Source organism: Pseudomonas paeninsulae, from assembly GCF_035621475.1.
GTDB classification, from domain to species: domain Bacteria; phylum Pseudomonadota; class Gammaproteobacteria; order Pseudomonadales; family Pseudomonadaceae; genus Aquipseudomonas; species Aquipseudomonas paeninsulae.
Genome location: NZ_CP141799.1, coordinates 3,543,688 through 3,600,193, shown reverse-complemented (window position 1 = coordinate 3,600,193; position 56,506 = coordinate 3,543,688). Strand labels below are relative to the sequence as shown.

Here is a 56,506-nt window from a genome sequence, read left to right as displayed (position 1 = left end):
GGCGCGCTTCAAGGTGCCCAAGCAGTTCCTGTTCGGCGAATTGCCCAAGACCTCCACCGGCAAGATTCAAAAATTCGTACTGCGCCAGCGGGCCAAATCGACCCTGGCCATCGAATAACACACAGCAAACAGAAATTGCGAGAGCCCTATGAGCAACAATGAAGCTTCAGCTGTGGTGATTACCGGCGCTTCCTCCGGCATCGGTCGGGCCCTGGCGCTGGAAATGGCTCACCGCGGCCACCCCCTGAGCCTGACCGCGCGCCGGTTTCCGCTGTTGGAGCAGCTGCGCGAGGAGATTCACCGCGACATCAATGCGCAGTTGACGGTGCAGTTGGCGGTACTTGACGTATGTCAGATCGACAGTGTGGGCGAGACGCTGCGGGATTTGTTCACTCGCCTGTGGGGTGTGGGCACGGTGGTGGTTAACGCCAGCGCCAACGATCTCACGCGCGTGGGTGGCGATAGCCTGGACAAGGAGCTGAACCTGATCCCGGCCAACTTGACGGGCGCCATCGCCACCGTCAACGCGGCGGCCGCTCACTTCCTGGTGCGCGGCCAGGGGAACATTGTCGGCATATCGTCGCTGGCCTCGCTGCAGCCGCTCAATCAGCAGGCCGCCTACTGCGCCAGCAAGGTATTGCCGTCACCAATATCCTGCCCGGCTTCATCAACACCAACATAGTGGATGGCGTCGACATAGGCCGGCTGCCGTTTGCCATCGGGGTCGAACAGGCGGCGCGCGAAATGGCGCGGCTGATCGAAAAGCGGGTGAACGACGGCGTAGTGCCCACCTTCCCCTGGAAGCTTCGGCGGCCCTTGCTGGGCCACCTACCCGAGCGCTTTGCGCGCGTTAAATTTTCCGATCAGGAGCAATAACGCGATGGATTACCCAGGAACACGCCTACAGGTCAACGGCATCGCCATGCATGTGGTGGTGGTCGGTCAGGGTGAGCCGGTGCTGTTGGTGCACGGCTTTCCCGACAGCCACGCGGTGTGGCGCCAGCAGATACCGGCGCTGGTAGCGGCCGGTTACCAGGTGATCGCCCCGGACACCCGCGGCTGCGGTGACACGGAAATGCCCATGAACGTGGCCGACTATCACAGCGACATTCTGGTGGAGGATTTGCGCGCGCTGCTGGATGCGCTGGGCATCGACAAGGTGAAACTGGTGGCCCACGACTGGGGTGCCGTACAGGGCTGGTTATTCAGCCTGGCCCATCCCGAGCGGGTGGAGCGTTACATCGCCCTGTCGGTCGGCCATCCGGCGGCCTATGGCAGTGGCGGCCTGGCGCAGAAACTCAAGGGTTGGTACGTGCTGTTGTTCCAGTTACGCGGCTTTGCCGAGTGGCTGCTGAAGGCCGGCAACTGGTGGTTCTTCCGCTGGTTCACCGCCTTTCCCGAGGAGTTCACCCAGTGGCGATCCGTGCTGGAGCGTCCGGGACGCCTCACGGCCGGCATCAACTATTACCGCGCCAACCTCGGCCTGATCCTGCCGCAGGTCTGGCCCAAGGCTCGGGTGCCGGTGTGCGGCATCTACAGCAGCGGCGACCGCTATCTGACCGAAGAACAGATGCGCAACACCGCGCGCCATGTGGACGGCCCTTTCCGCTACGAGCGCATCGACGGCGCCAACCACTGGCTGCAGCTACATGCGCCGGAAAAACTCAATCCACTGCTACTCGACTGCCTGCGCTGAGCAAGGAATCCATATGCACAAGTATCGTTTTGAACTGATTCTGGCGGCGCTGCTGCTCGCCGTGTTCGTCGCCTTCGGCCAGTGGCACGCGCCCGGCAGCAAGCTAAGCGCGGACGAGATCGAAGGCTACATGAGCACGCTGGAGCGCGACCTGGCCTGGCCGGAGGAGGAGAAGGGCGAAATTCTCCGCCACCTGCACGCCTGGGCCGAGGCTGATGACGGCAAACCGGTCTACATGCTCAACCTGATGCGCTACTACCCGCAGCTGCGTCCGCTGCCGCAGGTGGCTGGCTTCAAGGGCACCCCCGAGCAGGCCAATGCCTATTACGAAGAACATGTCATGCCGCTGCTGTTCGCGCGCGGCGCCTATCCGCTGTTCGCCAGCACCATGCAGGGCGTTCTGGGTGGCGAGCAGCCGAGCACCAACCTGATCACCTTCGAGCCGGCAATCGACAACTGGAGCAGCGTGCTGGTGATTCGCTATCCGAATCGGCGCGCCTTCCTCGACTTGGTCAGTGATCCCGAATACCTCAAATACATGCCGTACAAGGCCGCCTCGCTGCTGGTGGGGCTGACGCCGATGAAGGGCGATCTGATCCTGCCAATGCTCAGCTGGGCGCTGGGCGCTGGGCTGATGCTGCTGTTCCTGGCCGTGGCCTGGATCCGCGCACTGCGCCGCGCGCGCTGACTGATTTACGGTGCTGCGGCAGTCGCTGCCCGACCCCCACCCTATCCAACATCTCGGAGGTAGCGGATGAAAGCTGTCGTTTGTCAAAACGCCGAACTGAAGGTCGTCGACCTGCCGGAGCCGGTACCCGCCAAGGGCCAAGTACTGGTCGAGGTACTGCGTTGCGGCATCTGTGGCTCGGACCTGCACATGCGCCACCACTGCGACGAGTTCAAGGCCGTGGTGGACAAGGTCGGCTTCGGCAAGGTGTTGCCGTTCAGCAGCGATCCGGTGGTGTTCGGCCATGAGCTGTGTGTCGAGGTGCTGGAGTACGGTGCCGGTTGCGACAAGAAGATCAAGCCCGGTACCCGCGTGGTAGCCCAACCGCTGCTGCGTATTGGCAATGCGATCCACCTGGCCGGCCTGTCGCCGGTGGCCACCGGTGGCTACGCCGAGCGCATGCTGTTGCAGGAGTCGGCGCTGGTGCCGGTACCCAATGGTCTGTCGGCCGAGATGGCGGCCCTGACCGAGCCGATGGCGGTGGCCTGGCATGCGGTACGCCGGAGCGAAATCCAGCGCAAGGACGTGGCCCTCGTCATCGGTTGCGGGCCGGTGGGCCTGGCACTGATCTGCCTGCTCAAGGCACAGGGCGTGGAGCGCGTGGTGGCCAGCGACTTCTCCGCAGGGCGCCGTGCCCTGGCGCAGCAGTGCGGCGCCGATGTGTTGATCAATCCGCGCGAGGACTCGCCCTATGCCGAGCGTCCCGGCGAGGACTTCATCCGCGATCTGCCCAGCTTGCTGGAACTCTCGGTGGGCACCCGCGAGAAGCTCGGCAAACTGCCAGTGCCGTGGCACATCGCCTGGCGCCTGGCCGAGAAGCTCGGCGCCGGTGCACCTAAGCGCCCGGTGATCTTCGAGTGCGTGGGCCTGCCCGGGCTGGTGCAGCAGATCATCGACGGCGCGCCGCTGCTGTCGCGCGTGGTGGTGGCCGGCCTATGCATGCAGGTGGATCGTTACGAGCCGGCCCTGGCGATCCACAAGGAGATCGACCTGCGCTTCGTCTTCGGCCATTCGCCACTGGAATACCGCGACACCCTGCACATGATCGCCGAGGGCAAGGTCAACTGCGCGCCCATGATTACCGGCACCGTCGGCCTGGATGGCGTCGCCAACGCCTTCGACGCCCTGAAGGATCCGGCGAAGCACGCGAAGATCCTGATCGATCCGAAAAGCGCCGTGGTCCAGGCATGAAAAGGATGATGACCATGAGTGCACGCTCCCCTTTGCCTCTGGCGCTGAACCAGATCGCTTTCAGCGTGGTCGACCTGCGCCGCACCGAAGCTTGGTGGTGCGACGGCCTGGGCTTCCTCCCGGCCGGTGGCAGCCGCCTGATGATGCGTGGCCCGCTGAGTGCCACCATCGTCGACCTGCCCGGCGCGGCGATGACTTGCTGGTGCCTGGTCGGTCGCAACGACTGGTGTCAGCTGGAGCTGTTCCAGTACGAGCAGCCGCTGGCGCGCCTGATGCCGGCCGATCGCAAGCCCAACGACATCGGCTACAGCCGCATGGGTGTCTGGGTGGCCGATTTCGATCTGGCGCTGGCCAGGCTCGCCGTGCTCGGTAGCCAGCCGCTGAGACCACCGCTCGGCGAGGCCGGTGCGCGCCGCGTATGCGTGCGCAACCCTGATGGGGTCTATGTCGAGTTGCTGGAGCAGGATCCGCTGCCCGATGAGAACAACCGTGGCCGCCAGGACTGCCCGGTGGCGATCCGTTATGTGAGCATGACCACGCCGGATCTGGCCGCCTCCAGCGAGTTCGTCGGCAGCGGCTTGGGCGTACCCGAGCACGACCTGCAGTTGCACGACGACGCACATGAAGCGCTGTGGGGGCTGGAGGACGCTGGCGCCATGCGCCGCGTGTTCGGCGGGCCGACACTGCTGCTGGAAATCGTTGAGTATGGCCGCGACCAGGGGCGGCCCCGCGATGCGGGCTACCGCATCAACGACCAGGGCATCCTCAACATCTGCTTTGGCGACCCGCTCAACCGGCATGGTGTCAACGCCATGCACCTGCGTGCGCTGGCCGCGGGCGCCAAGGCGAACTGCAGGCCGATCCATCTGCCGCTGGCCGGTTGCGTCTACGTCAACGACCCGTTGGGCTTTTCCTACGAATTCATGTGGGCCAGGCCGGGCAAGGGGCATCGTGACTTCGGTTTCCTGCCGCTGCCGCGTGAGCGGCGCCCGCTCGCCGACAACCAGTCCTGCGCCGCGAGCATCGAGATCGCCGCCGCGCCGGAGCGGGTCTTCGCCCTGCTCAGCGACCATCGGGCGCTGGGAAACTGGGCGGGTCTGGGGCAGTGCCATCTGGTCAAGCCGGGTGTCGGCGAGGTCAACGGCTATGGCGCCGAGCGGGTGCTGGCCTCGCCGTTCGGCGCGATCCACGAGGAGATCATCGAGTTCAGTCCGAACCGGGGCTATCGCTATCGAGTGCTCAAGGGCTCGCCGGTGTATTGCCATCATGGCGAGGTGCGCCTGACCCCCTGCGGCAGCGGCACCCGCGTCGACTGGCACATCCGTTTCCGCTCACGCATCCCCGGGCTTGGCGTTCCCTTGCGCTATCTGCTTGAGCACAAACTCAATGCTGCGCTCAGAGGCCTGCGCCGTCAGCTGACGAGCTGATCGTGCAGAGGGCCCAGGCTGACCACGCCATGAATCTGGAGAAACGAAGCATGCGTATCTTGAAATCCATCAGCAAACACATCGTCTTGAACATTGTCGTGTCCGTGGCAGTTGTCGCCGCGCTGCACTTCTACTTCTATCACTTCGGCTAAGCGAGATGCCTCCTATGAAATCAGCCTACTCCCTCAGTCTGCTCGCCCTGGTCTTCAGTGCCAGCGCCAGCGCTGCGACTTTGACCGGCAGTGTCATGACCGGCGATGGAAAACCAGTCGCCGGTAGCCTGGTGACCGTCTGGAACGAGGCACGTAACCGCAAGGAGACCGTCTACAGCGACGCTGAAGGTCGCTACGAACTGGTCACCAGTTTTGCCGGCAAGCTCCAGGTGCGCGCGCGTACCCCGTACTTCCAAGATATCGTTCAGCCGCTGCAACTGGCCGGCGACGATCAGCGCCAGCTGGATTTCAACGTGAAAAAAATCGCATCGGTCGAGGAACTGTCCAACAGCCTGACGGCCTCGGCCCATGCCGCAACCCTGCCGTTCCCTGATGCGCAGACCAAGGAAGCCTTCATTTCCCAGTGCAGCTTCTGCCACCAGCAGGGCAACGCGATGACCCGCGTCCCGCGGAGCGAGGAACAGTGGGGGCTGACCATCAATCGCATGGAGGGCTATCTGGCGACGCTGACCTATCGCGAGGAAAAGAGCATCGCCAAGATGCTGGCCGAGGGGTTTGACGGCGAACCGATCAAGGCGATTCAGACCCACGACTTCAGCCCCGAGCTGGCCAAGGCGCGGGTCGAGGAGTGGCATGCGGCCACGCCAATGTCCTTCCTGCATGACACCATGGTGCTGTCCGACGACAAGCTGATGGGCATCGATGAAGGCCGCGACGAGGTGTACATCCTCGATCGCAAGAGCGGGCAGATCGACAAGTACGAGATGCCGGTTACCGACGAGGTCAAGGGCGGCAACTTCAGTGGCATGCAGTTGCCGATCGGCATTTTCACCGGAAAGCACGGCCCGCACAGCGGCGCGCAGATATCCGATGGGCGCATCTTCTTCACCGGTGCGTTGTCGAGCAACCTGATCATGTTCAATCCGGAGACCAAGGCCTGGAAGCTCTATCCGATTCCGCAGGGTTTCCTTTGGCGCAAGGGGCTCTACTCGCACACTATCCGCGCCGACAAGGACGACAACGTCTGGTTCACCGTGCTGGTGTCCAATACGGTGATGAAGTTCGACACCAAGACCGAGCAGTTCACCGAAATCGAAACGCCGCACAATGGTGTGCTGCGCTGGATCACCGATACCTTCATTGGTTTGGTGCTGAAGATATCCGCCTGGTTTCCCGAGCAGAATTTTCACTTGGCGCTGTCGCACCACAAGTGGCTCAACGGTGGCCGTGACGTGTTCAACTGGCCCTACGGCATCGACGTTAATCCGGTCGATGGCGGCGTCTGGTACAGCAAGCTGCTGGCCAACAAGATCGGCCACATCGACCCGGTGACCCACGCGGTCACCGAGTATGACGTGCCGCACAAAGGCCCGCGCCGGCTGCGCTTCGGCCCGGATGGCAGCCTGTGGATTCCGTCCTTCGACGAGGGTTACCTGATGCGTTTCGATACGCAGAGCAAAACCTTCGAGAGCATCGCGCTGCCGCTGCTGGCGGCCAACGAGTACGAGATCCCCTATGCGCTGAACGTCGACAAGCACGGCGACGTGTGGATCGCCACCAACAACACCGATCGGGTGATGCGCTACATCCCGGCACAGAAGAAGTTCATCGCCTATCCAATGCCTAACCGGGTGACCTGGTTCCGTGACTTCGAATTCACCCAGGATGGCCGCGTGTGTACCTCCAATTCCAACCTGCCGGCCTATGCCCATGAGGACCGGATGCCTGCCTTTGTCTGCATCCAGCCCGACGTCGCGGATACCAGCACGTTGCAGCCAGCGCATTAGCATTCTGCGGTGATGGCGGCCAAGTAAGTGCGGTCTGCCCCGTGCCTTGAGATACGGGGCGCCTGTCCGGCGCTTTGTAGCGCCTTGCAGGCGAAGCAAACGCGTCGGTGAACCGGCTGTATTGAACAGCGGTAGGCGCGACACCCTTGCCGCCGGCGATACACCTGTTGGGGAGAGATACCATGTCAATTGCACAGCTCATCGAAGCTGGCATCCCGTTGCTGCATCGCGCATTGCGCGAGCCGCTGCTGCATTTCCTGCTGCTGGGCGGGCTGCTGTTCGGTGTCTATGCCGTCCTGCCGGGTGAGCCGGAGGCCGATCAGCAGATAGTCGTCGACCATGGCCGCCTCGCCGCGCTGCAGGGCAACTTCGTCAAGGCCTGGCGGCGACCGCCGACGGGCGAAGAACTGGATGGCCTGGTGCGCGACTATGTGCGCGAGGAAATGGCGGTGCGCGAGGCGAGGGCGCTGGACATCGATCAGGATGACAGTGTGATCCGCCGGCTGCTGCGCCAGCGGCTGGAGTTCGTCACCGCCGATCTGGTCAGACAGGCTGAACCCAGTGAGGAGCAGCTGCAAGATTACTGGAAGCGTCATCCCGAAGCCTTCCTGCAACCGTCGCGCTACAGCTTTAGCCAGGTCTTTGTCGATCCGTCCAGGCATGGCGCGAATCTTCAGGCCGAGGCAGCACGTCTGCTGTCGCGGCTCAATGGCGGTGACAGTCGAGACGCGCTGGAGGTCGATCGCAGTGCGCTGGAACCGATCTATGCCGATCTCTCGGTCGAAGATCTGGATCGGCTGTTCGGCAGCGGTTTTGGCCACGCCTTGAGTGAGCTGCCGCAGGATCGCTGGGCCGGGCCGCTGCAATCGGCCTATGGCGCGCACCTGGTTCGCCTCGAACGGGTGCAGCTGGCAGCCCAGGCCGAGTTCGCCGCCGTTCGCGAGCCACTGCGTCAGGCCTGGCAGCGCGACCAGCGCCAACAGCAGCTCGACCAGTTCTACGTCGCGCTGCAAGAGCGCTATCAGGTGGTCATCGTAGCGGATGCGCAGCCATGAGATGGCGCGGACTCCGTGTTCTGTTGGTCATCGGCGCGCTCGCCGCCGGCTGGTCGCAGCTGCTTGCCGCGCACGAGTTGCGCCTTGGTTATCTGCAACTGGATGAGGTTTCCAGCGAGCGCTACAGCGTGCTATGGAAGCTGCCGGCGCTCGGCGACAGCCGTCTGGCCCTGCGCTTGCAACTGTCCGAGCAGTGCCCGGCCGGCGGTGTGCAGGTTGTGCTCGGCGACAACAGCTTCGTGCAGCGTTGGCAGATCGATTGTCCGACCGGTCTGGCTGGCAAGAACATCACAGTCGCTGGCCTGACTGAGGTTTCCGCGGACGTACTGGTGCGCATCAGTCGCCTCGACGGTTCGCAGCAGAGTGCGCGCCTGTCGGCGGCACAGCCCGCGTTCAACGTGACCGCGACGCCCGGCCTGCTGGAGTTGGCTGCCAGCTACTTCGTCCTTGGTGTCGAGCACATTCTCATTGGCATCGATCACCTGTTCTTCGTCCTCGCCCTGCTGCTGCTCGTCAGCGGCGTGCGCAGGCTGGTCTGGACAGTCACGGCATTCACCGTGGCGCACTCGATCACTCTGAGCCTGGCGACCCTGGATCTGCTGCGGGTATCGATCGCACCGGTGGAGGCGGTCATCGCGCTCAGCATCGTTTTTGTCGCCGCTGAGGTGGTGCGTCAGCGGCGGGGTGGCGCAGGGCTGGCCATGCGCGCTCCCTGGCTGGTGGCCTTTGCCTTCGGCCTACTGCACGGGCTGGGTTTCGCCAGTGCCTTGCAGGAAGTGGGCTTGCCGCAGGTCGGCATACCGCTGGCGCTGCTGGCGTTCAATCTTGGCGTGGAGAGCGGGCAACTGCTCTTCATTCTAGTAGTCCTGTTGCTGCGCTACGTGTTTCGACTCTTGTGGCCGCAGACTCTGCAGTGGCCTCGTCTGTTGTTGCCCTATGTCCTTGGTAGCGTGGCGATGACCTGGGTCATCCAGCGCGTCGTGGCGTTCTAGTGAAATAAAGGAGATTCACATGCACCTGTATTCTCTCAAGTACCTTGCCTGCGCCGTCGCACTGGCGGGTGCGCTGCCCGTCGTGGCAGACCAGAGCGCACCGGCTAAGGCGTCCCCGGCCTATTCGCCCAATGTCGGGCGTGACTATCCAACTCGCCCGCTGTTTGGTGATACCCATCTGCACACCTCCCAGTCCTTGGACGCCGGGGTCTTCGGTGCGCGCCTGGGACCGCAGGAGGCATATCGCTTCGCCCGCGGCGAGCAGGTATCCGCGTCCAGCGGACAGCCGGTAAAACTGGCGCGGCCGCTGGACTTCCTGGTGGTGGCTGACCACTCCGATGGCTATGGCCTCTATCCGTTGCTGGTCTCCGGTGCACCATCGGTCATGGCCGATGAGCAGGGGCGCAAACTGCATGAAATGATCCGCAATGGCCAGGCCGCCCAGGCCGCCATAGAGCTCATCACCAGTTTCGGCAATGGCACCCTGTCCAAGCAGTTGCTGCCCGTGCCTGGCTCCGAGACCTTCCGCAATGCCTGGCAGGAGTCGGTGAGTGCGGCCGAGGCCTACAACGAACCGGGTCGTTTCACAGCGTTGCTCGGCTACGAGTGGACCTCCAACAGTGGTGCCAACAACCTGCACCGCAACGTCATTTTCCGTGACAACGGCGACAAGGTTGCGCAGATCGAGCCCTTTACCACCCTCAAACCACTGGGCAGCGACAACCCGCGCGACCTCTGGCAGTGGATGAGTGATTACGAGGCCAAGACCGGGGGCCAGGTACTGGCCATCGCCCACAACGGCAACCTGTCCAATGGCCGCATGTTCCCGCTGATCGAGTCCTTTACCGGCAAGCCGGTGGATCAGGTCTATGCTGAGCAGCGCGCGCGCTGGGAGCCGCTCTATGAGGTCACCCAGACCAAAGGGGATGGTGAAACCCATCCACAGCTCTCGCCGAACGACGAGTTCGCCGACTTCGAGCGCTGGGACAAAGGCAATCTGGATGGCAGCGTGGCCAAGCAGCCGGACATGCTCGAGTTCGAGTACGCGCGCTCGGCGCTACTCAACGGTCTCAAGCTGCAGCAGGAGCTCGGCACCAACCCCTATCAGTTCGGCATGATCGGCAGTACTGACTCGCACAATGGCTTGGTCGCCATCGAGGAGGACAACTTCTTCGGCAAGACCGCCTCTCAGGAGCCAAGCCCGAAGCGCCTGAGCAAGCCCTTCTTCAATAATGTCCAGAGCGGCGTCAAGGTCATGGACTGGGAGGTTTCCGCTTCGGGCTACGCGGCGGTGTGGGCCAAGGAAAACACCCGTGAGTCGATCTGGGATGCGATGCAGCGCCGCGAGACCTATGGCACCACTGGGCCGCGAATGAGCGTGCGCCTATTCGCCGGCTGGGATTTCAACCAGACCGACCTGCAGAGCCGCAGCCTAGCCGATGCTGGCTATCGCAAGGGCGTGCCCATGGGGGCTGAACTGTCCCTGGCGCCAGCCGGCAAAGCACCCAGTTTCCTGGTGGCTGCGCTCAAAGATCCGATCGGCGCGAACCTCGACCGTTACCAGATCGTCAAGGGCTGGCTGGATGCTTCCGGCAAGCTGCACGAAAAGGTCTATGACGTGGCCTGGGGCAGTGAACGCAAGCTCGATGCCAGCGGTAAGCTGCCGCCGGTAGGCAGTACCGTGGACATTGCCAACGCGACCTGGAGCAACAGCATCGGTGCCTCGGAACTGGTCGCCGTGTGGCAGGATCCCGAGTTCGACCCGGCGCAGTCGGCGTTCTATTACGGACGCGTACTGGAGATCCCCACCCCGCGCTGGACCGCCTATGACGTCAAGCGTCTGGGTGCCGAGGCGCTCAAAGGAACCACCATGGTTCTGCAGGAACGGGCCTATACCTCGCCAGTCTGGTACAAGCCGGCTAGCTGATCGGTTCCATGCAGCCTGTCGGAAAGCAGAATCCAGCCGATGCCGAGCAGGCCGTAGGTCGAGACGATCAGTAACAAGCGCCGCTGCCTGGTCTTGGCGGCGGTCTAGGGCTGGGGCCCGAGAGGAACCAGCAGCGGGCCGGCGAAGGCCTGCATGATCAGCGCGACTGGTTGGCCATGGCTCACCAGCTTGGCCATGGCGTTCATGTAGGGCGTTAGATGGTGGAAATACTTCTTGTAACTCGGGCACAGGTAGTTGAGGCCAGGTTCGCCGTTGGGTGCGCTCATGAAGCGATTCTTCGGGCACTCGCCATGGCAAGCGAAGCGGTAGTCGCACTTTAGGCAATAGGTTGGCAGCGTTTCTTCCTTGGCCGCGCCGAAGGCCAGTTGCGCGGGTGAGGCGAGCAGGGCTGCAGGATCATCCGTCTGGATATTGCCCAAGCGGTACTCCGGGTACATGAAGTGATCGCAGGAATAGACGCTACCGTCGTGCTCGACGATCGCAGCCTTGCCGCAGCGTGGGCTAAACAGGCACACGGAAGGCGGCAGTTGGCACCAGGAAGCCAGGGCCCATTCGAAATTCATCACGTGGATATTGCCGACATCCTGGCGTACCCATTCGTTGAAGATGGCAATCAGGAAGTCGCCATAACGCTCAGGTTCGACACTCTGAACAGTCACTGCCGCGGGTTCGGGCACGGCGCGTAAGCGCAGTTCCGGTGGGGTGGCGAAGTGCAGGCCCTGGCTGACTTCGGGTTGGCTCGGCTGGCGTTCCACCACTGGATTGAATTGGATATGCCGAACTCCCTCGGCCTTGAGGAAGCGATAAACCTGCAGTGGGTAATGGGCCACCTCGCGGGCCACGGTGACCAGTACATTGAACTCGACCTCGTGCTTCTTCAGCAGGCCGAGGCCGCGCATGACATCGTCGAAACTCGAACGCCCACGTTTGTCTGGCCGATAGAGGTCATGCACCTCGCGCGGGCCGTCGAGGCTGAGGCCAACCATGAAATTCTCGCGGGCGAGAAAGGCGCACCAATCGTCGTCGAGCAGGGTGCCGTTGGTCTGCAGGGTGTTGCGGATAATCTTGCCGCCAGCGAACTGGCGTTGGTAGCTGACCGCGTGTTGGAAATACTCCAGCCCAAGCAGCGTCGGCTCGCCGCCCTGCCAGGTGAACTCGACTTCGGGGCTGTTCTGGGCGGCGATATAACGCTGCACATAAGCGCGCAGCACCTCATCGGGCATGCTGAAGCGCTCGCGCGGCGGGTATTGCTGCTCCTTTTCCAGATAGAAGCAGTAGCTGCAGTCGAGGTTGCAGATCGGCCCGATCGGTTTGGCCATAAGGTGCAGGCCTTGAGGCGTGGCGTCGGTGGTGAGCATGGCTGGGTTCCCGCGTGCTGTGCAGACCGCTCAGCAGGCCGCTGCGGTTCGCTTACAGGCTAAGGGGCCACCGCCCCGTAGCCCCCCCCCGCGACGGGGGGGCAGGGGGCGGTCAGAGGTAGCCAATTTTCCGCACGTCGCGCAGGATCACCCGGCGCATCAGGCCAAGGGATACACGCTCAGATAAAAAAACAGCTCGGCGAAGGGCCTGATCAGCAACAGGTCCTGACCTTTCAGTACGGCGCGCACCATGCCTTCGGCGACCAGATCAGGCTCGCAGCCCTTGGCTTGGTAATAAGCCTGCAGGCGGGCGAGCTGTTCATCGGTGATCGACGACGAGATGTTGTTGCGGGCATGGGTGATCGGCTATTGATGATACCAGGGCAGACCGTGGTGACGCTGACGCTGGTGTTGGCCAGTTCCATCTTCAGTACTTCATTGAAGCCGAATACTGCATGTTTTGAGGCCGCGTAGGCAGCCATCGTCGGCGAGGGATAGATGCCTGCAACCGAAGCCACATTCAGCACATGACGAAGGCCACCGGCCTGGATCATCTGCGGGATGAAGTGTTAACAACCATGCACCACGCCCATCACGTTGATATCCATGACCCGTCGGCAGTGGGCCAGGTCGCTTTTGAGAAACTGGCCGAGGTAGCTGATGCCGGCGTTGTTGATCAGTACATCGAGAGTGCCCAGGGTGGCGTGAATATGGCCGGCAAGCGCCTGCATCGCGCTTTCACTCGACACCTCAAGCGCATGGGGCACGTAGGAAGCACCCAGGGCTTCAACCTCAATGAGAACGCAATCCCCGGCTTCAACCACAGTACCTCGTAGGAGAAACCCTGGCCGTTGTTGACGTACACCACCCGGGGCGAAAATTCAGTCGGGCGCCGCCGGCACAGGCGCGGTGGTAAACCGTCATCAAGTCCTGTTTGTTGTGTGCGTCGAAAGCATTGAGATGCCCTGGTCAGGGATTCGATAGCTCTCCAGCCAGGGTTTGCCGAGCGGTTGCAGGTATTGCACGACTTCCAGCAACACATCACCGGCGAGAAATACGCGGCTGTTTTGCTGAGCCCCGGCCAGCCCCCAAAGTGCTTCGTGTTCCGGGCTATGTAAGGGAATGTCGGTTTCGGCCAGGCCGAAGCCTTAGCGGAACCAGTGCTCGGCCAATCGTAGATCGACCACAGACAGGACAATCTGATTGAGTGAGGCAACGAAACTCATGTCGGAATCCGTCGCTCAGGAGGTTTTGATAGCGGGCGTGTACCGCAAAAGCCGCCCCGGTTAGCCCAGGGCGGCCGTCACCGACTCAAGGGGTGTAGGCGACGTGCACGTCGTTGACCTTGCCGTTGAAGGCGAAGGGCGCGCGCTCAAAGTAGTCGAGGGATACCGGCGAGCCAAGGTCTTTGGCCACGTCGAAGGTCTCACTGGCGGTGAAGGTCAGGGGTGGCGTGAAGGGCGTGGCACCCTTGGCGACTTCCTGGCCATTCAAACGCAGGCTGAGGCTGGCCGGTGAGCCAGGCTTGGCCGACGCCATCGCAGTGAGCACTTCGATGCTGACCTTGCCCGCTGGCACTTTCTCAGCCGAACGCAGTTTGACTCGAGCGATGGCTAGCGCGTTGTACTCGTAGACCAGATAGCCGTCATCCAGATACAGACTCACGCCGCCACCGATACCGCCCATGGCATACAGCACGCCACTGGCATTTGCCGGTACTACGGCCTCCACCACGACCGTATTGTTCTGGTTGCGCAGGTTGGGCGCGGCGAACTCCGGCAGGCGGTTGATACGGTCGCTGAAATGCCATTCGCGTTGGTTGGTGGCAATCCGTGCGCTCGGGTTAAGGAACGGATAAAGGCCGGCACCGATCGGGTAGACATGGTTGGCCGTGGCCTGGGCATCGAACTCGGCCTTCAACTCGGCGAGCTTCTCTGGATTGCTGGCGGCCAGGTCAGTGGCTTGCGAGTAATCATTCGTCAGATTGTAGAGCGCCCACTGGTCGTTCTCCGGGCTCCAGCCCATGAATTGGGCAAAGCCCTGTACCCAAGGTTTGCGCGGGCCGAATACCGAGGCCATCCAGCCGTCCTTGTAAATGCCGCGACTGCCGAGGACTTCGAAGTACTGCACCAGCTTCTGCGATTTTGTCTCGGCATCGCCGAATGTGTAACGCATGCTGATGCCGTCCAGCGGATCCTGGGCGACGCCGTTGACCTCCTTCGGCGGGGTGATGGCAAGAATGTCATAGACCGTCGGGACGATATCGTTGACGTGGTGGAATTGCCCGCGAACCTTGGCGTCAGCCTTGATCTGCTTCGGCCAGGAGACCGCCAATGGCGTACGGGTTCCACCGAAGTAGCCAGCCACCAGTTTGGTGCCGGGGAACGGCCCTGAACCTGCCCAGGCCCAGGCGGCGCTATACATGCTTTCAAGCGTCGGCCCACCCAGTGCGGGCAGACCACCGTACATACCGTTGAGAACCTTTAACTGCTGCTCCTTGGGCACCTGAATGCCGTTTTGGGACAGCAGTTCGTTGATAGAGCCTTCCATGCCTTCAGCAGAGGCACCGTTGTCTCCGAATACATAGAAAATCAAGGTGTTGTCGCGTTTACCCTCGCGCTCCAGTTCGTCGAGGATCTTTCCGGCCTGAGTGTCGGCGTGCTCCATGAAGCCTGCGTACACTTCCATCAACCGTGCTTGGTATTGCTGTTGCTCCGCGGAAAGGCTGTCCCAGGCCGGTAATTCAGTCGGGCGCGGCGTGAGCTTGGCGTCCTGGGGGATAAAACCGAGCTCCTTCTGGCGAACAAAGGTCTGCTCGCGGTAGGCATCCCAGCCGCCAGCGAATTTGCCCTTGTACTTGTCCGCCCACTCGGCGTTCACCTGGTGCGGGCCATGTACGGCACCCGGGGTCCAGTAGAGGAAGAAGGGCTTGCTCGGCGCGTAGGTTTGCTGATTCTGGAGCCAGTTTACCGCCTGGTTTGCCAGGTCTTCGCTGAGGTGGTATTTCGGATCGCGCGGTGGTTCGATTGGCGTGGTATCGCGGTACAGACGCGGTTCGTACTGCGAGGTTTCGCCGGCAAGGAAACCATAGAAATGTTCAAAGCCATAACCCGTCGGCCAAGTGTCGAACGGGCCGGCAGCCGTGGTATCGAGCGGTGGCGTGTTGTGCCATTTGCCGAAGGCGGCGGTGCTGTAGCCGTATTGTTTAAGCACTTCGGCCATAGTCGCCGAGCTTTTCGGGATTTCCCCGGTATAACCGTCCCAGTCAGTGGCGAGTTCGGCGATCACCCCGTTGCCGACCCGGTGATGGTTACGACCGGTCAACAGCGCGGCGCGGGTGGCCGAGCTGATGGCCGTGGTGTGGAAGGCGTTGTAGCGCAGGCCGCTATCGGCGACCCGGCTCAGGGTTGGGGTATGGATGGCTCCGCCGACGGTATCGGACTGGGCGAAGCCAGCATCGTCGAGCATGATCACCAGAATGTTCGGTGCATCGGCCGGTAAGTGTGATTGCTGCTGGCGCTTCTGGTGGTTGGACTCCTGCAGCGTTGGCTTTGCGTCGCTGGCTGAAGGCGTGGGCGGGAAGGGCAGCGTTTCCTGTGCGCAAGCGATCGAGCTGGCGAGCAGCGTGCACAGTTTCAGCGTGAAGTGCCCGGAGATTTGCAGCTTCTGGATCATGGGTATCTCCATCCATTGTTGTTTTTCTGAGCGGCTTTCACCGCTCTAGGGGGCTGGGCGCGGGTGCCTGCCGGGGGCAGCATGAAACCTACGCAGGTTGCAGCTGGCTTCGATTGCTGCTGGTGCTCCCCACACTGATGCGAGGAGCGCCGGGGCGGGTCAGACCGAAAAACTGGTGATGTCCTTGGCTTCGATACCATTGGCTTCGCAGAAGGCCCGATAGCGCTGCACGCCGGTCTTCCAGTTCTCGATGGCGCAGATGTTGTCGTGCTCGTCGTAATACAGCAGGTCGCCCTGGGTGATGTTCAGGGTGACGATTTCATCACCGTATTCGGCTAGCGCAATCGGGGTATGGCTGGTGCCGGCGGTTTCGAACACCACACCGCCGACCTTGGAAACCCAGTCGTGCTCGATGTACTTCCAGGCACCCTTGATGGTGTAGACGATCACGGTGCCGGAGTGGTGGTGTTTAGGCAGCGTAGTGCCAGCTGGAGCCTTGAGCAGGGTGATGGTCTCGCCGCGGATCGGGTCGCATTTGATGTATTTGATGAAGACTTCTTCGCTGTAGGGGGCGAATGGAACCCATGGCAGGTCTTCATCGTTAATGACTGCGGTATCGATGCTTTCGTACATCATGGCGGTATTCCTCTGGATGACTGACCGCTGTGGGCAATATGAAACCTCTACGTCATCATCCTGAGCATGCATTGCAGACATGACCCCCCTCTCGTAGGGGGGGGCGAGTACCCGGGGGGGAGATATAACGCCTGTGGAGTTCCCCGATCCCTGACTTGGCATGTTTCGTCAGTCAGGACAAACCGAGGCCTCCAACCAGCGCCGAATGTATAAGCGCATCCACTTCTCGGGGGACATGCTTTTCAAAGGCTCGCATCATCAAGTCATGGTCGATGGTATCGAAAAAGGGCTTAACTGCCATTTGTGCCACTCGGTCGCCAAAGGTGGGAATACCCAGAGACCGTAACTGGCCATCACTTTTGGGGATCAACACTTGCCGGACCGATGACGGGTAATCGCTCCCCGAACTCATCCGATTCCATAACTTGTACAAATTGGGACCAAGGTTTCCCTCGAAGGACTGGATGCTCTCTCTGTCCACTACAGTATGCGCGCCCAGTCGTTATCGCTCAGCTGGCTTCTGTCGGTCATGGCAAATGCAAAATTCTAGCGCTCTGCTTACGTCAACAGGACCTAGGCCTAGTCATGGCCAAAACAGGCCGCTCGACTGAGGAGCGGCATTGATCCAATGAAATAGTAATTTTCGGTTATTCAGATCGACGACTTTTTCGGAATACTTGCCCGGGGGACACTGTATTCCTTGCACTCAAACTCCATGATTACTCCTTAGTCTGCATCCGTAGCTGTGACCTGCGCTGCGGCAACGCCCACGCGGCGCATGGGGGGTAAGTCGAGCGTGAGCAAGTCGCTTGCGCCAAGGCCATGCAGCCAGTCACGGACAGTGTCCTGATCGGCTTCTGCCATTCTGTTGAACACCTTGAGCATGCGCTGGGCTTGCCAAACTGCATACGCTGGTGCCGGACGGCAATGGGTTGCGCCGGCCATTGGATAGCTCACCTTTTCAAGAAACCGTGGCGGATTCTTGGCATCGAGATCCAGAACTGGGGTTTTGCGCACGGCGTCCGCGCAGGCGGCGATAAAATGAATCATCTCGTCGACGATGGAGCCTAATGCGGTCTGCAGGGTTTCCGGCAGACGGTCGTCAGCGAAGAATTCGCCATCCGTTGAAGTGGCTGGGTCGAACATGCGTGCTATCCAGGCAGCAACATGTGGTCGGCTATCTATAAAGTCGCGCTTGGACAACGGGTCGCGACCGATATGGGCATACAGCGGGCCGATCAAACCGTAATCGCCAAGGGATGGGCGAGTGCCGAAGAGAAATTTGTGCTGGGCAAAATGTGCCTCAAGCCCGTCGAGCTGAACATGCGCAAAACGGCAGAGCACCTCCGTCATGTCGGCACCGAACCCGGCCTTCTCGGTGAATCCGCTCATCATGTTAGCGATCCTGTTGCCAGCCAATTCCTGCAAAAAACGTGGCCACCCCGGCAGCATGCCGGCACCGATCTCTTGCACAAACAGCGGTCTGTGCTCAGGCCGGCTCCAGCGGGTGCTCATGGCGACGGGCAGCCAGAACTCGTCTCCCCAAAGTTCGAACAGATAGGCGGCAAAGCGCAATACAGGCGAAGCGGGCACGGCGGGTTGCGCCGGAAAACGTTGTTCGAGCAGATCAATGATTAGGCTACTGTCCTGTAGCCACGCACCCTCTGGCGAGCGAACCACGGGCACAACCGAGCAGCCGACCTCGCGTGGAAACTTGACCAGATAGTCCCACGCCGAGGCTTCTTGTTCGCTGAACGGTATTCTCTTGTGCAAGAGGTGGCTGCGCGTTTTCCCCGAGTAATAGGACATTTCCGCGCCATACAGGGTGTAGCTGGCAACCGTCTTGCTCATCGTGACATTCCTCCGGAGTTGTTCTGCCGCAGTGTCGGCGCATTATTTTGACCGGCCGCGGGGTCGAGATAGGTGCTTCACAGGTTCGTTGGGATGCTTGCATTATCTAATCGAAGCGCAAATTAAACCTGTGATTTAAGATCAGTGCTTCGCTTGCAAGGGAGGCCGTATATGGCGCTCTACGAACCAATTTTCCCCGCCCGCTATGCCGCCCCCTTGCTCGACTTTGTGCGCGGCGAACAGCTGAGTCAGTTGCAGCAATCGCTCATTGATTTGGGCATTAATACGGGGGTGTTTGGGCAGGCGGATTACGTTTTGACCATGTCACAGTTCGATACTGTGCTGGCCGCGACAATAGGCTACGTTGGACGTTCCGACCTAGGGTTTGAGCTTGGCAAACGAATCAAGCTTGACCATCACCTGGCGCTCGGAATGCTACTGCGCCAATGCGCCACCTTGGACGCCGTGCTGCGTACCTTATGCCGCTTCTGCCCTCTGATTACGACCTGCTTTTCCTTGCACTATCAGCGCACTACAACCCACGGAGAATACGTCAGCCGCCCTGCGGCCTACATGAGCGCGACGAGCTTGCGGTTTTTTGAAGAGCTTTACGCCGTTTCGTTCCATGTTGAGTGTGCGGCCATGCTCGGCCAGCACCTGCAACCCATTGATACCTATCTCTCGATGGAAGCGCCGCCGCATAAGGCGCGCTATCGCGAACTAAAGCCCGGCCGGTTTTTCTTCGGCGCGCTGGATTTGCCGGCTGTGCGCTTCGTGATTCCTTTAGACATGCTGGATGTGCCACTGGCTCGGCCTAAGGGTGTGGCTGCCGCACTCACGGATACTCCTGACCAGACGCCGTTAGCGGCATCGCCGGCCACCCTGCAGGCGTCGCAGCAGCAATTAAAACGCACGGTTTCCCATCGCGACTGGATTAAGCTGATCCTGCGTGAAGCGGAGAGTTGCCAGCCAACTCGGCACCAGATCGCGGCACTGCTGAATATCAGCCCAGCCACCTTGACGCGCCGACTCGCAACCGAGGGCACCACGTTGCGCGCACTGGGTATCGAGATTCGCCATGAGCGTGCCCTTGCCATGCTCCAAGACCCGACTCAGCACATTACCCAAATTGCCTATCGATTGGGCTATGGCGACGCCACCAATTTCACCCATGCCTTTCGCGCTGTTGCCGGTATCAGCCCCATCAAATACCGGCAACAATCCCAACTCGGCTGAACTACAGAGTGTAGTGGTCTAATGAAACCGGACACCCATTTAGACGAGAATGCTCGCCAGATCGAGGGGTCAGATGACCAAACAACGCCGGCATCCTTGACCTCGTCCTCAAGCGCCTCGCGGGCCAAGTCGTCGAGGCTGCGCTGCATGTGCCGGCCGAACACCGTCATGGCGATGCCGGCGATATAGATGTCACTCATGACGGTACTCCTGATGAGGTGGCGGCTCAGACGCCGGCCAGCGGCGCCCAGATATGGGTAAAGCAGCACTTTTCCACGGCCGCGGTCTGCAGGCCCATGCCCAAGGCGGCGCCCATGCGGCGCTTGGCCGGTTCGCTGTGCACCGATTTGAGGAAGGCCACTTCCTCGTGGTTCAACTCGTCCTCAATGCTGCCGCTGAAGCGTACCGATTCCTTAGCCAGTGCCAGAGCCTCAGCCGGGAAGCCGGCAATACGGTAGGCCAGGCTGCTAACGAACATATCAATCTCGGCCGCTGACAAGGCGCGGTTGAGGTAGCCGTAGCGCTCGGCGACTACGGCGTTGATGTCGCCGCAGCCGAGGATGATTTCCAACGCGCGGGCCTGGCCGATCAGACGTGGCAGGCGCACGGTGCCACCGGCACCTGGGATGATGCCGACGCCCACCTCGGGCTGACCGAACACCGCCCGGCCAATCTCACCGAAGCGCATGTCGCAGGCCAGTGCCAGTTCGCTGCCACCGCCGCGCGCGCGGCCCTGAATCTTGGCGATGCTGACTGTATTGCTGGTGCGCAAGCGGTCGAATACCTGGTTGATCCAGCCCAGGGTTTCCTCGCGCGCCGCCGGCTCGCTGGGCAGAGTGGCGATGGTGCCGAGGTCGGCATGGGCGACGAAGAAGTCCGGGTTGGCACTTTGCAGCACCATCACCTTGATTTCATCGTCCTGTTCAAGCTCGCGGCCGAGACGGTCGAGGTCGATCAGCATGTCCATGTCCAGCAGGTTGATCTCGCCGTGGGACAGGGTGACAAAGGCCACCCCTTTATCGGTACTGACGCTGAGGGTTTTGAAGTTTTCGTAATTCATGGCAATTCTCCGAGATTCAAACAAGGTTCAGATTTTCCGGGTGCTGTCCTGCCAGTACTGGGCGCGCAGGTCTTTCTTCAGCACCTTGCCCACCGGGCTGCGCTGCAGGGACTCGACGAAGTCGACGGTTTTCGGTGACTTGACCGAGCCAAGCTGGTTCTTGCACAGGGTGATCAGTTCTTCGGCCGTGACGCTCTGTCCGGCATTCAGTTCAACTACCGCCTTGACCGCTTCGCCCCACGGGCTGTCGGGCACGCCGATAACTGAGCAGTCTCGCTCCGCCGGGTGGCCCCGAAGCACCTGCTCGACTTCGCTGGGAGACACATTGAAGCCACCACTGATGATCATGTCCTTCTTGCAGTCGGTGATATGCAGGTAGCCTTCGGCGTCGATATGGCCGACATCGCCGGTGTGCAGCCAGCCGTTGATGATGGTTTCTGCGGTTGTTTGTAGTAGCCCCTCATTACCAGGTCACCGCGAACGCAGATCTCGCCGGTTTCACCGCGCGACAGAATCTGCTGGTCGTCGTTCATCATCTCTACCCGGATCAACGGGTCGGGGCGGCCAACTGATGACAGGCGCTCATCCGGGGCGAGTTGGCCATTGATGAAATGGTGGCTGGGCGGCAGGTTGGCGATCGAGGCGGGCGCTTCGGTTTGGCCATAACCGCCGGCCATGATGGGGCCCCACAGTTCGATGGCTTTTTTCAGTTTGTTCACCGACATCGGTGCGGCGCCGTACATCAAGTACTTCACCGAGGAGAAGTCGACTTGGTCGATGCCGGGGATGCCCAGCAGCTTGTAGATCACCGTGGGTGGCAGGAAAAACTCGGTCACCTGGTGCTTGGCCACGGCGCCGAGAATCAACACAGGGTCCGGTTTGGTCACTACTACCACGGTGCCGTCTTGGGCGGTGCAGGGCAGGGTGAGGATGCCGGCGGTATGGGTGATGGGTGCGGCAGCCAGATTGACCGGGTGTTCGGCCGAGTTATAGGCGCAGCTAATCAGCATGTGCGCGCACCAGGTCTGCAGGCTGCGATGGGTGTTCATCACCCCTTTCGGTGCGCCGGTGGTGCCGCCGGTGGGCATCAGGGCGACCACGTCGTCGAGGTCGACCGCTACATTCGGCGCGCTAGTTGGCTGCTCGGCGATCCAGCTGTGCAGGGGAATTGCACCTGGTACGGCTTTGGCGTCACCGTCGATGCAGATCCACAGCTTGATCTTGGGCAGGTGCGGTTGCATCTCGGCGATCACCTCGGCGAAATATTCCTGGAAGAACAGCACCTCGCAATCGAAGGCGTCGAGCAGGTAGTGATTTTCCTCCGCGGCATTGCGTGCGCCAACCGGAATCCAGGTCATGTTGGCGCGCCACTGACCTAGGGTGCAGGCCCAGGCAGTGACGTCGTTCAGGGCCCACACGGCGCCCTTGGTCTGGCTCGGCAAACCGTCGGCCAGCAGTCCGTTGGCGATACGGCAGGTCAGTTCGACGGCAATCTCGGAGAAGGTGTACATGTAGGACATGGACGGCGAGAGCACTAGGCCGGCTTGGCGGTAGAGTTCGCCGAACTGCTCGCGGGCGGCCAAGATATGGGCCTGTTCACCGGTGGTGTCGAGGTAGTGGCAGCCGGCCTTGAGCGCGGCCTCCATGGTGGCTGCGCCGAAACTGACGAAGGGGCCGACGGTATTACACACCACCTTGGCGCCCTTGAAAGCTTGGGTCAGCGACTCGACGTTATGCTCGACCTCGAGAATCTCATAGGTCGCCGACTCCAGGCGCACCACGCGCTCGACCATCATTTCCTGGGTGCGCTTGGCGTTACGCGCAACCGCAGTAAACGGAATGTTTTGGTCGATTAACCAGTCCATGATCAACATGCCGGTGTAGCCGGAAGCGCCATAGACAACAACGGGATATTTGGCCATTTATGTTCTTCTGAATGGGTTCCCTCGGGCGGCGGATTGGTCAGCACGTCACGAGCAGGGCTTGTAGTTACTGAGCGGGACTACTTGATGCCCATGGCGGCCTTGGTCAGCAGGTCGAGGGCGCCGTCGCCCAGTACCCGCGACAAACGCCACAGTGGCGTCAGCGGGTAGCGGGTCTTGGGTCGCTTGGTTTCAATGGCGCGCAAAATGGTCTTGCTGACCAGCTCTGGTGGCGCGCCGTTTTTACCCATCTTGGCGAGAATCGCCGGCATCTTGGCCATGTGGCTGGCATAGGCGGTGGCGGCGAAACGCTGGTCGGCCTCGTGGGATTTTTCCCAGATGGGCGTGCGGATATTGCCCGGCTCGATGGCGATTACCTTGATGCCGAAGATGCCCAGCTCACGGCGCAGGGCGTCGCTGAAGGCTTCCACTGCATGCTTGCTGCCGCCGTAGGCGCCGACGAAGGGAAACACCAGGCCGCCGCTGATGGAGCTGATGTTGATCAGCCGACCCGGCGCGTGGGGGCAGTTTTCCCGTGCGCCGAGCAGCGGCAGAAAGGCCTGGGTTACTTGCAGCAGGCCGAACACGTTGACTTCGAACATCTTGCGCACGTCGTCGACTGGCTCGTACATCAGCGGCGCGGCGCCGGACACCCCGGAGTTGTTGACCAGTGCGCAGAGCCCGGCATCACCAACTTGCTGCTGCACTTGCTCTACGGCGGTGGTGATGGCCTTGGCATCGGTCACATCGAACAACAGTGGGGTGAAGTGTTCGCCTAGGGCTTGCTGCACGCGCTTGGCGTCGGCTGGTTTGCGCACGCTACCGAACACGTGGTAGCCCTGCTTGATCAGATGTTCGGCAGCATCCAGACCGATGCCGGTGGAAACGCCAGTAATCAGTATGTTGGGTCGCTTGTTCATGGTTTGATCGCCAGCAAAAAATTAGAGGGCCCTGCCGAGCAGGCGTGGGTAACTTTCCGGCAGCAGGCGTGCCAGCCAGTCGATGGTTGAGGAACGGCAGCCGGTGAGGATGCGTCGTTTGCCCTGGCGAATGCCGGCGAGAATGTCAGCGGCGCAGCGCTCGGGCGGCATGGGTATCCACCGCCTGGCGGTCGGTGACGTCGAGGCGATACAGACGAACTTCGCTGCTGGCCGGCAGTTGGCTGCGGGTGCGCGCCAGCCCGGCTTCATCGATGTCCGACAGGGCCAGACGTGTGCCCTCGCGGGCCAAGGCTATGGCCAATGCCTGACCGATGCCGGCGCCGGTAATTACCGCGACCTTGTTGTGGACGTTTTTCATGGATGTCTGCTCCGGTTCAGGCGCACTTGCGCGACTTGCTGGCTGCTGCCTTGGGAAATTCCAGCAGCTCCAGTTCGGTCTCCAGATCGAAGCCCTGGCGCGGCGTGCCGATATCCTCGCGGTACTCACCGATCGACCCGACCAGCATGAAGGGCATCGGCATCGGCATCGGCATCGGCATCGGCATCCGTCATTCTTCGGCGCTGCGGCCGGTGCGGCCTATGCCCAGGTAGCGGCCGTCGTCGAGTCGACGTACTTCGTCGAGCATGTGAATGTCGCCGGCATAGTGGTCGAAGGCGCAATACACCAGTTGGAACGACGGTTTGCCGTCGAAGAACGAGGGGCCGATACGCATCAGCATCGGCCAGATGTCGACCTTTAGCCCTTTGCCTTGCTGCCGTTAGGTAGCCGCTTCATGGTTTCGTCGAGGCCTGCACGGTTAATGTCGGACAGTGCGACACGCGCACCGGCCTCTGTCAGTTGGAAGGCCAGCTCCCGGCCAATGCCTGATCCCGCGCCGCTGATGACGACTACTTTGTCTTGGAACATGTCTTTACCTTTATATTTTGTTTTGCATTCCACCAGCACCGAGTGTTGGCCACAGGGGGGCGGAGCTATTTGCTCAGGATGTGGATCGCAACTACCGCTTCCTCTATGCCCTGCAAACCGCCGCCGTTTTCCTGAATCGCATGGCGTGCACCCTCGACCTGGCGTGCGCCAGCCTCGCCGCGCAACTGCGTTACCAGTTCGTAGAGCTGGCCGATGCCGGTGGCGCCGAGCGGATGACCTTTTGATTCCAGGCCGCCCGAGGTGTTGACCGGGATTCGCCCGCCGAGGGTGAATTCGCCACGTTCGGCCGCAGGTCCGCCCATACCTAGTTCAATCAGACCAAGGTTTTCCGCCTGGATAATTTCACCCATGGCCGAGGCGTCGTGCACTTCGGCGACATGCATATCCTGCGGTCCTAGCCCGGCTTGTTCGTAGGCCTGGTTGGAGGCTAGGCGGCCTATATTCAGTTCCGGCTGATCCAGTCTTCGATGAGTGAAGCTGCGAATCACGCTGGCGGATACTTTAATGCAACGGCTCTTATCGGCACCGATACGCTTCAAGCCTTCTTCGGTGCAGAGGATCGCTGCTGCAGCACCATCGGATAGCGGAGCGCACATAGGCAGCGTGATCGGATAGGTGATCGGTGGTGCGGCGAGCACTTCGTCGATGGTGAACGGCTTACGGAATTGCGAGAACGGGTTATGCACCGAATGGGTGTGATTCTTCGCGCACACGGCGGCAATCTGCCGCTGAGTGGTGCCATAGGTCTTCATATGAAAACGGCACAGCGCGGCATAGATTTCCATGAACTTGCTGAATGGCTTGTCCGATTGAGAGCCGGCTGGCGGCTCCACGCCTTCGCCCATCTTTACCAAGGTTTGGTAGTTTTCTTCGGCGCGGGACACATCCCAGCCGGCTTCGAAAATCGAAAAGGCTTTTACCTTGTCAGGGATGTTCATCTTTTCTGCACCGATGGCCAAGGCTACATCGGTACTGCCGGCCTTGAGACTTTGCACCGCCAGGTTGAAGGCGGTGCTGCCCGAGGCGCAGGCATTTTCCACGTTGTAGATCGGAATACCTTCGACCCCGATCTTGCTCAGCACTACCTGGCCTGGAATGGCGATCTGACCTTGCAGCGGGCCATTGGTCATGCCGGCATAAAAGGCTGCGCCGAGATCGCGAGTGGTGCAGCCAGCATCCTTCAAGGCACCGCGCAAGGCTTCGCCTGCGAGATCGTCGAGGCTGCGTTCAAAATGGCGACCGAACACGGTCATGGCGATACCGGCAATATAGATAGTGCTCATGGCGGGGCTCCTGAGGTTAAACGGATAGAAAGGGATTTACGCCGTACGTTGGTAGTACTCCCAAAACAGCAGAGCAAAAACGATGTCGCCGAAGGCTAGCGTAGGCAGCTGCCATGAGATGTTGCCGGCCAGCCAGTGACCGTAGACAACGGCCGCAACCATGATTTTCAGAGCCAAGCCCAGCAGAATGAAGGGGCGATAGCGCACGGGATCGCGGGCAATCATCCAGTAGGCCCAGCCAAACGCCACAATCATGCCAAAGACGATCTGAGAAAACATCAAAGCAACTGGATTCAGCTCAAAGCCCATCAGTGCAGTCATCGGCCCTGGAGCGAGCAGGAAGGGCAGGCCGGCCAAAACGTTGAAGATTGCCCCGGACTTGAATAACAAGCGTGTTTGACTGGGTGACATGGCTATTTCTCGTATCAATCAAGGTTAATCGGAAATGATCAGGCCAGGTGTTTCATCAAGGTCGGATAGAAGTTTGGAAACAGGCGGGTCATCCAGAAAATCGTTCTGGATTTGTTACCGGTGAGGATGCGTTTGTGGCCTTTACGCAGCCCGTTGATGATGTCGGCTGCGCACTCGTCGGGCGAGGTTTTCAGCATCTTTCCGGCGTTGGCTGAGAACGTGGCCTCATCAACGCCGGCGGCCTTGACCCGGCGTCCGGCTTTTTCGATGTTGGTTTTGATTCCGCCGGGGTGTACGCACACGGCGCGCACGCCGCTGCCTTCAAGCTCTTGCCAGAGGCATTCGGTCAGGCCGCGAACGGCAAACTTCGACATGTTGTAGGCGCTTTGTGTAGGAAAGGCGATCAGGCCAAATACGCTGGATATATTGACGATGCAGCCTTCGCGCTGGGCCTGCATCATCGGCAGAAACGCCTTGGTGCCGTACAGCACGCCCCACATATTGATGCCGAGCTGCCATTCAAATTCTTCAATCGAGCTGTTGGCGACAGTGCCAACCAGGGTGGCTCCGGCATTGTTGATGATGAAATGGGCGGTGCCGAAATCGGTTTTTACCTCCTCCGCATGGGCTTGGAAGGCGGCCCATGAGGAGGCGTCCAGCGGATAGCCCTGGGCTTTACAGTTGCTGGGTAGCGATTTCAGGGTTTCTTCTAGGCCAGCCATATTGATGTCGGACAGCGCCAACCGTGCGCCGGCGGCGCCCAGTTGTTGTGCCAGTGCCCGGCCGATACCCGAGCCAGCACCCGTGATGACTACGACTTTATTGGTGAACATAATTTTATTTTCCTTGTTAGGCCTTGCTTGCCTTGCAGGGCTCGGTTGAAAGTCGTCGCCAGCGCGGCTTTAGATCTTACGGTCAGCCTTGTCCCAGTATTGTTGGCGCAGGTCTTTCTTCAAGACCTTGCCGACCGGACTGCGTGGCAGTAAGTCAATAAAATCGACGGTTTTCGGCGCCATCACACTGCCCAGCTTCTCTTTGCACAGGGCAATAATTTCCTCAGCGCTGACGCTTTGTCCGGCATTCAGCTCGATCACGGCCTTAACCGCTTCGCCCCACTTTTCATCGGGTACGCCGATCACGGCGCAGTCCTGTACGGCCGGATGGCCCCAGATCACTTGCTCGACTTCGCTGGGGTACACATTGAAGCCACCACTGATGATCATGTCCTTCTTGCGGTCGGTGATATGCAGGTAGCCTTCGGCGTCGATATGGCCGACATCGCCGGTGTGCAGCCAGCCGTTGATGATGGTTTCCGCAGTTTTCTCCGGCTGTTTGTAATAACCCTTCATCACCAGATCGCCGCGTACACAGATCTCGCCGGTTTCACCGCGGGGCAGGATCTGCTGGTCGTCGTTCATCATCTCTACCCGGATCAACGGGTTGGGGCGGCCTACCGAGGACAGGCGTTCGTCCGAGCCAAGTTGGCCATTGATGAAGTGATGGCTGGGCGGCAGGTTGGCGATCGAGGCGGGTGCTTCGGTTTGGCCATAACCGCCGGCCATGATGGGGCCCCACAGTTCGATGGCTTTTTTCAGTTTGTTCACCGACATCGGTGCGGCGCCGTACATCAGGTACTTCACCGAGGAGAAGTCGACTTGGTCGATGCCGGGGATGTCCAGCAGCTTGTAGATTACCGTGGGTGGCAGGAAAAACTCGGTCACCTGGTGCTTGGCCACGGCGGCGAGAATCAGCGCCGGATCGGGCTTAGTCACCACCACTACGGTGCCGCCTTGGGCGGTGCAGGGCACGGCCAGCAAGCCGGCAGTGTGGGTCATGGGGGCCGCGGCCAGATTCACCGGGCGCTCATCTGCCGAGTAAGGGCAGGCCAACATAAAGTGGGCGATAAAGGTCTGGGTGCTGCGGTGGGTATTCATCACGCCTTTGGGCATGCCGGTGGTGCCGCCGGTGGGCGACAGCATCACCATGTCGTCCATGTCGAAGGGTACTTCAGGGCGGCTGGTAGGCTGATCGGCACTCCAGGCTGCCAGTGATGGGGCATCTGCCTGATCGGCATCGATGCAGATCCAGTGTTTGATCTTCGGCAGTCGTGGCCGCAAATCAGCAATAATTGAGGCGAAATAGCTTTGGTAGAACATTACATCGCAATCAAACGCATCAAGGATGTAATGGTTTTCTTCCACTGAGTTGCGCGCGTTGACCGGTATCCAGCACATGTTGGCGCGCCACAGACCTAGGGTGCAGCCCCAGGCCGTGACATCGTTGGTCGACCACACGGCACCTTTGGTTTCTTTCGGCAGGCCTAGCGCCAGCAACTTGTTGGCGATGCGGCAAGATAGCTCGCCCACTTCGTTGAACGAGTAGCTGCGTTCGTCCTGGATGTAGGCGACACCTTCAGGGTTAATCGCCCAACCGCGGTCGTAGAAATCAATGATAGCCATGTGGTTGTCCTCGGTCGGTAATTAGAGCTGGGTTACGGTGGCGCGTGCCAGGCCGCGCTGCTCAAGGAAGCCGAGCAGGTAGCGGTGACCCATGGCTTTACACGCCGAGGCGAAGCCGACCTTGTTGGTTTCACCATCGATCAGCTTGATCGCGGTAGCCACTTGCAGTGCGCCGGTGGAGATGTACGGCGTAACGCCGTGCACTGTGGCGCGCACAGCGGCCAGATTGCCGCGACCGATTGCGATGTCTACCGAACGCTGGATTGTGGTGCGCTCGCGTGGTGGCATCGACGGGGTTGTAGAGTCGACCACGCTTTTGATGATGGCGTCCTGTTGTTCCTTGGGTAGGTCCTTGTACTCGGCTTCCCATTTCTGATTGAAGCCGTGGACCATCTGCATCACGTTGTTGTCGTAGAAGCCAACCGAGGAGATGCAGCTGCGTACGCGTGGATCGCTCTCATAGAACACCGGCAAGGAGGTACCGCCCCATGGCAGGGAGAACACAGGCTGCACAAATTCCGGGGTAACCACGTTGAACGAGGCATCTACCGCATGGGTAGTCAGTTGGTTTTCCCACAGGTAGTGTTGTTTGCTGCGGGCCATTTCGAAGATCGAAGCAGTCGAGCCGACGGTTACGCCAGCCCCGGCATTACGCGGGCCACGGCCGATGGTAGCGGTTTCCAGGGCATCGACGCCTTCGGTCTCTAGCGCCAGTTCTGCCGCGATTTCGGCAAAGGTGTACATGTAGGAGGTCGACGGCGCGAGCAGCAAGCCAGCCTGGCGATAGTCCTCACCAAACTTGTCGCGCATATCCAGCATGTAACCCTGTTCGCCAGTGGTATCTAGGTAGTGGCAGCCGGCTTTGAGGGCGGCTTCAACAGCAATAGCGCCGAAGTGCACAAACGGGCCAACGGTATTACACACAACCTTGGCGCCGGTGAAGGCTTTGATCAGCGCTTCGACGTTGTGCTCGGCTTCGATGATTTCGTACTTGGCGCTTTCCAGACGCACTACGCGCTGGGCCATCATTTCCTGGGTGCGCTTGGCATTGCGCGCAACACAGGTGAAAGGGATGTTCTGGTCGATCAACCAGTCCATGGTGAGCATGCCGGTGTAGCCACTGGCGCCATAGACAACTACGGGGTATTTAGCCATTTTCGGGTATCCCTTGTTTTGAGGTTACTGGGGAGGCTGGAGGAGTCAGTTCTGTGACCAGCCCTCGGCATAAAGCTGTTGGCACAACAGGCCAACGCGCATGGTGATGATGGTGTTCTCGCCGTCTTCGATCATCGCGGAGCGGGCATCGCGGAAGATCTTTTCAATCGGGTATTCGCGTGAGGTGCCAGCGCCGCCGAACAGTTGCAGCGCTTCGCTTGCGACCTTCATGCATTCTTCGGTGACGGTCACCTTGGCCGAGGCCGTGGCGTAGGGGTGGGTCTGCGGCGACAGGCGTGCATAGGCGAGCGAGCGGCGCGCCACGCCGCGTGCCAGTTCGACGCGGCGCATCATGTCGCCCAGGCGGTAGCGAGTGAGTTGATGATCGATCAGCAACTGGCCGCCTTGCTTGCGCTCATGGCAATACTGCAAGGCCATTTCGAAGGCCGAGCGAGCGACGCCGGTAAACATCTGCGACATATGCGTGCCGGCGTAGGACCAGGCCGAGGACTGATTGCCGTAGTACTGATCTTTCAGAGCGATGGCAAAACGTAGCGGCACTTTCACGTTGTCGAAATAAATTTCACCTTGTGGCAGCGCACGCTGGCCGATCTTTTCCAGCGGCTTGCCACGCGAAATACCGGGCAGGTCGAGCGGGATGATCACCGCCACCCCGTGCGGCCTGCCATCGGCATCGAAGTAGCCGTCGCCGTAGTCGGCAGCGATATAGCCGAGTGCGACTTGCGCCACTGGGCCGTTGGAGACCCAGGCCGAGCACTGGCCATTGATAACGATTTCGTCCTTGCCTACTTTGGCGGTGACATTGCCCTTGTTGCCCACTTGTCCCTGCGGCCATTCGCGCTTCATGTCGTAGACCATGATGTCGCTGCCCTTGTCCGGATGAGTGATCATCCAGCAGCCGATCTTGCCGGTGCAGAGCTCGACCAGTTCCTGGTTGCCGGCGGCCATTGCCATCTGCAAGGGGAAGCCGGCGACAGCCAGTGAAGTGCCCAGGCCAGCATCGCCCCAGCCCATTTCCTCGCCTATCAGCGATTCAAGGCGAACTGCGACGTCTGGTTCGAACTGAGAGAAGAGGGCTGGATCAAGGCCGAGCTTGGCGGCTTCCTGAAACACAGCCCAGAATGGCGAGCCCTGCGCGCAAACATCTGCAGCGCTCATTTTGTCGAGCTCTTGGCCGATTGGTCGCAGCACGTTCTTGGCGAACTGGTGCACCGTCTGCTGAATTGCGCGCTCTTCTTCACTCAGCGGTGTTTCAAAGCCGGTTAAGCCTACGGCGGGCAATTGCAGGGTGTCGTGTAATTTAATCATTGCGGTTCCTCGCCGGGAGATGGAACGGCCCGCCTTGCGTTTTCGCGGGGGCTTGAACAGGTAGGCAATGATTGTTCTTCCCGGCATCGACAACTCACCTAAAAAGCGGTCATATTTGTCAAAATATGCTCATCTTGAGATGCCGATGAATCCGCAACAGCAAGTACACAAGACGTTAGGTTTGCCGATGGTTGGCGGCGTGGTGTGCGGTGAAATGCCGTTGTATGCGGAGCGCTATTTTCTCCATGAAACCGATCGGATCGTACCGCCCGTTGGTGTCTTGGCCTTGGTCACGCAGTTCGGTGGCTCACGGGTGGAAGAGGGCGCGGGAGGGAAGTTGCGCTCGACATCGCTGCCCTGTGTATCGCTGCTGCTGCCCGCAAGATGTGCAACCCATTGGCACTACTCCGGCAGCGTTGATTTCGCGGTTTTTTACTTCCCCGAGCGTACTGACGGCGTTTTCCAGCAGTTGCGCGAACTCTGCGCTGGCGTGCAGGCACCGTTGCCTTTCAGTGATGCCTTGGTGAGCGCTGCTGCCCGGCAACTGATGGATGAACTGAATCAGGGGGGGAAGGCTGATCAGGGCTTTATGGCAAGGTTGGCCGCGGTCATGCTTGAGCAGGTGTGCCGGGCGCTGCGGGCTGACGTGACTGGCGGCATTCATCCGCCGCATATTCAGCTGGCGCGCCTGCATACGGTACTGGCCTTCATCCGCGAGCACCTGGGGCAGGAGCTGTCGATCAACCAGTTGGCAGCACAGGCGGGGGTCAGCCCGGCCCATTTCCGTCGGCTGTTTCAGAGTGCCATGGGTATGCCGCCGCATCGTTATGTGATGAACGCGCGGCTAGAGCGTGCACGTGATCTGCTCATGCAAACCGATCTGCCTATTCTGCACATCGCCCTGGAGTGTGGCTTTAGCTCTCAGAGTCATCTGACTGCGGCATTCAAGGCTGCACATGCGGCTACACCGGCTGAGTATCGAAACCGGACCGGCGGCAGAAGCCGAGCGTAGACCTATGCTCATGTGTTGCTAATGGATGTCAGCGCACGTCTTGGCGATGTTCGCGCAATCAACAGGCTGTTAAGGGCGATCCATCCCACCAGCCGATTGGTCAGAGTGTCGGGGTACAAGTGCAGGGGGCTGCTGGCCAAAGTACTGGCAATGCACTGGCCGTGCGAGATGCCGGTCAGTGCGAAACGTCGTTATGCAAAGGTCTTGAGCGTGGCCTGCGATGCAAGCGCATGCACTTCAATAACGCTAATTTGCAAGTAGCGGGATCGATAAAGAAAAAGGCTCTGTCTGAGTTAGCTGTTGCAGTGATCTAAACTGAACCGTGATATCTCTAAATGCGAGAGGTTGATCATGAAAACGGTTCAGTTCTCACGCTGGATAGCACAGCTCTGTTGGCGCTGATGCGATTTTGACCCAGGCTGCTGATTTCAGCTGACCCATATGCAGTCTCTGAAAACCAGTGCAAGACCATCTCTTGCTGAGTATTCGGGTGGGTCAATGAGTTCCGGCAGCGTGGGTCAAAATCGCATCAGCGCCAACAGTTTGACGACTCTTATGCCTCTGTCATTGGCGGTTTTGCTGACATGTTGCAGGTCGCCAATGCGCATATATCCAAGCAAGGGATGCCTGTGGCCGGGCTATTCGAATGGCATTTCCTTTCAGCGAACGGGCTACCGGTGCGTGCGAGCAACGGGCTTGAGCTGGCCATGCGGCCTTTGCCGAAAACCCACTATTACGATCTGGTTTTTATCCCCAGCCTGCATTACCGCGGCTGGCAGAGTTTCCTGCGCTTCCTGGAAAGTCAGGCGACTGTGCGTGACTGGCTGATTAAGCAATGGCGACACGGCGCATGGCTTTGTGCAAATTGCACGGGCACCTTTTTGCTTGCCGATACAGGTTTGCTCGATAACAAAGTTGCCACGACCACATGGTGGCTGGAGGGGCATTTCCGCGAGCGATTTCCACTCGTCGATCTACAAATGCGGCCGCTGGTCACTGAGTCTGAACGCTTGGTGTGTGGTGGCGCCCATGCCACCTTTTTGCTGCAAACCGTGCATGTACTCAACGTGTTTGCCGGAAAGTCGATCGCCATGCAGTGCGCTCGCAGCATGCTGGTTGATTTGACCCAAACGACGCAGACGCCCCTGCGGCCGCTTATCGCCGACAAGAGCCACAATGATCCCTTGGTACAACGCGCACAGAAGTGGCTGCAGGATCACTTGGCGGAACAGGTACGCATGACCGATGTGGCACAGAAGCTGGCAGTCAGCGAACGCACCTTGATACGCCGCTTCAATACGGTGCTTGAGCAGTCACCGCTAACCTATTTACAGAACTTACGCATCGACACGGCGCGGGCGCTGCTGGAGGCCGGAGACTTGAGCACCGAGCAAATTGCTCAATATGTTGGCTACAGCGACGTCAGCTCGTTTTCGCGCCTGTTTCGTGAACGAGTTGGATTCACGCCGGGTGCCTATCGAGCCCGATTTCAGTTGCTGGAGCCACATGAGCTGCAATGACTTCTTGGGGAGGCAGATTGGGTTGCGCCGGACTACATTTTTTCTGACGTGCAATGATGCTAAGCAATTACCGCCACAGGGCCTTCGTGAACGGGCCAGTAGGCGAGTTTACTCGCAGCGACTTGGTGCTGTGAGCTGGAGCATAGCCGCGCAGAGATTTCTGGACGGCTTGCGATGGCGCAGGCAAAGGTTCATTGCTAGTCGGCTTGATTGGTCAGGCGCTTGTCCATCCTGAAGTGCCCCGGGCTCTTTCCGGTCCATTGCTTGAACGCTCGGTGAAAGGCACTGGCCTCGCGGAAACCAGCCCTCTCGGCGATCGCGGCGATACTCAGGTCGGTGTTGCGCAAGCACTCGAAGGCGATGGCGCGGCGCACCTCGTCTTTCAGCTCCTGAAAGGAGAAACCCTCTCGTTGCAGCTGGCGGCGGAAGCTGGCGATGCTCAGCGCGCGGTCCTCGGCCATGTCAGCCAGGGTAGGCCACTGCTCGTAGCGACAATCACGCAGCTGTTTATAGACTTCGGCGCTCAGTCCCTGGCGGTTACTGAAGCGCACGATCAGCCATTTTGGTGAGGTGCGCAGGAAGGCTTTCAATGTCGCCAGATCCTGTACCAACGGCAGGTCGAGATAGCTGGCGGCAAACTCGATTTCGCTATGGGCTGCCTCGAAGGTCAGGTTTTGCCCCCAAAATAGATGGTCGTCGCCATGCTCTGGTTGCGGATGGGAGAATTGCGAACGGTCAATCGGAATGCGCCGACCCGCCAGCCAGCACAGCAGGCCAAACACCACTGTCAGGTAGATTTCCTCGGCGACGCTACGCGCGAGCGGATCTGGCTGGAGATTGTGCAGGCGGATCACGGCGCGGTCGCCGCGAACAGTCAAGTGACTGCGGATATCTCGCAAGAACAGGCCGAGGCTATTCAGGCACTGGCGCAGCGCTTGGCCGAGGTTGTTCGCCTGGATGAGGCCGCGGCAGATCAGGGCAAAGCTGCCTTGGGGCATGCCGTGCGAATCATGGCCGAGGAACTCGTCGTCCAGGTCCTCGGCAACGGCCAGCCACAACTTGGCGAGCTGCGAGGCAGCGACCCGTGCCTTGGGGTCTTGCAGCAGCGGCTCGGTAATGCCCGCCTGGGCCAGCAACTGTGCACTGCGCCGCGGGTTGTCGCGCATCCCGTAGAGGGCGGCGCGAACGAAATACACGGCCACCGAGTCCTTCTCTTGCATAACGTTCGCTCGCTACGGGTCAGTTGCCAAGGGTTGCAAAAAGTATCAGGCAAATCGGTCATTTTCGGCATAGGCCGGCATTGCGCGGCTCTCTAAACTAATTCACGCATAAACCGGGCGTCGCCACCGCTGGCGCGCCGCGCATGCATCAGTCGCATCTCAATACCGCCGAACCGGAGCCGCCTCATGCCAAATCCCGAAGTCTATATCGTCAGCGCTGTCAGAACTGCAATCGGCTCCTTCGGCGGTACGCTCAAGGATACTCCGCCATGCGAACTCGCCACGACCGCAGTCAGCGCCGCCCTGCAGCGCAGCGGTTGTGCTGCCGAGCGTGTCGGTCATGTGGTGATGGGCAATGTCATTCCCACCGAGACGCGCGATGCCTATCTCGCCCGGGTTGCGGCAATGAATGCCGGTATCCCCAAGGAAACCCCCGCGTTTAACGTCAATCGCCTGTGCGGTTCCGGCCTGCAGGCGATCATCTCGGCGGCGCAAAGCCTGCTGCTGGGCGACTGCGAGATTGCCATTGGCGGCGGTGCCGAATCCATGAGCCGCGGCCCCTATCTGTTGCCGGGGGCGCGCTGGGGTGGGCGCATGGGTGACATGCAGGCCATCGACTACATGCTCGGCATCCTCCACGATCCGTTCCAGCGCATGCACATGGGCATTACCGCCGAGAACATCGCCGAGTTGCATGGCATCAGCCGCGCAGACCAGGACGCACTTGCGCTGGTCAGTCAGCAGCGGGCGGCGCGCGCCATCGCCGAAGGGCGTTTCGCCGGACAGATCGTGCCGGTTGAGATCAAGACGCGTAAAGGCACGCAGTTGTTCGAGGTCGACGAGCATGTTCGCGGTGATAGTTCGATCGAGCAACTGGCGGGCATGCGCACCGCGTTCAAGCAGGGCGGCACGGTCACCGCCGGCAACGCCTCGGGACTCAACGATGGCGCGGCGGCGGTGGTTCTGGCCACTGGCGCGGCGGTGCAGGCCGATAACCTGCGCCCGCTGGCGCGCCTGGTCAGCTACGCACATGCCGGTGTCGATCCGATGTTGATGGGGCTGGGGCCGATCCCGGCCACCCGCCTGGCCCTGCAACGCGCCGGTCTCAAGGTATCGGATCTGGACGTGATCGAGTCCAACGAAGCCTTTGCCGCCCAGGCCTGCGCCGTGGCCCGCGAACTCGACTTCGACCCGGCCAGGGTCAACCCGAACGGCTCGGGCATCTCCCTCGGCCACCCGGTCGGCGCCACCGGGGCGATCATCGTCACCAAGGCCATCCACGAACTGCATCGCACCCAGGGCCGTTATGCCCTGGCGACCATGTGCATCGGCGGTGGCCAGGGTATCGCCGCGATCTTCGAGCGCGTTTGAGCAGGCAGGAGAGCACGATTATGAGCGACGAACTTGTCGGCGTCATCGGCGGCGGCATCATGGGCAGTGGTATTTCCCAGGTGTGCGCCCTGGCAGGGTTGTCCGTCGCGCTGGTGGACCTATCCGCAGCCGCCCTGGCCAAGGCCGTGGCGCGCATCGATCGCGGCCTTGGCCGGCAGGTGGGCAAGGGCACGCTGACCGAGCAGCAGCGTGCCGCCGCGCTGGGGCGCATCGGCACCAGTACCGACTATGCCAGCCTCGGCGACGCCAGCTTGGTGATCGAGGCGGCCACCGAGAATCTCGAGCTGAAGCTGCGCATTCTCAAGCAGATCGGCGAGCAGGTCGGCAGCGAGGCGATCATTGCCAGCAACACCTCGTCGTTGTCGATCAGTCAGTTGGCGGCCGTTGTCAGTCATCCCGAGCGCTTTATCGGCCTGCATTTCTTCAATCCGGTGCCGGTCATGAGCCTGGTGGAAGTGATTCGCGGGCTGGCCACCGCCGAGTCTTTTCATGCCCGCACCCTGGCGTTCGCCGAGCGCATCGGTAAAACCGCGATCAGCGCCGGCAACCGGCCTGGGTTCGTGGTCAACCGGATTCTGGTGCCGATGCTCAACGAAGCCATTTTCACCCTGCAGGAAGGCCTGGCCAGTGCCGAGGACATCGACACCGGCATGCAGCTCGGTTGTGGCCAGCCCATGGGACCGCTGGCGCTGGCCGACCTGATCGGCCTGGATACCCTGCTGGCGGTCTTGGAGTCCTTCCAGCAGGGCTTCGGTGATCCAAAATACCGCCCGGCTCCCTTGCTCAAGGAACTGGTGGCGGCGGGGCGCCTGGGGCGCAAGAGTGGCCATGGTTTTTATCGCTATGACTGAGCGGCCGACGTCTCGCGGCCTGCTGCCGGAGGTCGTAGGCATGGGTAACCGGCGGTTGCTGGCCTGTGAGGGCGACGAAACGCCAGCCGGGGCGCCGCTGACGCGCATCGAGCAGATCCGCGCTCAGGCGCTGGAACTGTTCGCCCGGCGCGGCTTCGGTCAGGTCAGCATGCGCGAGCTGGGTCTGCATGTGGGTATCGGTGCGGGCTCCCTGTATCACCATTTCGCCAGCAAGGAACAGCTGTTGTTCGAGCTGATCGAAGAGCTGTACGAAGATCTGCTCGAGGCGGTCGTGATGACCGCAACGGGGTCGCCCACGAGCAGCCTGCGGGCTTTGCTGCACGCGCATATTGACCTGCATGAACAGCGGCGGCTGCATTTCCTGATGGCCGAGCAGGAGTCACGCTGCCTGTCCGCGGAGTATCAGCAGCAGGTCCGGCAGATGCGCGCCAGCTATGAAGACAAGTTCTTGCTTCGCTTGCAGGCGGCAGGCGCCGCCGCGCCGATGCCGATGCTCAAGGCCACCGTCAAAGGGCTGGTGGCCTGGCTGAACAGCTTGCCGGGCTGGAGCGAGGACTGCGCCTTGCCCGCCGAGCAGATGCGCGCCTTGGTCATCGCTATGGCCCAGGGCGCGTTGTCCGGGGTGCTCAAACCATCGCAGCCGTGGCTGGATAGCGCCATCGTGGTGCCGTTGCGGCTGGCTGACGCGGCCTCGCAAGACTGATTTTCCATCAACACGGGCAGGCAATGTCCTCACATCATTAGAGAGATTCGATTATGGCTGACTACCAAGCGCCCTTGCGCGATATGCGTTTCGTGCTCAACGAAGTGTTTGAAGTTTCCAAGCTGTGGGCCCAGTTGCCGGCCCTGGCCGAAGTGGTGGACGAAGACACCGCCAGCGCCATTCTTGAAGAAGCCGGCAAGATCACCGCCGGCACCATCGCCCCGCTGAACCGCAGCGGCGATGAGGAAGGCTGCACCTGGAGCAATGGCGCGGTGAAGACCCCGGCAGGCTTCCCCGAGGCCTACCGGACCTACGCCGAAGGCGGCTGGGTGGGCGTCGGTGGCGACCCGCTGTTCGGTGGCATGGGCATGCCCAAGGCGATCTCCGCCCAGGTCGAGGAAATGGTCAACTCGGCCAACCTGTCCTTCGGCCTGTACCCGATGCTGACCGCCGGGGCCTGTCTGTCGATCAATGCCCACGCCAGCGAAGAGCTGAAAGAGAAATACCTGCCGAACATGTACTCCGGTGTTTGGGCTGGTTCCATGTGCCTGACCGAGCCGCATGCCGGCACCGACCTGGGCATCATCCGCACCAAGGCCGAGCCGCAAGCCGACGGCAGCTTTAAGGTCTCTGGTACCAAGATCTTCATCACCGGCGGCGAGCACGACCTGACCGAGAACATCATCAACCTAGTGCTGGCCAAGCTGCCCGATGCCCCGGTCGGTCCGAAAGGTATCTCGCTGTTCCTGGTGCCCAAGATCATGGTCAATGCCGACGGCAGCTTGGGCGAGCGCAACGCCGTCTCCTGCGGCTCGATCGAGCACAAGATGGGCATCAAAGCATCAAGCACCTGCGTGATGAACTTCGACGGCGCCAGCGGCTGGATCGTCGATGCGCCGAACAAGGGCCTGGCGGCGATGTTCACAATGATGAACTACGAGCGCCTGGGCGTCGGCATCCAGGGCCTGGCCCTAGGCGAGCGCAGCTACCAGAACGCCGTCGACTACGCCCGCGAGCGTATCCAGAGTCGCGCGCCGACCGGCCAGCAGGCCAAGGACAAAGTAGCCGATCCGATCATCGTCCATCCCGATGTGCGCCGCATGCTGCTGACCATGAAGGCGCTGAACGAGGGCGGCCGCGCCTTCTCCAGCTACGTGGCCATGCAGCTGGACACCGCCAAGTTCAGCGAGGACGCGGCCACGCGCAAGCGCGCCGAAGAGCTGGTGGCGCTGCTGACTCCGGTGGCCAAGGCCTTCCTCACCGACATGGCCCTGGAGACCACCGTGCACGGCCAGCAGATCTTCGGCGGCCACGGCTTCATCCGCGAGTGGGGCCAGGAGCAGCTGATCCGCGATTGCCGCATCACCCAGATCTACGAAGGCACCAATGGCATCCAGGCCCTGGACCTGGTTGGCCGTAAAGTGATCGGCAGCGGCGGTGCGTTCTACAAGCACTTCGCCGAAGAGATCAAGGCGTTTACAGACTCGGCTGACAGCAGCCTGGCCGAGTTCGTTAATCCACTGAAAGAGGCCATTGCCAACCTGGAACTGATGACCGCTGACCTGCTGGAACGCGCAAAGGTCAATCCGAATGAAGTCGGTGCTGCATCGGTCGAGTACCTGCAGGTGTTCGGCTATACCGCCTACGCCTACATGTGGGCGTTGATGGCACGGGCCGCGTTGGCCAAGCAGGATCAGGACGAGTTCTACGTGAGCAAGCTGGGCACCGCACGCTTCTTCTTTGCCCGCCTGATGCCGCGTATCCACTCGCTGACTGCTTCGGTCAAGGCGGGTAGCGAAAGCCTGTACCTGCTGGATGCCGCGCAGTTTTAAGCGTTGCGTGAACCGAAGCGCCCAGGTTCATCCTTCGCCAATGAACACCAATCTATCTTTAGCCGTTAGTGGTGTGCACGAAAGCTGTTCTATTTTTAGGGCAAAATTTGGACAAAATGGAGGCCGCTTTTGGCCTTTCTAGGCCGCCCAGGAATTTCTTCCTCCAGGGTTTTAGCGGCCTGTAGCGGTATGCGATGTGTGCTCTTAGCGTTCAAATCCCTATCTTCCCGCCATATATAGAAAAGCCCTGTAATTCAATGAGTTACGGGGCTTTTTCTTTTCCGGTTGTACTACTCATTTGTACTACTTGGATTGGCGCGTAGGCAGAGACCACTCCTTGTCCGGCATCTCTTCTTCACTGGGGAGTTGAAGATCGAGAGCGATAGTGCTGATGTTAGTACCGAGGTCGAAGCTGACATCCGGCGGCTTGGGCCAGTCAATCTTGGGCAGGTAGCGCGACAGGGTTTCCTTGATAGCGGTTGTGGAAGTAAACACCAGCCTGGTTTCAGTTTCGTGCCTGTGCTGCTCTGCAGCTTCCCAGGCTTGTCTGTCGTGCTTCCACTGCTGATGAAGCTGCTCTTGACGACGGTTGAAAGGCGGCCAGATCAAGGTCAATAGTTTTCCTGATTACGCATAAACCTCAGCCAGCTTGAGGAGCCGGTAAGGCATAGGCGGTGTCCTCAATGCGGCATAGCTGAACCGCTCTATCATGGCACCAAGGTCGAAGCGCCGGTTGAAGCGGTACTCGAACTCGGCCAGATAGCGCGGAGCATGCTTGAGATCGAACGCATGGAAAGTCCCGGTCAGGGCGTTTTTGACGTTGCCCAGCAGGGTGTTAACCCACTTGAAGGTCGGATGCTGGGCACTGGCCCGACCACTCCCTGTCACGATGGAAAAATGCTGGCACTCCCGCGCATCGAAAGCCCGGAAACACGCAAGACCGTCGCTGAATACGGTACTTCCAGGCGCCACCGACTGTTGCGCGTAACTGCCGATCGCCTTGAGCGTGAAGGCCCGTACACGGCGTAGCTGCAAATACTGAGGGTGACCTTCTGCGCTGGTCTGCACCGCCGCGATGAAGGGAGCCTTGTTCTCCGAGCCGCGACCGCGCTTTCCCGGCCGCTCACCACCCAGATAGGCATCATCGACTTCAATGCGACCACTGAGCACCGTGTTCCGTTCGCGCTCGAACATCACCTGCATGATCTTGTGCTTGAGCTGCCAGGCCGTGTTGTAGCTCACGCCCAGTTCACGCGAGAGCTGCAAGGCCGACAAGCTGTTCTTGCGTTGAGTCAGCAGGTAGATCGCCAGGAACCAGGTGGTCAGAGGGAGCTTGGTACTGTCAAAAATCGTCCGTGCGGTCAGCGAGGCCTGATGATGGCAGCGGTTGCACTGATACAGCCGCCGTGCCAATTGGCAGCAGGCGCCCTGATGGCCACACTCGGGGCAGATGAAGCCGGCTGGCCAACGTAGCTTGAAGAGCGCTTCGCGACACTGCTCCTCGGTTGCGTAGTGCTTAAGGAAGTTAGTGAGCGAAAGACCGGGCTGGAATTGAACCTGATTGCGGGCCATGGGACACCTGCTGCTGGTTATTCATACAGTTAACCGTAGCAGCGGATTCCAATGAAGCAACTGAGCTTGGTACGTAATCAGGATAGTTTTTGGACGGCGGTCAAGTGTGGTTGTGTCAAAGGAAAAGGCTGCTTCTCGTACTGCGGAGCTGTTGTCGGCTCAGGCGTGCTCAAGTGAAGTGTGGCCAATCCGGCCAGCAGTTCATTGCGGCTGATGCACAGCTCTTCCAGCGCCCCCCGCATGGTGTCGGCATGCTGCTTCCTTACAACTTTAACTTCAGCGTCTGACAAGGGGCTGCCATCTGCCCTTATCAGGGAACAGTTGCCGTCTTCATCAGCAGTGAATCTGACCGTGGTGATTTGTGTTGAGGATGCACGGATATTCACGCTGAGCCTGGTGATGCCTCAGTTTGTTGGTGTTTCGCTCAGCCAAACAGGAATATCCCTCATCCCGTGGAGTACGCGCCACACGTCAATGTGATCGTCGCGCTCTACATAGAACACCAGGTGCGGATAGCGCTTCAGCGGCCAGCAGTGCAGCCCCGGCAGGTCGAGTTCATGGGCGTAGCGGGTTGAGCCTGCGGCTGGATGACGGCCAATGTGGAGGTAGGCCTTTTCCAGTGCATCAATGAAGCCAAGCGCGGCCTGTTCGGCGTCTTCGCTCAGGTAGTAGCTGATTGCGTCATCAACATCCTGGCTTGCCAGTGCTCTCGGGATAACTGGTTTTGCCTTCATCCCCGAGGGTTCCGCACCTTGGCGCGTAGCGCTTCGAAGTAGTCGCCATCGGCAGGCGCAGTGGGGTCGGATTGCGCTCCAGCCAGAAGCAGGCCCCGCAGATGTTGCCGATCATGATCCTTGCGAATCAGCTCGCGAACGTACTCGCTACTGGTGCTGTAGCCACGTTGGCTAACCTGCTCATCGACAAAGCTTTTCAAGGCTTCGGGTAGTGATATGTTCATGGTGCTCATGACGGAATCCGCCTTTATGGCAAAATTTGGCAAATAAGCTACATCCTACCGCTAATGACCGGGTCGATAAAGTGTCGAAATCACTGTGCCTAATCGACACGGCGGGGAGGGCGGCAGCCCTGTATCGCAGAGGTTTGCGACGACTCGACAGGAAAAATACAGAGTTTAAATCCCCACGTTACCCGCCTCGTTTTATCGACTGCCAAAGGTCGCTATATCGCCACTTCAGGTAGGTCACAAGCAGTCGATCCTTCTGGCGCAGGACATAGCTCTGTTCGCGCCCCTTGAGCATCTTGTCGATTTTCATATCGAGCCACTGACCATCAAATGCAGTCCAGACCGAAGGTACTGGGGTTTCGAGATTTGAGTGGCAGACAGGGGCTACTTCGGAGAAGAAGATTTGCTCAAGTACTTCAGATTCAAAGCCGCTCACCCGCTTGGCGATATCGGCGTAGTCGATGTCATTGTCGACAAAGGCATCTGACAGCGCCTGACGCATAAGGCTGCGATCCGCCGGGCTCAGAAAATTTCCCAATGAGAGAACTCTGAATCGCCCCTAGTTTCGTAGACACCTACAAGCCTGCCAACGACCGCGCAGCACTCAGTCCGTACGGAAACACCCCACCAACGTGTTCAACTCGCTGGATATTTGCGTCAGCGAGCGTGTGGTGGTTTTGGACACGCTGGACACTTCGCTAATACGACCGGCATCGCTGTGAATATCAGTGATATGGCGGTTGATGTCTTCGGCCACCGCATGTTGTTCCTCGGCCGCGGTGGCAATCTGGGTGTTCATGTCCTTGATCGTCGTGACCGCCTCGTGCACGCCAGCAAATGCCTCTTCCACCTGGGCGGTAAAAGCCACCGACTCGTTTGATTGCACTAGGCTGTGCTGCATCTCCAGGGCCACGCTCTGGCTGCTGGTGACCAGTTTGTTGAGCAAACCGTTGATCTGTTCGGTCGAATCGGAGGTCCGCTTGGCCAAAGCGCGAACTTCATCGGCAACCACGGCAAAACCACGTCCTTGATCACCTGCACGCGCGGCCTCGATGGCGGCATTGAGCGCCAACAGGTTGGTCTGGTCGGCAATAGCGCGAATGGTGTCGAGAATGGCGGTGATGTCTTGGGTATTCTGCTCCAGTTGGCTGATCGACTCAGCGGCCTGACGAATACGCTCACCCAGGCTGCTGACCTGGCTGACCATGAGACCGATGACTTGCTGCCCTTTATGCGCCTGATCCTGTCCATGCTGAGCCGCTTCAGCGGCGCGATTACAGTTGATGGCCACTTCATTGGCCGTGGCGACCATCTCATGGAACGCAGTAGACACCATGTCCACGGCCATCGACTGGCGTTGCGCTGTAGAGTCGAGCTGGTCGGCCTGTGTACCTATATCCATAGCCTCCCGCTCGACTTGCAGGCTGGCAGCGCGAATCTCCTTGATCAGGTTCTGGATACTGGCGACAAAGCTATTGAAACCCTTGGCCATTTGCGCCGTTTCATCATTGCCCTTGATCTCCAAGCGTCGCGTCAGGTCGGCGTCGCCGCTGGCTATATCGCGCAAGCCCGCCGAGGTATTGTTGATAGGCGCAATCAGCACTTTGGACAGTGCTACGCCGCACAACCCGAAAGTCACCACCAGAACACCGCCGAGAAGGGTGATTACCCACACCAGATGCCAGGCACCGGCACTGATTTCGCTGCTTTCGATCAGGCCGATATAGGTCCAGCCCAGGGCTTGCGATTTATACACACTGGCGTTGTAGTCTTTGCCATCCAACTGCACGCTATAAAAACCTGCCGGCTGGCTGGCGAGAAACTTGTACCCATCACCCAGGCTTGCCAATGCTTTAAAGTTGTATGTGGGGTGCATAGGGTCGGCCAATACTGTGCCGTCACTTTCCACCAATAACAGATAACCATTATTGCCAAAGCGGATATTCTTAGCCACTTCTGTCAACTTGTTCAGCGAGACGTCCAGAGAGATAACACCTGTTCCGCCATCGGCATCGATAAAGGTCTGCGTGGTGGAAATGATGACGGCGTTATCCTCTTTGAACTCGTAAGCCTGAGTACGAACAGGCTTGCCGTTGCCAGTAAGCGCGGCTTTGAACCAAGGGCGTTCGCGTGGATCGTAGTTGGCGCGAATTTCAGACACGGGCCATTGCAGATAATGCCCCTGGCTTGTAGACGCATACACATAGGCGTAACTGGGGTGCGATTTGCCAAACTGCTCGAACAACTCATAGATCGCAACGCCAGCCCCACTGGTAGGGGGGGACATTTTCGTTGCCTGCGATGCTTCCATATAGCTGGGAAGGCTGCTGTCGGAGGACTTCAACAGCCGAGTCTGGGTCAATAGCGTGACGTTTTCTGCGGCGCTTTCAAGGAAAAAAGAAAATGCATTATCCACTTCTTGAATCTGCTTAACGCTGCTCTGATTGAACAGCGTGCGCTCCCGATCCATGGCCTGTCTGGTGACAAACAGCGTAATAATCAGCACGGGAATCAAGGTCACGACAATAAAGGCGGCTATCAGTTTGAAGCGAATAGTCATACAAGCCTCTGTTTTATTATTGGTGTCGCCCGGGAGGACTTGCAAACATAAACTATTGGGGAATACCGACGTTTGCCTGAAATCGACCTGAAATTGTATGAACTCGCCCTATCAATGTCGGATCAAGATCCCGGTTGTGTGAAAACGCACAGGCTGGAGATTTCGGCGCCAGTTGTATTCAAATGGCGCAAGCGCTATCAGGCGACTGGCCTCGATGGACTGTCTGCCTCGCAGCAGACATCCACGCAAGCTCGACGAGGCGAAGATTAAGGAAATGCTGGCCCTGACGACCCCGCGTGTGCCGCGTGAGGCGACCCGCAGGAGCTTGCGGTTGATGGGCAAATACGTGGGCGTTAGCGCCGGGCAAGTCGCCCAGGTATGGGCCGCCGGCGATCTCAAGCCCCACTGACTGAAAACCTTCACGATAAGCAACGACCCACGCTTTGCCGGCAAAGTAGTCGATGTGGTTGGGCGGTACCTGAACCCACCTGACAATGCACGGGTGCTGTCAGTTGACGAGAAAACCCAAGTCCAGGCGCTGGATCGCACCCATGTTAATCCGCGTGCAAATTTTTCCAGATTTCCGGGGTAAACAGTGGCCAAACCTCATCATAAAAAGCCGGGGTTTATGGAGTGGTTACAGTCGACCACTACAGTCGCTGTTTTTAATGAACAGTGACTTTGAGCACTTTCGGGTCGAAGTTAGACAATTTTAGCCGGTGTCGTCGGCAGACAATTCTCTTCAGCAAGCGCCCAACTCCTGCGCTTAGTCAGATGAGGAGGCCGTAGTGGCTATCAGTGTGTTCGACTTGTTCAAAATCGGTATCGGGCCTTCCAGCTCGCATACCGTCGGCCCCATGCGCGCTGCTGCGCTGTTCACTGGCGCGCTGCGTGAGCGTCACCTGCTTGAGCGGGTGCAGCGCGTGGAAGTGCGCCTGTATGGCTCGTTGTCGGCTACCGGCATCGGTCACGGCAGTGACACCGCGGTGATCATGGGGCTGATGGGCGACTGGCCGGATCAGATCGACCCGGCGGACATTGCGCCACGGATTGAAGCACTGCGCAGCAGTGGCACCTTGCAGCTGGATGGCCGTTTGCCGATTGCCTTCGACTGGCAGCGCGACATGTTGCTGCTCGAAGAAAACCTACCCTACCACCCGAATGCCATGACCCTGACGGCCTTCGCGGCCGACGGCAGCGAGCTGAGCAGCGGCACCTATTACTCGGTCGGTGGCGGTTTCGTGGTCGATGCCGAGCAGGCGGCCACCGGTCAGCTGGACCAGGATCACACCCTGTTGCCATACGACTTCTCCAGTGGCGACGAATTGCTGCGCCTGTGCAAAGAGCATGGCCTGCGTGTGTCCGAATTGATGATGGCCAACGAGAAGGCCTGGCGCAGTGAGGCGGAGATCCGCAGCGGCCTGATGCGCCTGTGGCAAGCCATGCGCGACTGTGTCGAGCAGGGTCTCAAGCACGAGGGCATTCTGCCCGGCGGGCTCAACGTCAAGCGCCGCGCCGCCAAGCTGCACCGCAGCCTGCAGGAAATGAGCAAGCCCAACGTGATCGGCTCGACCCTCAGCGGCATGGAGTGGGTCAACCTGTTTGCCTTGGCGGTCAACGAGGAGAACGCCGCTGGTGGGCGCATGGTCACCGCGCCAACTAACGGCGCGGCCGGCATCATTCCGGCGGTGCTGCATTATTACGTGCGCTTCAGCCCGGCGGTAAGCGAAGCCGATGTGGTCGATTACCTGTTGGCCGCGGCGGCTGTTGGCATCCTGTGCAAGAAGAACGCCTCGATCTCCGGCGCCGAAGTCGGTTGCCAGGGCGAAGTTGGTTCGGCCTGCGCGATGGCGGCGGCCGGCTTGGCGGAGATCCTCGGTGCCACCCCGGAGCAGCTGGAAAACGCCGCCGAGATCGGCCTGGAGCACAACCTCGGACTGACCTGCGACCCGGTTGGCGGGCTGGTTCAGGTGCCGTGCATCGAGCGTAATGCGATCGCCGCGGTGAAGGCGATCAACGCAGCGCAGTTGGCCTTGCGCGGCGACGGTCAGCACTTTATCTCGCTCGACCGGGTGATCCGCACCATGCGCGACACTGGCGCCGATATGCACGACAAGTACAAGGAAACCTCGCGCGGTGGCCTGGCGGTCAGCGCCATCGAGTGTTGAGTCGAGCCATCTAGTCCAGTCCAGATCGTATCAATTGATATCCCGCTGCCGGATCATTGCCGGCTAGTAGAGGTGAGCATGTCCAGTTTCGAAGTGTTGAAACAGCCCGCAGAGGTTACTTTGGAAGCGATTGGCTTCTTGCTGGCCGACAATTTCAGTTTTATTGCGCTGGCTACTGTGTTGGAGCCTTTGCGGCGTGCCAATCAGTTTTCTGGGCGGAGCCTCTATCGCTGGCAAACCCTGACTGCGGACGGCCGTCCAGTGCGTGCGAGTAACGGTATGCTGGTATCCCCGGATGGCGTCGCCAATGCTGAGTTGGAGTTGGATGCCTTGATTATTTGTGGCGGTGATGTAGGCCCGTGCGCTTGTAGTCCAGAACAAATTCGCCTGTTGCAGAATCAGGCTGCGCGCGGAGTGCATCTGGGAGCATTGGGATCCGGCAGTTGGGTATTGGCTAATGCAGGACTTCTGAACGGTTATGAGTGCTCTACGAGCTGGGAGCTAAAGGTCGACATGCGCGAGGCTTTTCCCAAGGTATTGCTTAGTTCGCAACAGTTTGCCCTCGATCGCGACCGCTATACCGCGGCGAGTAGCGGAGCAGGGCTGGAGATGATGCTGCAACTTATTGGCCGCAGCCACGGTCCGGCCTTGGTTGGTGCGATCAGTGAGACGTTGGTCCTTGAGCAAGTTCGTAGTGAGCCGACGCCAGGGCATGCATCATTCCTGCACATGCTGGAAAGTACCCCGCCGAAGTTGCAGGAAGTGATAACGCTGATGGAGGCTAATCTTCAGGAGCCCATCGAGCTGGATCAGCTGGCTGGTTTTATTGAGTTGTCGAGACGACAGCTTGAACGGCTGTTTTGCCAGTACATGCGCTGCTCGCCGTCGCGCTACTACTTGAAGCTGCGCCTAATTCTGGCTCGGCAGATGCTCAAGCAGACGGCTTTGCCGATAGTCGATGTCGCCTTGGGCTGTGGTTTTGTTACCGCGTCGCACTTTTCCAAGTGCTACCACGAGCACTTCGGCGTTGCGCCGAGCCACGAGCGCCGGAGCAAGTCCCCGCGCTGTCGTCTGGCCATGCACTGATCCTGCATCCCTCTCTGCAACATTGTTTAGGTCCGCACATGCCAGCTGCATGTGCGGACTTTTTTTGTGTTTCTGGCAGTCGGGCATATGAGATAGATGCTTCTACGGCCTGACGTATAAGGGTTGGACCTATCTTCTGGGGCGCGCAATCGGGCGTTAAGCGACGCCCCTTCGGCTGCTGTGATGTGGCGCGTGGCGTGGTGACTGGCCGCATGTAGGATCGCCCAGGGGGAGCGGATATGGCCAACTTCGGGTCGGAAACGTACAAAAACTGGGTGAGTGCATCTGTTGCAATGCATTCCAACGGCTAACCAAGCAGGTGGGCCGAGTCACTGGAAAACAACAAGGGTTCTCGCCATGCAAATGCCCCAAACGCTCCGAATTCAAAACGGTCAGAAAGTTAAGTCGACTTTCTCGGCACAGGAATACGCCACTCGCCAGGCCAAGCTGCGCGCCCACATGGCTGCAGAAAACATCGACGCGGCGATCTTCACCTCGTACCACAACGTCAACTATTACACCGACTTCGTGTATTGCTCGTTCGGTCGTCCCTATGCCGTGGTGGTGACCCACGACGCGGTCGTGACCATCACTGCCAACATCGACGGTGGTCAGCCGTGGCGCCGTACCGTCGGCACCGACAACATCGTTTACTCCGACTGGCAGCGCGATAACTTCTTCGTCGCCATCCAGCAGGCTGCGCCTAAAGCCGGGCGTATCGGTATCGAATTCGACCACCTGAACCTGCAAAACCGCGACAAGCTGGCTGCGCGCTATCCGTCCGCCCAACTGGTCGACGTCGCCGCTCCTTGCATGAAGATGCGCCTGGTCAAGTCCGCCGAAGAGCACACGATCATTCGTCACGGCGCACGTATTGCCGACATCGGTGGTGCCGCAGTGATTGAAGCACTGCGTGACCAGGTGCCGGAATACGAAGTCGCCTTGCACGCCACTCAGGCGATGGTTCGTGAAATTGCGCGCACCTTCCCCGAAGGCGAGCTGATGGACACCTGGACCTGGTTCCAGTCCGGCATCAACACCGACGGCGCGCACAACCCGGTGACCAGCCGCAAGGTGAACAAGGGCGACATCCTCAGCCTGAACTGCTTCCCGATGATCGCCGGCTACTACACCGCGCTGGAACGCACCCTGTTCCTCGACCATTGCTCCGACGACCACCTGCGTCTGTGGGAAGTCAACGTCGAAGTTCACGAAGCTGGTCTCAAGCTGATCAAACCGGGCATGCGCTGCAGCGATATCGCTCTCGAACTGAACGAGATCTTCCTCAAGCACGACCTGCTGCAGTACCGCACCTTCGGCTACGGCCACTCGTTCGGTACCCTGAGCCACTACTACGGTCGCGAAGCCGGTCTGGAACTGCGTGAAGACATCGACACAGTTCTCGAGCCAGGCATGGTGGTTTCCATCGAGCCGATGATCATGCTGCCTGAAGGTATGCCGGGCGCTGGCGGTTACCGCGAGCACGACATCCTGATCGTCAATGAGCAGGGTGCGGAGAACATCACCAAGTTCCCGTACGGCCCAGAGCACAACATCATCCGCAAGTAATACCAGCCACTGCCGTGCCCTCCACGCGGGGCGCGGCATTCCACCGTTGCTCACTTCAGGCCGCTTGGCCAGGAGGCAGTCAGGTGAAAACGTTCAACCGGCTTTCCCAATGGATAGCCTCCCCGCGAGTCGGGGCGCTGTGCCTTAACGGGTCGGATATGACTCCCCGCCGCTCGACAAACATTCCCAGCCGGCTATATGGCGCGGCGCCGTTCTCTTCTGTGTCACTCGCAACTGGCCATGCTGCTCGGCTCGCGGGTGGTCGGTTCAGGGGTGATTTACCTGTGCCGAGCGGCGTCGCCGCTCAGTTTGTGCCTGGATTTCCGCCCAGGCGATACGCAGTTACACCCGGACAAGTGGAGGGTCATCACGACGCAATGCCCTGAACCGATTCAGCCGCACAGTTAGCCGGCGGCGGAGTTGGCAGGGTAGCTGATGGCTTCTCAGGGATGTCGCCTCACGTCGTCTCGCTCTAACGCTGGTGGTCATTAAAACTACAATTACAAAAAGAGGTATTGATTATGAACTCCTGGGTACTCACGACCTTCATCGCGCTAAACATACTGATGCTCCTGATCGCGGCCGGAACTTATCTGTGCCGTTCCGCCAAAGAAAAAGCCGGACAGGAGGGGTAAGCGCATGGACTTTTATGAAATCTTAAATTGGTGCCTGCTGATCGTTACCTTCGGGGTCATGATCGGCATCGGCTTTCTCTCCTCACGCAAAGTCAAAGACAGCGACGAAGGTGGTTTCCTCCTTGCGGGTAGAAGCCTCGGTGCCTTTGTCGGGGCCAGTACCATTGTCGCCACCGGCTTCAGCGGCTGGGGCTTCATGGGTTCCCCCTCGGTGACGTACAAGTTTGGTGCCATCGAGTTGCTGGGTAACTTCTTCTTCGCTCCGGCGATGATGATTGCGGTGCTGTTCTTCGCCAATCACATGCAGAAGCGCGCGCTGACCATGGGCAGCAACACCATCCCCGAGTACATTGGCCAGATCCACGGCAGTGGTAACGGCGGGCGTCTGTTGCAGGGCGTGTCGGCGGTGATGACCATCATCTTGCTGATGGTGTTCCTGGTCAGCCAGATCAAGGCGGTCGGCATCCTCGGCGCCTCCTGGCTGAATATCGAGATGACCACCAGTGCCTGGCTGATGATCTCGGTGATCATCCTCTACACCATGCTCGGCGGCCTGGCGGCAGTGGCCTGGACCGATACCGTGATGGTCTGTGGTATGGCACTGGCGGCGATCGTGATCATGGTGCAGATGTTCACCAGCGTCGATCTGGGCCTGTGGCAGAGCAACCTCAATGCCATCGATCCGAACCTGCTCAATCCGACCACGGCGGCGCCTTATGGCACAAGCAAAGGCTCGGTATTCCTGGTGCTGCCTTATGCCTTCCTGTTCGCTGCGGTGCTGCCGTACATGGCGATTCGCTTCCTGGCCTTTAAGCCAAAGGTGAAGATGCACAAGGTCGGTATCTATGTTGCCATTCTCGGCATGTTGCTCAGTCTGATTCCGCTGGTCGGCCTGTACATGCGCGCCTTCGGCCCGGAACTGAGCGACCCGGATAATACCATGCCGATGTACCTGCAGACCTTCATGCATCCGGCGCTGCAGGGGATCATCACCCTGTTCATCATCTTCGCCATGAAGTCCACCGCCAACTCGATGCTGCACACTGTGGCTTCGGCGACTTCGCATGACCTGCGCCTGGCATTGAACAAGCACGCCAAAGTGGACTCGGCGCATGCGCTGACCATCAACCGTGTCGCTGTGGTGGCGTTGGGCCTGTTGGGGCTGTTGATGATGATGTACGCGCCGCCGTTCATGCTGTCCTGGCTGGGCATTCTCGGCTCCGGCACCCTGCTGGCGGCGATGATCGGCCCGGTGTTCATTTCCACCTTCTGGCAGGGCAATGTGGCTGGGGCGCTGACCGCCATGCTGGTCGGCTTCTTCACCAGCGGCGGGCTGCTGTTGACCACCGATATCGGCTGGGTCGAGGGGCCGCTGATCGGCTGTCTGGCCTCGTCCTTCTGCTACGTGACGGTGTCTGTGCTGACTCGCGCTCGAGTGCCAGTGGTGCACCGCGGGCAGTAAGTCTTAGCGGGTAACGCAGAGCCACGGACTCGAGAGAGTCCGTGGCTCTTTGCTGTGTGGGTGGCCGCCCGGCGTCACGCCGAGCGAAAACGGTTTTTTGCGGCATAGGGAGTTCAAACGCGATGAAAATAAGTAATAAAGTGGGTTTGGCTGCGGCTCTGGTTTTAGTCATCAGCAGCGGGCTGATGTCGCTGCTGCAAATCGGCCAGGTTCGCGAGACATTGCGCGATCAAGCGCAGGCGAGTATCGCCGAGTCGAGCCAGGCGTTGGCTCGGCAGATCGAAAACTGGTTGAACGGCAAATTGCAGTTGATCGACTTGGCCGCGCAGCAGCTAGATCGCAACTTCGACGACACACAAATCGAGCAGCTGTTTGCCGACCCTGTGCTGGGCACGCAGTTTCTGTCGATGTTCGGTGGCCTGGAGGCTACGGGCGGTCGAGCCATCACCAACGACCCCAACTGGCACCCCGCGGCAGACTGGGATGCCCGCCAACGGCCCTGGTACGACCAGGCCAAGGACGCGTCCAAGGCCGTGCTGACCGAGCCCTACGCGGTGGCCAGCAGCGGTGACATCTTGATCTCGGCGGTGGCCAAGTTCAGCGATCGTGGCCAGTTCAAGGGGGCCTTTGGCGGCGATATCAGTCTCAAGAGCATCGCCGACTCGATCAATACCTTTAACTTCAATGGTGCCGGCTATGCGTTTTTGCTCGCGGGCAGCGGGCAGATCATTTCCCACCCCAATGGCGAGTTGAACGGTAAAGCCTTGGGTGACCTGTTCGGCGGTCAGAGCCCGTCTCTGCTGCCTGCGCTCAGCGAGATTCAGGCCGATGGCCAAGACCTGCTGGTGTCCTTTGTGCCGCTGAGCAATCTCGGCGGGATGAACTGGTATATCGGCGTGGTGCTCGATGAAACCAAGGTCATGGCCGAAGCCAATGCCCTCAGCTGGCGTGCAGCGGTCGGTACCCTGATCGGTGTGGTCTTGACCCTGCTGGTGCTCGGTGTGCTGATGCGCCGTCTGTTGCGGCCGCTGTTGCAGCTGCGGGCTTCGTTGCGCGAGGTCAACGGCGGTCAGGGTGATCTGACCCAACGCCTGCCGATCCATGGCAACGATGAAATCGCCCAGGTCGGCGAGGAGTTCAACCGCTTTCTACACAGCCTGCAGGGGCTGATTGGCGACGTGATGAGCAGTTCCCAGCAGGTTCGCGCCAGCAGTAGTGAGACCTCCAGCGAAGCCAGTCAGGCCGCCAGCCGCCTGCAGCAGCAATTGCTGGAACTGGATCAGCTGGCGACGGCCATGCAGGAGATGGCCAGCACCGCGGAGGACGTTGCCTGTAATGCACAGGCCGCAGCTCAGGCGGCCAGCGCCGCCAGTGAGGCGACCGAGAGTGGCGTCAGCCTGGTCTCGCAGTCCAGTGCGGCGATCATGCGCCTGGCCGCTGACATGGATGACACCAGTCAGGCGATCAACGAACTGGCCAGGCTCAGTGACAGTATCGAGTCGATTCTCGCGGTGATCACCAGCATCGCCGAGCAGACCAACCTGCTTGCCCTCAATGCTGCCATTGAGGCGGCGCGGGCCGGTGAGTCGGGACGGGGTTTTGCCGTGGTGGCCGATGAGGTGCGTTCGTTGGCTTCGCGTACCCAGCAATCCACCCAGGAAATCCGCCAGATGATCGACCAGTTGCAGAACGGGGTGAAACAGGTCGAGTCGCGCATGCAGCAAAGCCGCGACAGCGCTAGCCAGACCGCCGACGATGCTGGCGCCGCCAACCACATGCTAGAGCGTATCCGCGAGGCGATCGGCCGCATCAACGACATGAACTTGCAGATTGCCACTGCTGCCGAGCAGCAGAGCGCTACTGCTGAGGAAATCAACCGCAATACCACTAACATCCGCGACATCAGCCATCTGGTGGCGGCCGGCGCCCAGCAGCAAGTTGGGCAATGCAACGTGATGGTCGAGCAGGTGGCCCAGCAGGATCATTTGCTGGGGCGTTTCAGCGTGTGAGTGTGGTGCGCGATTGGCGAGTGGGCAGCTTCCGTCAGGTCAAGGCGCTCTGCTTGCGTTCGCCGCGTGGCGAGTGGCCGAAGAGGCGGCTGTAACACTTGGAGAAGTGCGCCGGGGAGGCAAAGCCACAGGACAGGGCGATGTCGCGCACTTGCGCATCGCTACGCAGAAGCAAATCGCGAGCGCGGTTCAGGCGCAGTTCCAGGTAGTACTGGCCTGGCTTGCGCTCTAGATATTTGTGAAACAGTCGCTCCAGTTGGCGTACCGACATCTCGTTGAGTTGAGCGAGTTCCTCCAGCTCCAGCGGCTCCTCCAGGTTGGCCTCCATGATCGCGACTATCTGGCTCAGCTTCGGCTGAGCGTTGCCGAGCTTCTGCCGCAAAGGCACGCGCTGCTGTTCGCGGGAGCCGCGCATGCGGTCGCAGAGCAGCAGCTCGGCGGCCTGGGTGGCGATCTCCACGCCGTCCGGTTCGCGCGCGATCAGTTGCAGGGTCATGTCCATGGAGGCGGTGCCGCCGGAGCAGGTGTAGCGGTCGCGGTCCAGCTCGAACAGCTGATTGGAGATGATGATGCCGGGGAACTTGTCCTTGAGCTGCTCGATGTCTTCCCAGTGGATGGTGCAGCGGTAGCCCTTGAGCAGATTCGCGCTGGCCAGCAGGTGGCTGCCGGTGCAGATGCCGCCCAGTGGCACATGGTGCTCAGACAGTTTGCGTAGCCAGTCGAGCAGGTTACGGTCGTTCTTCAGCGGAATCGGGTTGGCGCCGACCACGAACAGGGCGTCCAGCTCGGGGGCGTCGGTGATGGAGTGGTCCGGTACCACGCACATGCCGTTGCTGGCGCGTACTGGCTCATGGTCGGCGGCGATCAACAGGGTTCGATAGAGGGTGCGTTTAGCGGCCATGTTGGCCATGCGCAGTGTCTCGATCGCACAGGCGAAGCCGATCGTGGTGAAGTTTGGGCTCAGCAGGAAACCAAAGGTTTTCACCCGCGGGGCCGGCATCGCGACAGGCGGGCGCTCGGCCGGTGCCAAGGGGGGCGATGCTTGTGCCATTTTTTCCTCCTCCACTGCAACCGCGCCCGATTGCTGGCAGGCCATGGGCCGGCAGCAGGGCAACTGTGCGATTTATTGTTGTTGGGCGTCAGCGGAACACCTGCGCCTGCTGCAATCTTACACTCATTGCAGAGCGCTTTGATCGGCCTGGGGCATTGTCCACTGCTGCGGCACAGGCGCAAATCGGTTGACCTGTCACCGCGACAGCGACCGGGTTCGTTGCGGTGAACCCCGCTTTCGTCAACAGCCGCGGCTGCCATACCTGTTTGAACACGTTCACGTCGGAAATGAGCAAACGACACCCAGTTGCATTTCGCACAATCTGCGGCAACAGGCGTTACCTATCCAGCCGATGCGCAAAGCGATGCGCCAGGTGATGGTTCCCAGACGGGAGTGGGGTTGGAGGTGCGTTCTGATCAATAACAACAGGCGACCCAATACCGTCGCAGGGAGATTCGAGATGTTCAGCAAAGACGACCAAATCAAGGGCTACGACGACGAACTGCTGGCGGCGATGGACGCCGAAGAAGCGCGTCAGGAGCATCACATCGAGCTGATCGCCTCGGAGAACTACACCAGCAAGCGAGTAATGGAAGCTCAGGGCAGCGGCCTGACCAACAAGTACGCCGAAGGCTATCCGGGCAAGCGCTACTACGGCGGCTGCGAGCATGTCGATGTGGTCGAGCAACTGGCCATCGATCGCGCCAAGCAACTGTTCGGCGCCGATTTCGCCAACGTCCAGCCGCATTCCGGTTCCTCGGCCAACAGCGCGGTGTACCTGGCGCTGATCAATGCCGGCGACACCATTCTGGGCATGAGCCTGGCCCATGGCGGTCACCTGACCCACGGTTCCAAGGTCAGCTCCTCCGGCAAGCTGTACAACGCCGTGCAGTACGGCATCGACACCACCACCGGCCTGATCGATTACGACGAAGTCGAGCGCCTGGCCGTCGAGTGCCAGCCGAAGATGATCGTGGCCGGCTTCTCCGCCTACTCCAAGACCCTGGATTTCCCGCGCTTCCGCGCCATCGCCGACAAGGTCGGTGCCCTGCTGTTCGTCGACATGGCCCACGTCGCTGGCCTGGTTGCCGCTGGCCTGTACCCGAACCCGCTGCCTTACGCCGACGTGGTTACCACCACCACCCACAAGACCCTGCGCGGTCCGCGTGGCGGCCTGATCCTGGCCAAGAGCAATCCCGAGATCGAGAAGAAGCTCAACTCCGCAGTATTCCCCGGTGCCCAGGGCGGCCCGCTGATGCATGTGATCGCCGGCAAGGCGGTGTGCTTCAAGGAAGCGCTGGAGCCAGGCTTCAAGGACTACCAGGCGCAGGTGATCAAGAACGCCAAGGCGATGGCCAAGGTCTTCATCGACCGCGGTTTCGATGTGGTCTCCGGCGGCACCGATAACCACCTGTTCCTGGTCAGCCTGATCCGTCAGGGCCTGACCGGTAAAGACGCCGACGCCGCCCTCGGTCGTGCCGGTATCACGGTGAACAAGAACTCCGTACCGAATGACCCGCAGTCGCCGTTCGTCACCTCGGGCCTGCGCATCGGTACCCCGGCCATCACCACCCGCGGCTTCAAGGAGCAGCAGAGCATCGAGCTGGCTGGCTGGATCTGCGACATCCTCGATCACCTC

At 60.2% G+C, this 56,506-nt stretch carries 51 protein-coding genes and 5 pseudogenes (2 of these 56 running past the window's edge); 26 read left to right on the top strand and 30 right to left on the bottom strand.

Features of this window, described 5'->3' with window-relative positions; translation table 11 throughout:
• The 11 genes from VCJ09_RS16565 to VCJ09_RS16515 form a co-directional block, all read left to right on the top strand.
• On the top strand, positions 1-118 hold the 3' portion of the coding sequence (locus tag VCJ09_RS16565; protein ID WP_324731227.1) for an acyl-CoA synthetase. It extends 1,517 nt beyond the left edge of the window; the window shows 118 of its 1,635 coding nt (coding positions 1,518-1,635); its start codon lies beyond the left edge, outside the window; it ends in the stop codon at positions 116-118.
• 30 nt (positions 119-148) lie between these two features.
• The gene (locus VCJ09_RS16560; RefSeq protein ID WP_324731226.1) at positions 149-682 is read left to right on the top strand and encodes an SDR family NAD(P)-dependent oxidoreductase; all 534 of its coding nucleotides are present in this window, start codon (positions 149-151) and stop codon (positions 680-682) included.
• Positions 682-876: a hypothetical protein gene (locus tag VCJ09_RS16555; protein WP_324731225.1), complete on the top strand. Its 195-nt coding sequence runs from the start codon at positions 682-684 to the stop codon at positions 874-876. Before VCJ09_RS16560 ends, VCJ09_RS16555 begins: the two co-directional genes overlap by 1 nt.
• A gap of 4 nt (positions 877-880) precedes the next feature.
• The gene (locus VCJ09_RS16550; protein ID WP_324731224.1) at positions 881-1,696 is read left to right on the top strand and encodes an alpha/beta fold hydrolase; all 816 of its coding nucleotides are present in this window, start codon (positions 881-883) and stop codon (positions 1,694-1,696) included.
• Positions 1,697-1,709: 13 nt separating this feature from the next.
• Complete coding sequence (locus VCJ09_RS16545; RefSeq protein WP_324731223.1) at positions 1,710-2,384, top strand: hypothetical protein; 675 nt, start codon at positions 1,710-1,712, stop codon at positions 2,382-2,384.
• A 66-nt stretch (positions 2,385-2,450) separates the two neighbouring features.
• Positions 2,451-3,614 carry a zinc-binding dehydrogenase gene (locus VCJ09_RS16540; protein ID WP_324731222.1) on the top strand — a complete coding sequence of 388 codons (1,164 nt, stop codon included), beginning with the start codon at positions 2,451-2,453 and terminating at the stop codon, positions 3,612-3,614.
• Between the two features lie 14 nt (positions 3,615-3,628).
• Positions 3,629-5,041: an SRPBCC family protein gene (locus VCJ09_RS16535; protein WP_324731221.1), complete on the top strand. Its 1,413-nt coding sequence runs from the start codon at positions 3,629-3,631 to the stop codon at positions 5,039-5,041.
• Positions 5,042-5,207: 166 nt separating this feature from the next.
• Complete coding sequence (locus tag VCJ09_RS16530) at positions 5,208-7,001, top strand: carboxypeptidase regulatory-like domain-containing protein (protein WP_324731220.1); 1,794 nt, start codon at positions 5,208-5,210, stop codon at positions 6,999-7,001.
• A gap of 182 nt (positions 7,002-7,183) precedes the next feature.
• Positions 7,184-8,056, top strand: coding sequence for a peptidyl-prolyl cis-trans isomerase (locus VCJ09_RS16525; protein WP_324731219.1), 873 nt, complete (start codon positions 7,184-7,186; stop codon positions 8,054-8,056).
• Complete coding sequence (locus VCJ09_RS16520) at positions 8,053-9,048, top strand: HupE/UreJ family protein (RefSeq protein WP_324731218.1); 996 nt, start codon at positions 8,053-8,055, stop codon at positions 9,046-9,048. The genes VCJ09_RS16525 and VCJ09_RS16520 overlap by 4 nt, the downstream gene beginning before the upstream one ends.
• Positions 9,049-9,067: 19 nt before the next feature.
• Positions 9,068-10,975 (top strand): DUF3604 domain-containing protein, encoded by a 1,908-nt coding sequence (locus VCJ09_RS16515; protein WP_324731217.1) that lies wholly within the window; start codon positions 9,068-9,070, stop codon positions 10,973-10,975.
• Positions 10,976-11,079: 104 nt separating this feature from the next.
• Here VCJ09_RS16515 and VCJ09_RS16510 read toward each other — a convergent pair whose 3' ends face one another.
• The 5 genes and pseudogenes from VCJ09_RS16510 to VCJ09_RS16490 all read right to left on the bottom strand — a co-directional run bounded on the left by VCJ09_RS16510 (position 11,080) and on the right by VCJ09_RS16490 (position 18,516).
• Positions 11,080-12,354: an anaerobic sulfatase maturase gene (locus tag VCJ09_RS16510; protein WP_324731216.1), complete on the bottom strand. Its 1,275-nt coding sequence runs from the start codon at positions 12,352-12,354 to the stop codon at positions 11,080-11,082.
• A 233-nt stretch (positions 12,355-12,587) separates the two neighbouring features.
• A pseudogene (locus VCJ09_RS16505) lies at positions 12,588-13,121 on the bottom strand (SDR family NAD(P)-dependent oxidoreductase).
• A gap of 544 nt (positions 13,122-13,665) precedes the next feature.
• Positions 13,666-15,942 carry an arylsulfatase gene (locus tag VCJ09_RS16500; protein WP_407693049.1) on the bottom strand — a complete coding sequence of 759 codons (2,277 nt, stop codon included), beginning with the start codon at positions 15,940-15,942 and terminating at the stop codon, positions 13,666-13,668.
• A gap of 246 nt (positions 15,943-16,188) precedes the next feature.
• A complete protein-coding gene (locus VCJ09_RS16495; RefSeq protein WP_324731214.1) occupies positions 16,189-16,665 on the bottom strand; it encodes a 2,4'-dihydroxyacetophenone dioxygenase family protein in 477 nt (158 codons plus the stop codon).
• 726 nt (positions 16,666-17,391) lie between these two features.
• Positions 17,392-18,516, bottom strand: a complete 1,125-nt coding sequence (locus tag VCJ09_RS16490; protein ID WP_324731213.1) for a glutathione S-transferase family protein — start codon at positions 18,514-18,516, stop codon at positions 17,392-17,394.
• A 171-nt stretch (positions 18,517-18,687) separates the two neighbouring features.
• Here VCJ09_RS16490 and VCJ09_RS16485 point away from each other — a divergent pair, with 171 nt between their 5' ends.
• Positions 18,688-19,752, top strand: coding sequence for a helix-turn-helix transcriptional regulator (locus tag VCJ09_RS16485; RefSeq protein WP_324731212.1), 1,065 nt, complete (start codon positions 18,688-18,690; stop codon positions 19,750-19,752).
• 226 nt (positions 19,753-19,978) lie between these two features.
• On the opposite strand, the gene VCJ09_RS16480 is transcribed toward VCJ09_RS16485, so the two are convergent.
• The 15 genes from VCJ09_RS16480 to VCJ09_RS16410 all read right to left on the bottom strand — a co-directional run bounded on the left by VCJ09_RS16480 (position 19,979) and on the right by VCJ09_RS16410 (position 31,240).
• A complete protein-coding gene (locus VCJ09_RS16480; protein ID WP_324731211.1) occupies positions 19,979-20,812 on the bottom strand; it encodes an enoyl-CoA hydratase/isomerase family protein in 834 nt (277 codons plus the stop codon).
• Positions 20,813-20,839: 27 nt separating this feature from the next.
• Entirely contained in the window at positions 20,840-21,160 is a 321-nt protein-coding gene (locus VCJ09_RS16475; protein WP_324731210.1) for an AMP-binding enzyme, read from the bottom strand.
• Positions 21,157-22,734, bottom strand: a complete 1,578-nt coding sequence (locus VCJ09_RS16470; RefSeq protein ID WP_324731209.1) for an AMP-binding protein — start codon at positions 22,732-22,734, stop codon at positions 21,157-21,159. The genes VCJ09_RS16475 and VCJ09_RS16470 overlap by 4 nt, the downstream gene beginning before the upstream one ends.
• A gap of 80 nt (positions 22,735-22,814) precedes the next feature.
• The gene (locus tag VCJ09_RS16465; protein ID WP_324731208.1) at positions 22,815-23,654 is read right to left on the bottom strand and encodes an SDR family oxidoreductase; all 840 of its coding nucleotides are present in this window, start codon (positions 23,652-23,654) and stop codon (positions 22,815-22,817) included.
• 21 nt (positions 23,655-23,675) lie between these two features.
• Positions 23,676-23,825, bottom strand: a complete 150-nt coding sequence (locus tag VCJ09_RS16460; RefSeq protein ID WP_324731207.1) for a hypothetical protein — start codon at positions 23,823-23,825, stop codon at positions 23,676-23,678.
• Positions 23,800-24,033, bottom strand: coding sequence for an SDR family NAD(P)-dependent oxidoreductase (locus VCJ09_RS16455; RefSeq protein WP_324731206.1), 234 nt, complete (start codon positions 24,031-24,033; stop codon positions 23,800-23,802). The genes VCJ09_RS16460 and VCJ09_RS16455 overlap by 26 nt, the downstream gene beginning before the upstream one ends.
• Before the next feature lie 16 nt (positions 24,034-24,049).
• Positions 24,050-24,220 carry a hypothetical protein gene (locus tag VCJ09_RS16450; RefSeq protein ID WP_324731205.1) on the bottom strand — a complete coding sequence of 57 codons (171 nt, stop codon included), beginning with the start codon at positions 24,218-24,220 and terminating at the stop codon, positions 24,050-24,052.
• A gap of 3 nt (positions 24,221-24,223) precedes the next feature.
• Positions 24,224-24,388, bottom strand: a complete 165-nt coding sequence (locus tag VCJ09_RS16445; RefSeq protein ID WP_324731204.1) for a hypothetical protein — start codon at positions 24,386-24,388, stop codon at positions 24,224-24,226.
• Positions 24,389-24,411: 23 nt separating this feature from the next.
• Entirely contained in the window at positions 24,412-24,582 is a 171-nt protein-coding gene (locus VCJ09_RS16440) for an SDR family NAD(P)-dependent oxidoreductase (RefSeq protein ID WP_324731203.1), read from the bottom strand.
• 65 nt (positions 24,583-24,647) lie between these two features.
• Complete coding sequence (locus VCJ09_RS16435; RefSeq protein WP_324731202.1) at positions 24,648-25,886, bottom strand: thiolase family protein; 1,239 nt, start codon at positions 25,884-25,886, stop codon at positions 24,648-24,650.
• A gap of 36 nt (positions 25,887-25,922) precedes the next feature.
• On the bottom strand, positions 25,923-26,297 hold the full coding sequence (locus tag VCJ09_RS16430; protein ID WP_324731201.1) for a hypothetical protein: 375 nt from the start codon (positions 26,295-26,297) through the stop codon (positions 25,923-25,925).
• Positions 26,298-26,335: 38 nt separating this feature from the next.
• Positions 26,336-27,130 (bottom strand): SDR family NAD(P)-dependent oxidoreductase, encoded by a 795-nt coding sequence (locus VCJ09_RS16425; protein ID WP_324731200.1) that lies wholly within the window; start codon positions 27,128-27,130, stop codon positions 26,336-26,338.
• A gap of 69 nt (positions 27,131-27,199) precedes the next feature.
• Positions 27,200-28,756 carry an AMP-binding protein gene (locus VCJ09_RS16420; RefSeq protein ID WP_324731199.1) on the bottom strand — a complete coding sequence of 519 codons (1,557 nt, stop codon included), beginning with the start codon at positions 28,754-28,756 and terminating at the stop codon, positions 27,200-27,202.
• A gap of 21 nt (positions 28,757-28,777) precedes the next feature.
• Entirely contained in the window at positions 28,778-29,911 is a 1,134-nt protein-coding gene (locus VCJ09_RS16415; protein ID WP_324731198.1) for a saccharopine dehydrogenase family protein, read from the bottom strand.
• A 45-nt stretch (positions 29,912-29,956) separates the two neighbouring features.
• Positions 29,957-31,240: an acyl-CoA dehydrogenase family protein gene (locus tag VCJ09_RS16410; RefSeq protein WP_324731197.1), complete on the bottom strand. Its 1,284-nt coding sequence runs from the start codon at positions 31,238-31,240 to the stop codon at positions 29,957-29,959.
• Positions 31,241-31,307: 67 nt separating this feature from the next.
• Between VCJ09_RS16410 and VCJ09_RS16405 the strand changes: the two genes are divergently transcribed.
• Positions 31,308-32,252 (top strand): helix-turn-helix domain-containing protein, encoded by a 945-nt coding sequence (locus VCJ09_RS16405; RefSeq protein ID WP_324731196.1) that lies wholly within the window; start codon positions 31,308-31,310, stop codon positions 32,250-32,252.
• A 584-nt stretch (positions 32,253-32,836) separates the two neighbouring features.
• Complete coding sequence (locus VCJ09_RS16400; protein ID WP_324731195.1) at positions 32,837-33,772, top strand: GlxA family transcriptional regulator; 936 nt, start codon at positions 32,837-32,839, stop codon at positions 33,770-33,772.
• Between the two features lie 197 nt (positions 33,773-33,969).
• On the opposite strand, the gene VCJ09_RS16395 is transcribed toward VCJ09_RS16400, so the two are convergent.
• The gene (locus tag VCJ09_RS16395) at positions 33,970-34,992 is read right to left on the bottom strand and encodes an AraC family transcriptional regulator (RefSeq protein WP_324731194.1); all 1,023 of its coding nucleotides are present in this window, start codon (positions 34,990-34,992) and stop codon (positions 33,970-33,972) included.
• Positions 34,993-35,178: 186 nt separating this feature from the next.
• Between VCJ09_RS16395 and VCJ09_RS16390 the strand changes: the two genes are divergently transcribed.
• Genes VCJ09_RS16390 through VCJ09_RS16375 form a run of 4 tightly spaced genes read left to right on the top strand, consistent with a single transcriptional unit; the run spans position 35,179 to position 39,791 of the window.
• The gene (locus tag VCJ09_RS16390) at positions 35,179-36,363 is read left to right on the top strand and encodes an acetyl-CoA C-acyltransferase family protein (RefSeq protein ID WP_324731193.1); all 1,185 of its coding nucleotides are present in this window, start codon (positions 35,179-35,181) and stop codon (positions 36,361-36,363) included.
• Positions 36,364-36,383: 20 nt separating this feature from the next.
• Positions 36,384-37,235 carry a 3-hydroxybutyryl-CoA dehydrogenase gene (locus VCJ09_RS16385; protein WP_324731192.1) on the top strand — a complete coding sequence of 284 codons (852 nt, stop codon included), beginning with the start codon at positions 36,384-36,386 and terminating at the stop codon, positions 37,233-37,235.
• Positions 37,213-37,959, top strand: a complete 747-nt coding sequence (locus VCJ09_RS16380) for a TetR/AcrR family transcriptional regulator (RefSeq protein ID WP_324731191.1) — start codon at positions 37,213-37,215, stop codon at positions 37,957-37,959. The genes VCJ09_RS16385 and VCJ09_RS16380 overlap by 23 nt, the downstream gene beginning before the upstream one ends.
• A 53-nt stretch (positions 37,960-38,012) precedes the next feature.
• Positions 38,013-39,791 (top strand): acyl-CoA dehydrogenase C-terminal domain-containing protein, encoded by a 1,779-nt coding sequence (locus VCJ09_RS16375; protein ID WP_324731190.1) that lies wholly within the window; start codon positions 38,013-38,015, stop codon positions 39,789-39,791.
• 303 nt (positions 39,792-40,094) lie between these two features.
• Here VCJ09_RS16375 and VCJ09_RS16370 read toward each other — a convergent pair whose 3' ends face one another.
• The 8 genes and pseudogenes from VCJ09_RS16370 to VCJ09_RS24865 form a co-directional block, all read right to left on the bottom strand.
• Positions 40,095-40,406: a hypothetical protein gene (locus tag VCJ09_RS16370; protein WP_324731189.1), complete on the bottom strand. Its 312-nt coding sequence runs from the start codon at positions 40,404-40,406 to the stop codon at positions 40,095-40,097.
• A 12-nt stretch (positions 40,407-40,418) separates the two neighbouring features.
• Positions 40,419-41,363, bottom strand: a complete 945-nt coding sequence (locus tag VCJ09_RS16365) for an IS1595 family transposase (protein ID WP_324730843.1) — start codon at positions 41,361-41,363, stop codon at positions 40,419-40,421.
• Positions 41,364-41,440: 77 nt separating this feature from the next.
• Positions 41,441-41,749, bottom strand: a complete 309-nt coding sequence (locus VCJ09_RS16360) for a hypothetical protein (protein WP_324731188.1) — start codon at positions 41,747-41,749, stop codon at positions 41,441-41,443.
• Positions 41,750-41,767: 18 nt separating this feature from the next.
• The gene (locus VCJ09_RS16355) at positions 41,768-42,097 is read right to left on the bottom strand and encodes a type II toxin-antitoxin system RelE/ParE family toxin (protein WP_324731187.1); all 330 of its coding nucleotides are present in this window, start codon (positions 42,095-42,097) and stop codon (positions 41,768-41,770) included.
• The gene (locus VCJ09_RS16350) at positions 42,094-42,330 is read right to left on the bottom strand and encodes a type II toxin-antitoxin system ParD family antitoxin (RefSeq protein WP_324731186.1); all 237 of its coding nucleotides are present in this window, start codon (positions 42,328-42,330) and stop codon (positions 42,094-42,096) included. Before VCJ09_RS16350 ends, VCJ09_RS16355 begins: the two co-directional genes overlap by 4 nt.
• A 178-nt stretch (positions 42,331-42,508) precedes the next feature.
• Positions 42,509-42,829 (bottom strand): DUF7079 family protein, encoded by a 321-nt coding sequence (locus VCJ09_RS16345; protein ID WP_324731185.1) that lies wholly within the window; start codon positions 42,827-42,829, stop codon positions 42,509-42,511.
• A 102-nt stretch (positions 42,830-42,931) separates the two neighbouring features.
• Positions 42,932-43,663 carry a methyl-accepting chemotaxis protein gene (locus VCJ09_RS24870; protein WP_456107308.1) on the bottom strand — a complete coding sequence of 244 codons (732 nt, stop codon included), beginning with the start codon at positions 43,661-43,663 and terminating at the stop codon, positions 42,932-42,934.
• 129 nt (positions 43,664-43,792) lie between these two features.
• Positions 43,793-44,797, bottom strand: a pseudogene (locus VCJ09_RS24865) (cache domain-containing sensor histidine kinase); the annotation flags it as partial.
• Positions 44,798-45,037: 240 nt separating this feature from the next.
• Here VCJ09_RS24865 and VCJ09_RS16335 point away from each other — a divergent pair.
• The 7 genes and pseudogenes from VCJ09_RS16335 to VCJ09_RS24855 form a co-directional block, all read left to right on the top strand.
• Positions 45,038-45,437: pseudogene (locus tag VCJ09_RS16335) on the top strand (helix-turn-helix domain-containing protein); the annotation flags it as partial.
• Between the two features lie 238 nt (positions 45,438-45,675).
• The gene (locus VCJ09_RS16330) at positions 45,676-47,055 is read left to right on the top strand and encodes an L-serine ammonia-lyase (protein ID WP_324731183.1); all 1,380 of its coding nucleotides are present in this window, start codon (positions 45,676-45,678) and stop codon (positions 47,053-47,055) included.
• 78 nt (positions 47,056-47,133) lie between these two features.
• Positions 47,134-48,141: a GlxA family transcriptional regulator gene (locus tag VCJ09_RS16325; protein WP_324731182.1), complete on the top strand. Its 1,008-nt coding sequence runs from the start codon at positions 47,134-47,136 to the stop codon at positions 48,139-48,141.
• Positions 48,142-48,498: 357 nt separating this feature from the next.
• Positions 48,499-49,710, top strand: coding sequence for a M24 family metallopeptidase (locus VCJ09_RS16320; protein ID WP_324731181.1), 1,212 nt, complete (start codon positions 48,499-48,501; stop codon positions 49,708-49,710).
• Between the two features lie 639 nt (positions 49,711-50,349).
• Positions 50,350-51,807 (top strand): sodium:solute symporter family protein, encoded by a 1,458-nt coding sequence (locus VCJ09_RS16315; protein ID WP_324731180.1) that lies wholly within the window; start codon positions 50,350-50,352, stop codon positions 51,805-51,807.
• 122 nt (positions 51,808-51,929) lie between these two features.
• A pseudogene (locus tag VCJ09_RS24860) lies at positions 51,930-52,958 on the top strand (HAMP domain-containing protein); the annotation flags it as partial.
• Positions 52,959-53,285: 327 nt separating this feature from the next.
• Positions 53,286-53,816: pseudogene (locus VCJ09_RS24855) on the top strand (methyl-accepting chemotaxis protein); the annotation flags it as partial.
• Between the two features lie 34 nt (positions 53,817-53,850).
• Here VCJ09_RS24855 and VCJ09_RS16305 read toward each other — a convergent pair.
• A complete protein-coding gene (locus VCJ09_RS16305) occupies positions 53,851-54,816 on the bottom strand; it encodes a GlxA family transcriptional regulator (protein WP_324734679.1) in 966 nt (321 codons plus the stop codon).
• A gap of 511 nt (positions 54,817-55,327) precedes the next feature.
• Between VCJ09_RS16305 and glyA the strand changes: the two genes are divergently transcribed.
• A protein-coding gene (gene glyA, locus VCJ09_RS16300) for a serine hydroxymethyltransferase (protein WP_324731178.1) crosses the window boundary here: on the top strand, positions 55,328-56,506 show its 5' portion. Its footprint extends 75 nt past the window's final position; the window shows 1,179 of its 1,254 coding nt (coding positions 1-1,179); its start codon is at positions 55,328-55,330; its stop codon lies off the right edge, out of view.

What these genes read in the sequence shown, in the direction of transcription:
- VCJ09_RS16560 (WP_324731226.1), top strand. Translation starts at nt 149, where the DNA reads ATGAGCAACAATGAAGCTTCAGCTGTGGTGATTACCGGCGCTTCCTCC.
- VCJ09_RS16550 (WP_324731224.1), top strand. Translation starts at nt 881, where the DNA reads ATGGATTACCCAGGAACACGCCTACAGGTCAACGGCATCGCCATGCAT.
- VCJ09_RS16545 (WP_324731223.1), top strand. Translation starts at nt 1,710, where the DNA reads ATGCACAAGTATCGTTTTGAACTGATTCTGGCGGCGCTGCTGCTCGCC.
- VCJ09_RS16540 (WP_324731222.1), top strand. Translation starts at nt 2,451, where the DNA reads ATGAAAGCTGTCGTTTGTCAAAACGCCGAACTGAAGGTCGTCGACCTG.
- VCJ09_RS16535 (WP_324731221.1), top strand. Translation starts at nt 3,629, where the DNA reads ATGAGTGCACGCTCCCCTTTGCCTCTGGCGCTGAACCAGATCGCTTTC.
- VCJ09_RS16530 (WP_324731220.1), top strand. Translation starts at nt 5,208, where the DNA reads ATGAAATCAGCCTACTCCCTCAGTCTGCTCGCCCTGGTCTTCAGTGCC.
- VCJ09_RS16525 (WP_324731219.1), top strand. Translation starts at nt 7,184, where the DNA reads ATGTCAATTGCACAGCTCATCGAAGCTGGCATCCCGTTGCTGCATCGC.
- VCJ09_RS16520 (WP_324731218.1), top strand. Translation starts at nt 8,053, where the DNA reads ATGAGATGGCGCGGACTCCGTGTTCTGTTGGTCATCGGCGCGCTCGCC.
- VCJ09_RS16515 (WP_324731217.1), top strand. Translation starts at nt 9,068, where the DNA reads ATGCACCTGTATTCTCTCAAGTACCTTGCCTGCGCCGTCGCACTGGCG.
- VCJ09_RS16510 (WP_324731216.1), bottom strand. Translation starts at nt 12,354, where the DNA reads ATGCTCACCACCGACGCCACGCCTCAAGGCCTGCACCTTATGGCCAAA.
- VCJ09_RS16495 (WP_324731214.1), bottom strand. Translation starts at nt 16,665, where the DNA reads ATGATGTACGAAAGCATCGATACCGCAGTCATTAACGATGAAGACCTG.
- VCJ09_RS16490 (WP_324731213.1), bottom strand. Translation starts at nt 18,516, where the DNA reads ATGAGCAAGACGGTTGCCAGCTACACCCTGTATGGCGCGGAAATGTCC.
- VCJ09_RS16485 (WP_324731212.1), top strand. Translation starts at nt 18,688, where the DNA reads ATGGCGCTCTACGAACCAATTTTCCCCGCCCGCTATGCCGCCCCCTTG.
- VCJ09_RS16480 (WP_324731211.1), bottom strand. Translation starts at nt 20,812, where the DNA reads ATGAATTACGAAAACTTCAAAACCCTCAGCGTCAGTACCGATAAAGGG.
- VCJ09_RS16475 (WP_324731210.1), bottom strand. Translation starts at nt 21,160, where the DNA reads ATGATCATCAGTGGTGGCTTCAATGTGTCTCCCAGCGAAGTCGAGCAG.
- VCJ09_RS16470 (WP_324731209.1), bottom strand. Translation starts at nt 22,734, where the DNA reads ATGGCCAAATATCCCGTTGTTGTCTATGGCGCTTCCGGCTACACCGGC.
- VCJ09_RS16465 (WP_324731208.1), bottom strand. Translation starts at nt 23,654, where the DNA reads ATGAACAAGCGACCCAACATACTGATTACTGGCGTTTCCACCGGCATC.
- VCJ09_RS16460 (WP_324731207.1), bottom strand. Translation starts at nt 23,825, where the DNA reads ATGCCGCCCGAGCGCTGCGCCGCTGACATTCTCGCCGGCATTCGCCAG.
- VCJ09_RS16455 (WP_324731206.1), bottom strand. Translation starts at nt 24,033, where the DNA reads ATGAAAAACGTCCACAACAAGGTCGCGGTAATTACCGGCGCCGGCATC.
- VCJ09_RS16450 (WP_324731205.1), bottom strand. Translation starts at nt 24,220, where the DNA reads ATGCCGATGCCGATGCCGATGCCGATGCCGATGCCCTTCATGCTGGTC.
- VCJ09_RS16445 (WP_324731204.1), bottom strand. Translation starts at nt 24,388, where the DNA reads ATGCGTATCGGCCCCTCGTTCTTCGACGGCAAACCGTCGTTCCAACTG.
- VCJ09_RS16440 (WP_324731203.1), bottom strand. Translation starts at nt 24,582, where the DNA reads ATGTTCCAAGACAAAGTAGTCGTCATCAGCGGCGCGGGATCAGGCATT.
- VCJ09_RS16435 (WP_324731202.1), bottom strand. Translation starts at nt 25,886, where the DNA reads ATGAGCACTATCTATATTGCCGGTATCGCCATGACCGTGTTCGGTCGC.
- VCJ09_RS16430 (WP_324731201.1), bottom strand. Translation starts at nt 26,297, where the DNA reads ATGTCACCCAGTCAAACACGCTTGTTATTCAAGTCCGGGGCAATCTTC.
- VCJ09_RS16425 (WP_324731200.1), bottom strand. Translation starts at nt 27,130, where the DNA reads ATGTTCACCAATAAAGTCGTAGTCATCACGGGTGCTGGCTCGGGTATC.
- VCJ09_RS16420 (WP_324731199.1), bottom strand. Translation starts at nt 28,756, where the DNA reads ATGGCTATCATTGATTTCTACGACCGCGGTTGGGCGATTAACCCTGAA.
- VCJ09_RS16415 (WP_324731198.1), bottom strand. Translation starts at nt 29,911, where the DNA reads ATGGCTAAATACCCCGTAGTTGTCTATGGCGCCAGTGGCTACACCGGC.
- VCJ09_RS16410 (WP_324731197.1), bottom strand. Translation starts at nt 31,240, where the DNA reads ATGATTAAATTACACGACACCCTGCAATTGCCCGCCGTAGGCTTAACC.
- VCJ09_RS16405 (WP_324731196.1), top strand. Translation starts at nt 31,308, where the DNA reads ATGATTGTTCTTCCCGGCATCGACAACTCACCTAAAAAGCGGTCATAT.
- VCJ09_RS16400 (WP_324731195.1), top strand. Translation starts at nt 32,837, where the DNA reads ATGTTGCAGGTCGCCAATGCGCATATATCCAAGCAAGGGATGCCTGTG.
- VCJ09_RS16395 (WP_324731194.1), bottom strand. Translation starts at nt 34,992, where the DNA reads ATGCAAGAGAAGGACTCGGTGGCCGTGTATTTCGTTCGCGCCGCCCTC.
- VCJ09_RS16390 (WP_324731193.1), top strand. Translation starts at nt 35,179, where the DNA reads ATGCCAAATCCCGAAGTCTATATCGTCAGCGCTGTCAGAACTGCAATC.
- VCJ09_RS16385 (WP_324731192.1), top strand. Translation starts at nt 36,384, where the DNA reads ATGAGCGACGAACTTGTCGGCGTCATCGGCGGCGGCATCATGGGCAGT.
- VCJ09_RS16380 (WP_324731191.1), top strand. Translation starts at nt 37,213, where the DNA reads ATGGTTTTTATCGCTATGACTGAGCGGCCGACGTCTCGCGGCCTGCTG.
- VCJ09_RS16375 (WP_324731190.1), top strand. Translation starts at nt 38,013, where the DNA reads ATGGCTGACTACCAAGCGCCCTTGCGCGATATGCGTTTCGTGCTCAAC.
- VCJ09_RS16365 (WP_324730843.1), bottom strand. Translation starts at nt 41,363, where the DNA reads ATGGCCCGCAATCAGGTTCAATTCCAGCCCGGTCTTTCGCTCACTAAC.
- VCJ09_RS16355 (WP_324731187.1), bottom strand. Translation starts at nt 42,097, where the DNA reads ATGAAGGCAAAACCAGTTATCCCGAGAGCACTGGCAAGCCAGGATGTT.
- VCJ09_RS16350 (WP_324731186.1), bottom strand. Translation starts at nt 42,330, where the DNA reads ATGAGCACCATGAACATATCACTACCCGAAGCCTTGAAAAGCTTTGTC.
- VCJ09_RS16345 (WP_324731185.1), bottom strand. Translation starts at nt 42,829, where the DNA reads ATGCGTCAGGCGCTGTCAGATGCCTTTGTCGACAATGACATCGACTAC.
- VCJ09_RS24870 (WP_456107308.1), bottom strand. Translation starts at nt 43,663, where the DNA reads ATGGTGTCTACTGCGTTCCATGAGATGGTCGCCACGGCCAATGAAGTG.
- VCJ09_RS16325 (WP_324731182.1), top strand. Translation starts at nt 47,134, where the DNA reads ATGTCCAGTTTCGAAGTGTTGAAACAGCCCGCAGAGGTTACTTTGGAA.
- VCJ09_RS16320 (WP_324731181.1), top strand. Translation starts at nt 48,499, where the DNA reads ATGCAAATGCCCCAAACGCTCCGAATTCAAAACGGTCAGAAAGTTAAG.
- VCJ09_RS16315 (WP_324731180.1), top strand. Translation starts at nt 50,350, where the DNA reads ATGGACTTTTATGAAATCTTAAATTGGTGCCTGCTGATCGTTACCTTC.
- VCJ09_RS16305 (WP_324734679.1), bottom strand. Translation starts at nt 54,816, where the DNA reads ATGCCGGCCCCGCGGGTGAAAACCTTTGGTTTCCTGCTGAGCCCAAAC.